At 74.5% G+C, this 56577-nt stretch carries 48 protein-coding genes; 40 read left to right on the top strand and 8 right to left on the bottom strand.

All coding sequences use genetic code 11. The features are described 5' to 3' along the window. Positions 1 to 111: 111 nt before the first annotated feature. The 11 genes from AB0H57_RS15110 (at position 112) to AB0H57_RS15060 (ending at position 13215) form a co-directional block, all read left to right on the top strand. Positions 112 to 837 (top strand): hypothetical protein, encoded by a 726-nt coding sequence (locus AB0H57_RS15110; RefSeq protein ID WP_357506607.1) that lies wholly within the window; start codon positions 112 to 114, stop codon positions 835 to 837. Beyond that, on the top strand, positions 834 to 2483 hold the full coding sequence (locus AB0H57_RS15105) for a DNA polymerase Y family protein (RefSeq protein ID WP_357506605.1): 1650 nt from the start codon (positions 834 to 836) through the stop codon (positions 2481 to 2483). The genes AB0H57_RS15110 and AB0H57_RS15105 overlap by 4 nt, the downstream gene beginning before the upstream one ends. A gap of 12 nt (positions 2484 to 2495) precedes the next feature. Further along, positions 2496 to 5882, top strand: coding sequence for an error-prone DNA polymerase (locus AB0H57_RS15100; protein ID WP_357506603.1), 3387 nt, complete (start codon positions 2496 to 2498; stop codon positions 5880 to 5882). A gap of 125 nt (positions 5883 to 6007) precedes the next feature. Then, on the top strand, positions 6008 to 7366 hold the full coding sequence (locus tag AB0H57_RS15095; RefSeq protein ID WP_357506600.1) for an extracellular solute-binding protein: 1359 nt from the start codon (positions 6008 to 6010) through the stop codon (positions 7364 to 7366). An 8-nt stretch (positions 7367 to 7374) separates the two neighbouring features. Then, on the top strand, positions 7375 to 8325 hold the full coding sequence (locus tag AB0H57_RS15090; RefSeq protein WP_357506598.1) for a sugar ABC transporter permease: 951 nt from the start codon (positions 7375 to 7377) through the stop codon (positions 8323 to 8325). Further along, positions 8322 to 8498 (top strand): hypothetical protein, encoded by a 177-nt coding sequence (locus tag AB0H57_RS15085; protein WP_357506596.1) that lies wholly within the window; start codon positions 8322 to 8324, stop codon positions 8496 to 8498. The genes AB0H57_RS15090 and AB0H57_RS15085 overlap by 4 nt, the downstream gene beginning before the upstream one ends. Next, positions 8495 to 9418, top strand: a complete 924-nt coding sequence (locus tag AB0H57_RS15080) for a carbohydrate ABC transporter permease (protein WP_357506595.1) — start codon at positions 8495 to 8497, stop codon at positions 9416 to 9418. The genes AB0H57_RS15085 and AB0H57_RS15080 overlap by 4 nt, the downstream gene beginning before the upstream one ends. Positions 9419 to 9481: 63 nt before the next feature. Beyond that, a complete protein-coding gene (locus AB0H57_RS15075) occupies positions 9482 to 10231 on the top strand; it encodes a methyltransferase domain-containing protein (protein WP_357506594.1) in 750 nt (249 codons plus the stop codon). Continuing rightward, positions 10228 to 11397 (top strand): nucleotide pyrophosphatase/phosphodiesterase family protein, encoded by a 1170-nt coding sequence (locus tag AB0H57_RS15070; protein WP_357506592.1) that lies wholly within the window; start codon positions 10228 to 10230, stop codon positions 11395 to 11397. The genes AB0H57_RS15075 and AB0H57_RS15070 overlap by 4 nt, the downstream gene beginning before the upstream one ends. A 47-nt stretch (positions 11398 to 11444) precedes the next feature. After that, complete coding sequence (locus AB0H57_RS15065) at positions 11445 to 12704, top strand: DNA polymerase IV (protein ID WP_357506590.1); 1260 nt, start codon at positions 11445 to 11447, stop codon at positions 12702 to 12704. A 115-nt stretch (positions 12705 to 12819) separates the two neighbouring features. After that, the gene (locus AB0H57_RS15060; RefSeq protein WP_357506588.1) at positions 12820 to 13215 is read left to right on the top strand and encodes a DUF3040 domain-containing protein; all 396 of its coding nucleotides are present in this window, start codon (positions 12820 to 12822) and stop codon (positions 13213 to 13215) included. Positions 13216 to 13484: 269 nt separating this feature from the next. Here the strand turns inward: AB0H57_RS15060 and AB0H57_RS15055 are convergent, their stop codons facing one another. Genes AB0H57_RS15055 through AB0H57_RS15045 form a run of 3 tightly spaced genes read right to left on the bottom strand, consistent with a single transcriptional unit; the run spans position 13485 to position 18331 of the window. Continuing rightward, positions 13485 to 15959, bottom strand: coding sequence for a DUF3488 and transglutaminase-like domain-containing protein (locus tag AB0H57_RS15055; RefSeq protein ID WP_357506586.1), 2475 nt, complete (start codon positions 15957 to 15959; stop codon positions 13485 to 13487). Positions 15960 to 15975: 16 nt separating this feature from the next. Next, positions 15976 to 17274, bottom strand: coding sequence for a DUF58 domain-containing protein (locus AB0H57_RS15050; protein ID WP_357506584.1), 1299 nt, complete (start codon positions 17272 to 17274; stop codon positions 15976 to 15978). 1 nt (position 17275) lies between these two features. Further along, entirely contained in the window at positions 17276 to 18331 is a 1056-nt protein-coding gene (locus AB0H57_RS15045) for a MoxR family ATPase (RefSeq protein WP_357506582.1), read from the bottom strand. Between the two features lie 436 nt (positions 18332 to 18767). On the opposite strand from AB0H57_RS15045, the gene leuS reads away from it, so the two are divergent. After that, positions 18768 to 21608, top strand: a complete 2841-nt coding sequence (leuS, locus tag AB0H57_RS15040) for a leucine--tRNA ligase (protein ID WP_357506580.1) — start codon at positions 18768 to 18770, stop codon at positions 21606 to 21608. 424 nt (positions 21609 to 22032) lie between these two features. Here leuS and AB0H57_RS15035 read toward each other — a convergent pair whose 3' ends face one another. Genes AB0H57_RS15035 through AB0H57_RS15020 form a run of 4 tightly spaced genes read right to left on the bottom strand, consistent with a single transcriptional unit; the run spans position 22033 to position 25442 of the window. Continuing rightward, positions 22033 to 22794: a phosphotransferase gene (locus AB0H57_RS15035; RefSeq protein ID WP_357506578.1), complete on the bottom strand. Its 762-nt coding sequence runs from the start codon at positions 22792 to 22794 to the stop codon at positions 22033 to 22035. Further along, on the bottom strand, positions 22791 to 23486 hold the full coding sequence (locus AB0H57_RS15030) for a VTT domain-containing protein (RefSeq protein WP_357506576.1): 696 nt from the start codon (positions 23484 to 23486) through the stop codon (positions 22791 to 22793). Before AB0H57_RS15030 ends, AB0H57_RS15035 begins: the two co-directional genes overlap by 4 nt. Next, positions 23483 to 24205 carry a glutamine amidotransferase gene (locus AB0H57_RS15025; RefSeq protein WP_357506574.1) on the bottom strand — a complete coding sequence of 241 codons (723 nt, stop codon included), beginning with the start codon at positions 24203 to 24205 and terminating at the stop codon, positions 23483 to 23485. The genes AB0H57_RS15030 and AB0H57_RS15025 overlap by 4 nt, the downstream gene beginning before the upstream one ends. Beyond that, the gene (locus AB0H57_RS15020; RefSeq protein WP_357506617.1) at positions 24195 to 25442 is read right to left on the bottom strand and encodes a MurT ligase domain-containing protein; all 1248 of its coding nucleotides are present in this window, start codon (positions 25440 to 25442) and stop codon (positions 24195 to 24197) included. The genes AB0H57_RS15025 and AB0H57_RS15020 overlap by 11 nt, the downstream gene beginning before the upstream one ends. A gap of 357 nt (positions 25443 to 25799) precedes the next feature. On the opposite strand from AB0H57_RS15020, the gene mraZ reads away from it, so the two are divergent. The 25 genes from mraZ to AB0H57_RS14895 all read left to right on the top strand — a co-directional run bounded on the left by mraZ (position 25800) and on the right by AB0H57_RS14895 (position 52718). Further along, positions 25800 to 26231 carry a division/cell wall cluster transcriptional repressor MraZ gene (gene mraZ, locus AB0H57_RS15015; RefSeq protein ID WP_357506572.1) on the top strand — a complete coding sequence of 144 codons (432 nt, stop codon included), beginning with the start codon at positions 25800 to 25802 and terminating at the stop codon, positions 26229 to 26231. Positions 26232 to 26436: 205 nt separating this feature from the next. Next, on the top strand, positions 26437 to 27543 hold the full coding sequence (rsmH, locus tag AB0H57_RS15010) for a 16S rRNA (cytosine(1402)-N(4))-methyltransferase RsmH (protein ID WP_357506570.1): 1107 nt from the start codon (positions 26437 to 26439) through the stop codon (positions 27541 to 27543). Continuing rightward, on the top strand, positions 27540 to 28145 hold the full coding sequence (locus AB0H57_RS15005; RefSeq protein WP_357506568.1) for a hypothetical protein: 606 nt from the start codon (positions 27540 to 27542) through the stop codon (positions 28143 to 28145). The genes rsmH and AB0H57_RS15005 overlap by 4 nt, the downstream gene beginning before the upstream one ends. Before the next feature lie 4 nt (positions 28146 to 28149). Beyond that, positions 28150 to 30387 (top strand): penicillin-binding protein 2, encoded by a 2238-nt coding sequence (locus AB0H57_RS15000; RefSeq protein ID WP_357506566.1) that lies wholly within the window; start codon positions 28150 to 28152, stop codon positions 30385 to 30387. A 52-nt stretch (positions 30388 to 30439) separates the two neighbouring features. Further along, positions 30440 to 32056 (top strand): UDP-N-acetylmuramoyl-L-alanyl-D-glutamate--2,6-diaminopimelate ligase, encoded by a 1617-nt coding sequence (locus AB0H57_RS14995; RefSeq protein ID WP_357506564.1) that lies wholly within the window; start codon positions 30440 to 30442, stop codon positions 32054 to 32056. Continuing rightward, a complete protein-coding gene (gene murF / locus AB0H57_RS14990; RefSeq protein ID WP_357506562.1) occupies positions 32053 to 33450 on the top strand; it encodes a UDP-N-acetylmuramoyl-tripeptide--D-alanyl-D-alanine ligase in 1398 nt (465 codons plus the stop codon). The genes AB0H57_RS14995 and murF overlap by 4 nt, the downstream gene beginning before the upstream one ends. Next, positions 33447 to 34571: a phospho-N-acetylmuramoyl-pentapeptide-transferase gene (gene mraY, locus AB0H57_RS14985; protein WP_357506560.1), complete on the top strand. Its 1125-nt coding sequence runs from the start codon at positions 33447 to 33449 to the stop codon at positions 34569 to 34571. Before murF ends, mraY begins: the two co-directional genes overlap by 4 nt. 229 nt (positions 34572 to 34800) lie before the next feature. After that, positions 34801 to 36219 carry a putative peptidoglycan glycosyltransferase FtsW gene (locus AB0H57_RS14980; RefSeq protein WP_357506615.1) on the top strand — a complete coding sequence of 473 codons (1419 nt, stop codon included), beginning with the start codon at positions 34801 to 34803 and terminating at the stop codon, positions 36217 to 36219. Beyond that, positions 36219 to 37325 carry an undecaprenyldiphospho-muramoylpentapeptide beta-N-acetylglucosaminyltransferase gene (murG, locus tag AB0H57_RS14975; protein WP_357506558.1) on the top strand — a complete coding sequence of 369 codons (1107 nt, stop codon included), beginning with the start codon at positions 36219 to 36221 and terminating at the stop codon, positions 37323 to 37325. Before AB0H57_RS14980 ends, murG begins: the two co-directional genes overlap by 1 nt. 151 nt (positions 37326 to 37476) lie before the next feature. Continuing rightward, a complete protein-coding gene (gene murC, locus AB0H57_RS14970; RefSeq protein WP_357506556.1) occupies positions 37477 to 38958 on the top strand; it encodes a UDP-N-acetylmuramate--L-alanine ligase in 1482 nt (493 codons plus the stop codon). Next, complete coding sequence (locus AB0H57_RS14965) at positions 38955 to 39809, top strand: FtsQ-type POTRA domain-containing protein (RefSeq protein ID WP_357506554.1); 855 nt, start codon at positions 38955 to 38957, stop codon at positions 39807 to 39809. Before murC ends, AB0H57_RS14965 begins: the two co-directional genes overlap by 4 nt. Before the next feature lie 278 nt (positions 39810 to 40087). Beyond that, positions 40088 to 41203, top strand: coding sequence for a cell division protein FtsZ (gene ftsZ, locus AB0H57_RS14960; RefSeq protein ID WP_357506552.1), 1116 nt, complete (start codon positions 40088 to 40090; stop codon positions 41201 to 41203). Positions 41204 to 41212: 9 nt separating this feature from the next. Beyond that, complete coding sequence (locus AB0H57_RS14955; protein WP_357506550.1) at positions 41213 to 41956, top strand: YggS family pyridoxal phosphate-dependent enzyme; 744 nt, start codon at positions 41213 to 41215, stop codon at positions 41954 to 41956. A gap of 195 nt (positions 41957 to 42151) precedes the next feature. After that, positions 42152 to 42856: a cell division protein SepF gene (gene sepF / locus AB0H57_RS14950; protein WP_357506548.1), complete on the top strand. Its 705-nt coding sequence runs from the start codon at positions 42152 to 42154 to the stop codon at positions 42854 to 42856. Positions 42857 to 42875: 19 nt separating this feature from the next. Beyond that, a complete protein-coding gene (locus tag AB0H57_RS14945) occupies positions 42876 to 43175 on the top strand; it encodes a YggT family protein (protein ID WP_222955039.1) in 300 nt (99 codons plus the stop codon). Positions 43176 to 43228: 53 nt separating this feature from the next. Continuing rightward, a complete protein-coding gene (locus AB0H57_RS14940) occupies positions 43229 to 44047 on the top strand; it encodes a DivIVA domain-containing protein (RefSeq protein ID WP_357506546.1) in 819 nt (272 codons plus the stop codon). 76 nt (positions 44048 to 44123) lie between these two features. Continuing rightward, complete coding sequence (locus AB0H57_RS14935; protein WP_357506544.1) at positions 44124 to 44804, top strand: hypothetical protein; 681 nt, start codon at positions 44124 to 44126, stop codon at positions 44802 to 44804. 20 nt (positions 44805 to 44824) lie between these two features. Further along, a complete protein-coding gene (locus tag AB0H57_RS14930; RefSeq protein WP_357506542.1) occupies positions 44825 to 45124 on the top strand; it encodes a DUF167 domain-containing protein in 300 nt (99 codons plus the stop codon). A gap of 22 nt (positions 45125 to 45146) precedes the next feature. Continuing rightward, the gene (locus AB0H57_RS14925) at positions 45147 to 46649 is read left to right on the top strand and encodes a potassium/proton antiporter (RefSeq protein WP_357506540.1); all 1503 of its coding nucleotides are present in this window, start codon (positions 45147 to 45149) and stop codon (positions 46647 to 46649) included. A 227-nt stretch (positions 46650 to 46876) separates the two neighbouring features. Continuing rightward, positions 46877 to 47296: a TraR/DksA C4-type zinc finger protein gene (locus tag AB0H57_RS14920; RefSeq protein WP_222955035.1), complete on the top strand. Its 420-nt coding sequence runs from the start codon at positions 46877 to 46879 to the stop codon at positions 47294 to 47296. Positions 47297 to 47366: 70 nt separating this feature from the next. After that, complete coding sequence (gene lspA / locus AB0H57_RS14915) at positions 47367 to 48023, top strand: signal peptidase II (protein ID WP_357506537.1); 657 nt, start codon at positions 47367 to 47369, stop codon at positions 48021 to 48023. After that, entirely contained in the window at positions 48020 to 48964 is a 945-nt protein-coding gene (locus tag AB0H57_RS14910) for an RluA family pseudouridine synthase (RefSeq protein ID WP_357506535.1), read from the top strand. Before lspA ends, AB0H57_RS14910 begins: the two co-directional genes overlap by 4 nt. Positions 48965 to 48975: 11 nt before the next feature. Further along, positions 48976 to 49842, top strand: a complete 867-nt coding sequence (locus tag AB0H57_RS14905; protein ID WP_357506533.1) for a hypothetical protein — start codon at positions 48976 to 48978, stop codon at positions 49840 to 49842. A 136-nt stretch (positions 49843 to 49978) separates the two neighbouring features. Beyond that, positions 49979 to 51658: an AAA family ATPase gene (locus AB0H57_RS14900; protein ID WP_357506531.1), complete on the top strand. Its 1680-nt coding sequence runs from the start codon at positions 49979 to 49981 to the stop codon at positions 51656 to 51658. 100 nt (positions 51659 to 51758) lie between these two features. Beyond that, positions 51759 to 52718 (top strand): DUF2567 domain-containing protein, encoded by a 960-nt coding sequence (locus AB0H57_RS14895; RefSeq protein WP_357506529.1) that lies wholly within the window; start codon positions 51759 to 51761, stop codon positions 52716 to 52718. On the opposite strand, the gene AB0H57_RS14890 is transcribed toward AB0H57_RS14895, so the two are convergent. After that, positions 52630 to 53331 (bottom strand): LON peptidase substrate-binding domain-containing protein, encoded by a 702-nt coding sequence (locus tag AB0H57_RS14890; RefSeq protein ID WP_357506527.1) that lies wholly within the window; start codon positions 53329 to 53331, stop codon positions 52630 to 52632. The two genes, AB0H57_RS14895 and AB0H57_RS14890, sit on opposite strands and share 89 nt — an antisense overlap. Before the next feature lie 107 nt (positions 53332 to 53438). On the opposite strand from AB0H57_RS14890, the gene hisD reads away from it, so the two are divergent. From hisD to hisB, 3 genes are read left to right on the top strand one after another with little or no spacing between them, the layout of a single operon-like run. Then, positions 53439 to 54761, top strand: coding sequence for a histidinol dehydrogenase (hisD, locus tag AB0H57_RS14885; protein WP_357506524.1), 1323 nt, complete (start codon positions 53439 to 53441; stop codon positions 54759 to 54761). Beyond that, positions 54758 to 55843, top strand: coding sequence for a histidinol-phosphate transaminase (locus AB0H57_RS14880; protein WP_357506522.1), 1086 nt, complete (start codon positions 54758 to 54760; stop codon positions 55841 to 55843). Before hisD ends, AB0H57_RS14880 begins: the two co-directional genes overlap by 4 nt. 43 nt (positions 55844 to 55886) lie before the next feature. Continuing rightward, positions 55887 to 56498, top strand: coding sequence for an imidazoleglycerol-phosphate dehydratase HisB (hisB, locus tag AB0H57_RS14875; RefSeq protein WP_357506520.1), 612 nt, complete (start codon positions 55887 to 55889; stop codon positions 56496 to 56498). Positions 56499 to 56577: the final 79 nt, after the last annotated feature.

The raw sequence follows: 56577 nt of genomic DNA, 5'->3' as shown, positions 1-56577 counted from the left end.
CCGGCCACCGGCGGGAGGACAGGTGGCCGGACGCCACGCCGCACTCGACCATCAGCACAGGCATGACCGGGGGCGTACGCCTCCATGGCAACACGACGGGGGGTTGGTCCGATGGCGGGCCGCATGGTGCTCGGCTCCGCCGCGCTGGCCGCGCTGGTGCGCCCGGCGAGCGCACCCGATCCGGCCGGCGGCCACCGGGTACTGCCGGTCGCACCCGAGCTGACCGGGCTGCTGCCCAACCGCGGCCTGCGCCGAGGCAGCACCATCGCGGTGGCCACCGGGCAGCCGCGCCGCAGCGGCGGCACCTCGCTGGTGCTGGCGCTGCTCGCCGAGGCGTCCCGGGCCGGCTCGTGGTGTGCCGTGGTGGGCGTGCCCACGTTCGGCGCCGGCGCGGCCGCCGAGGCCGGCATCGCCCTGGACCGGCTCGCCCTGGTGCCGAACCCGGGCCCCGAGTGGCCGACCGTGGTCGCCGCGCTGATCGACGGGGTGGACGTCGTGGTCACCGCCGTGCCGGCGGTCGTCTCCGCCTCGGTGGCGACCCGGCTGGCCGCCCGGGCCCGGCAACGCGGCAGCGTGCTCGTCCCGTACGGCCGGTGGGACGGCGCGGACGTCACGCTCCAGGTGGTCCGGGGCGTCTGGGAGGGGCTCGGGCCGGGCCGGGGGCGGCTGCGCCGCCGCGAGGTCACCGTGTCGGCCCGGGGGCGCGGCGCCGCCGCCCGGCCCAAGGAGATCAAGGTGTGGCTGCCCGGGAACACCCTCACCCGGGTCATCCCTCGGCCGGCCCGGCTCGCCGCTGCGTCCCGCCGGGGCGCGCTGACCCTGGTCGGCTCGGCGTGACCGGCGCGCCGGTACGCACCCTGCTGCTCTGGTGCCCGGACTGGCCGGTCGTCGCCGCCGAGATCGTCGACGGGGTGCCGGCCACCGACGCGGTCGCCGTGCTGCACGCCAACCGGGTGGTCGCCTGCTCGGAGCGGGCCCGCGCCGAGGGGGTCCGCCGGGGGCTGCGCCGACGGGAGGCCCAGGGGCGCTGCCCGCAGCTGACCGTCGTCGACCACGATCCGGCCCGGGACGCCCGGGCCTTCGAACCGGTGGTCGCCGCGGTGGAGGAGGTGGCCGCCGGGGTCGAGGTGGTCCGGCCCGGCGCCTGCGCGCTGGCCGCCCGGGGTCCGGCCCGCTATCTCGGCGGGGAGGAGTCGGCCGCCGAACGGATCATCGAGCAGGTGGCCCAGGCGTGCGCGGTGGAGAGCCAGGTCGGGATCGCCGACGGGGTCTTCGCCGCGGGGCTGGCCGCGCGTACCGGCCGGGTCGTGCCGCCGGGCGGGACACCGGAGTTCCTGGCCGGGCTGCCGGTGGAGGCGCTCGGCCGGCCGGCCCTGACCGACCTGCTGCGCCGGCTCGGGGTGCGTACCCTGGGCGACTTCGCCGCGCTGCCGGCCGGGGACGTGCTGGCCCGGTTCGGCTTCGACGGGGCGCTCGCCCACCGGCTCGCGGCGGGGCGGGACCACCGGCCGCTCGCCGTCCGGCAACCCCCGGTCGACCTGGCGGTGACCGCCGACCACGACGAGCCGCTGGACCGGGTCGACGCGGCGGCGTTCGCCGCCCGGGCGCTGGCCGAGCGGCTGCACGAGCGGCTGGCCGCGTACGGCCTGGCCTGCACCCGGCTCGGCATCGAGGCGGTCACCGCGCACGGTCAGGAGCTGCACCGGGTCTGGCGGCACGACGGGTTGCTGACCGTCACGGCCATCGCCGACCGGGTCCGCTGGCAGCTCGACGGCTGGCTCTCCGGCAGTAACGGCCGGTCCGGCGTCCGTCCGGCCCGGCCGACGGCGGGAATCGTCCGGCTGCGGTTGGTGCCGGACGGGGTGCTCACCCGGGCGGGTCTGCAGGCCGGGCTGTGGGGCGAGGCGGGCGAGGAACGCGAGCGGGCGCACCGGGCGTTGAGCCGGGTGCAGGGCATCCTCGGGCCGGAGGCGGTGGTCACCGCCGTGCTCGGCGGCGGCCGTTCCCCGGCCGACCAGGCGCACCTCGTCCCGTGGGGCGACGAGCGGCTCCCGGCCCGCCCCGGCCCGCCCCCGCTGCCTGCCACGGCGCCGTCGAACGGCCTGGCGCCGTCGGGCGGTGCGGTGCCGTCGGGCGGTGCGGCGCGGTCGGCGAGCCCCCCGTGGCCCGGCCGGATCCCGCCGCCCGCGCCCGCCGTGGTGCTGCCCGAGCCGCTGCCCGCCACCGTGCACGACGCCGCCGGCGAGCCGGTCACGGTCAGCGCCCGGCTCCAGGTCAGCGCCGCGCCGGCCCGGCTGGCCGTCGGCACCGCCCGGCCGGCCGAGATCGTCGGCTGGGCCGGCCCGTGGCCGGTGGACGAGCGCTGGTGGGCGCCCGCCGAGGCCCGCCGCCGGGCCCGGTTCCAGGTCTGCCTGGCCGACGGGGCGGCCCTGCTGCTCGCCGTCGAGGCCGGCCGGTGGCTGGTGGAGGCGATCTATGACTGAGCGGCCCGGGCGATGAGTTTCCACAACCCGAAGCTGCCCTGGTTGGAGCTGGAGCGGGTGCTCTCCGGCCGGCCCGCCGACAACCGGGCGGGCGGCGGGACCGGGCGGCCCCGCGAGGAACGGCACCTGCACGTGGTCGATCCGCTCGCGGTCGACGCCGACGGCGGCGACTCGCCGGCCTGGAGCCGCAAGCGCCAGGAATACCGACCGCCCGAGCTGGACCGCCCGGACGGCGCCGTCCCCTACGCCGAGCTGCACGCGCACACCAACTTCAGCTTCCTCGACGGGGCCAGCCACCCGGAGGAGCTGGCCGAGGAGGCCGCCCGGCTGGGGCTGACCGCGCTCGCCGTCACCGACCACGACGGCTTCTACGGCGTGGTGCGCTTCGCCGAGGCGGCCCGCGCGCTGCACCTGCCGACCGTCTTCGGTGCGGAGCTCTCCCTCGGGCTGCCCGGCCCGCAGAACGGCGAGCCCGACCCGCTGGGCCGGCACCTGCTGGTGCTCGCCCACGGCCACGAGGGGTACGCCCGGCTCGCCACCACCATCTCCCGGGCCCAGCTGCGCGGCGGGGAGAAGGGCCGGCCGGTCTACGGGGAGCTGGAGCAGGTCGCCGCCGAACTGCGCGACCACGTACTGGTGCTCACCGGCTGCCGCAAGGGGCACGTGCCGGCCGCGCTGCTCACCGAGGGGGTCGACGCGGCGACCCGGGAGCTGGACCGGCTCACCGCGCTCTTCGGCGCGGAGACGGTGGCGGTGGAGCTGACCGACCACGGCCACCCGGTCGACGGCGACCGCAACGACGCCCTCGCCGAGCTGGCCGCGGCGGCGGGACTGCCCACCGTGGCCACCAACAACGTGCACTACGCCACCCCGGGCCGGCGCCGGCTGGCCACCACGCTGGCCGCGGTGCGGGCCCGGCGCAGCCTGGACGAGATGGACGGCTGGCTGCCCGCCGCCGCCACCGCCCACCTGCGCAGCGGCGCGGAGATGGCGGCGCGGTTCGGGGCGTACCCGGGGGCGGTGGCGCGGGCCGCCGAGTTCGGCGCGGAGCTCGCCTTCGACCTGCAACTGGTCGCGCCGAAGCTGCCGGCGTACCCGGTGCCGGCCGGGCACACCGAGATGAGCTGGCTGCGCCACCTCACCCTGGCCGGCGCGCACGAGCGCTACGGCCCGCCCGAGGCGCACCCCGAGGCGTACGCGCAGCTGGAGCACGAGCTGCGGATGATCGACGAGCTGGGCTTCCCCGGCTACTTCCTGGTGGTCTACGACATCGTCTCGTTCTGCCGCGAGCAGGACATCTACTGCCAGGGCCGGGGCTCGGCGGCCAACTCGGCGGTCTGCTACGCGCTGCGGATCACCAACGTGGACGCGGTCCGGCACCGGCTGCTCTTCGAGCGCTTCCTCGCCCCGGAGCGGGACGGCCCGCCCGACATCGACGTGGACATCGAGTCCGACCGCCGGGAGGAGGTGATCCAGCACGTCTACGCCCGGTACGGCCGGGAGCACACCGCCCAGGTCGCCAACGTCATCTCGTACCGGCCGCGGTCGGCGGTGCGGGACGTGGCGAAGGCGTTCGGCTTCTCGCCCGGGCAGCAGGACGCCTGGAGCAAGCAGATCGACCGCTGGGGCTCGGTCGCCGCGATCGACGTGGCGGACATCCCCGAGGAGGTCGTCGCGTACGCGAACGAGTTGCAGACCTTCCCCCGGCACCTGGGCATCCACTCCGGTGGCATGGTGATCTGCGACCGGCCGGTGATCGAGGTCTGTCCGGCGGAGTGGGGGCGGATGCCCGGGCGCAGCGTGCTCCAGTGGGACAAGGACGACTGCGCCGCCGTCGGGCTGGTCAAGTTCGACCTGCTCGGCCTCGGCATGCTCTCGGCCCTGCACTACGGCTACGACATGATCGGGATGTCCCTCGACCTGGGCGACATGACGCTGGACGACCCCGAGGTCTACGACATGCTCTGCCGGGCCGACTCGGTCGGGGTGTTCCAGGTGGAGAGCCGGGCCCAGATGGCCACCCTGCCCCGGCTCAAGCCCCGCGAGTTCTACGACCTGGTGGTGGAGGTGGCGCTGATCCGTCCCGGCCCGATCCAGGGCGGCTCGGTGCACCCGTTCATCCGGCGCAAGAACGGCCAGGAGCCGGTGACCTTCGCGCACCCGTTGATGCGCAACGCGCTGGAGAAGACCCTCGGCGTGCCGCTGTTCCAGGAGCAGCTCATGCAGCTCGCCATCGACCTGGCCGGCTTCGACGCGGCCGGCGCCGACCAGTTGCGCCGGGCGATGGGGGCGAAGCGCTCGGTGGAGCGGATGGCGCAGATCGCCGACCGGCTGTACGCCGGGATGGCCGAGCGGGGCATCACCGGCGAGCTGGCCGACGACGTTTACCGCAAGCTCACCGCGTTCGCCAGCTACGGCTTCCCGGAAAGCCACGCGATGAGCTTCGCCTACCTGGTGTACGCCAGCTCCTGGCTCAAGCGCTACCACCCGGCCCCGTTCCTGGCCGCGCTGCTCAACGCCCAGCCGATGGGCTTCTACTCGCCGCAGACCCTGGTCGACGACGCCCGCCGGCACGGCGTCGAGGTACGCCGGCCGGACATCAACGCCAGCGGCGCTCTGGCGGTGCTGGAGTCCACCCCGGAGACCCGGTGGGGGAGCGCGCCGGGTGAGCCGCCGCACGCCTGGGGGCTGGGCGGGCCGGCGGTGCGGCTCGGGCTGGGCAGCGTCCGTACCCTCGGCGGCGAGGTGGCCGAGCGGATCGAGGCGGAGCGGACGGCGCACGGGCCGTACGCGGACCTGCCGGACCTGGCCCGGCGGGTGGGTCTGACCGCCGCGCAGCTGGAGGCGCTGGCCACCGCGGACGCCTTCGCCGGCTTCGGGCTGACCCGGCGGCAGGCCCTCTGGGCCGCCGGCGCCGCCGCCCAGGACCGGCCGGGCCGGCTGCCCGGCACGGTGACCGGCGCGGCCGCGCCCACCCTGCCCGGGATGGAGGCGGTGGACCGCCTTGTGGCCGACGTCTGGGCCACCGGGCTGTCCCCGGAGAGCCACCCGGCCCGGTTCATCCGGGAGCGCCTGGACGCCCTCGGCGCGGTGCCGATCGCCCGGCTCGGCCGGGTGGAGCCCGGCCGGCGGATCCGGGTCGGGGGGATCGTCACCCACCGGCAACGACCGGCCACCGCGGGCGGGGTCACTTTCCTCAACCTGGAGGACGAGACCGGGATGCTCAACGTCACCTGCTCGCCGGGGCTGTGGCAGCGCTACCGGCGGGTGGCCCGGGGCAGCGCCGCGCTGGTGGTGCGGGGGCGGTTGCAGCGGCACGAGGGGGTCACCAACCTGGTCGCCGACCGGCTGGACGCGATCGACCCGCCGGTCGCCCCGGCCTCCCGCGACTTCCGCTGACCCGGTCACCGGGGCCGCAACGGAATGGTCCGGGTCATTACCCCCGATCTGGTTTGAAAGCCCGGAGAACCGGAGAAGTGCAGGTCGGCGTGGGCAGAGCGGCCCGTGCCATCACGGGAGGTGCCATGTCACGGACACTGCGCGCGACCGCCCTGGCCACGGTGCTGGCGATGGCCGTTGCCGGGTGCGGGGGAGTGGGCGGCGACGCCGCCGCCGGCGTCGGCGGCGGTCAAGGCAAGGGCAAGGGCGCGCTGACCACGATGGGCTTCGGCCTCTCCGACGAGATCGCCGAGACCCGGGTGGACACCTTCAGGAAGGCCAACCCGGAGGTCGATCTGAAGATCACCGAGGGCGCCTTCGACGAGCAGCAGTTCCTGTCGGCGGTTGCCTCGGGCAACCCACCGGACCTGGTGTACCTGGACCGCAAGCTGATCGGCACGTACGCCAAGCGGGGCTCGATCCAGCCGCTGACCGACTGCGTCGAGCGGCAGGGCATCGACATGAACCAGTACCGGCCGGCGGCGAAGGACCAGGTCACCCTGGGCGGCACCGTGTACGGCATCCCCGAGTTCAGCAGCGTCCGGGTGGTGTACCTGAACGAGGCGCTGCTGAAGCAGGCCGGGCTCACCGCCGACCAGGTGGACCTGTCCGACTGGGCGGCGCTGCCCGGGCTCAACGCCCGGCTGGCCAAGGTCGCCGGCGGCCGGCTGTCCCGGATCGGCATCGACCCGAAGGTCCCCGAGTTCCTGCCGATGTGGGCCCGGGCCAACGGCGCGGACATGATCTCCGCCGACGGCACCGAGGCCAACCTGGACGACCCGAAGGTGGTCGAGGCGCTGGCCACCGGCGTGCGGCTCATCCAGGACCAGGGCGGCTTCGGCAAGTTCAAGTCGTTCCGGGACACCTTCGACTTCTTCGGCGCGCAGAACCCGCTGGTGAAGAACCAGATCGTCGCCTGGCCGATGGAGGAGTGGTTCCTCAACCAGGCCGCCAAGAACAGCCCCAAGGCCGAGCTGGTGGTCAAGCCCTTCGTCGACCGGCAGGGCAAGCCGCTGACCATGTCCTCCGGGCAGGCCTGGGTGGTCACCAAGGGCGCGAAGAACCCCGACGCCGCGTGCGCCTTCGTCAGAACGATGACCGCCACCGACACCTGGTTCGCCGCGGCGAAGGCGCGCGCCGAGGCCCGCAAGGCCGCCGGTCAGCCGTTCACCGGTGTCTGGACCGGCAACGCCGAGGCGGACAAGAAGATCTTCGACGAGCTCTACCGGCCGACCGGCAACAAGCGCTTCGACGACGCGGTGGACACCATCCGGTCCGTGCAGGACGCCGGGTTCGCCATGCCGGCGTCGCCGGCCGGTGCCGAGTTCGACAAGGCATGGTACGACGCGGTCAACCGGGTGCTGGCCGGCCAGGAGCAGCCGGAGCAGGCCTTGCGGCGGGCCCAGCAGGAGGCGACCGCCGCGCTGGACAAGGCCGCGAAGTAGCCACCACGATGGCCACCACCGTCAGCACTCCCGCACCGGGCCGGCGCCGTCGCACGCCGCTGGCCCGGCGGGAGGCGCGCTGGTCGTATCTGTTCCTGGCGCCGTGGATCGTCGGGTTCCTGGTCTTCCAGGCCGGCCCGATGATCGCCAGCGGCTGGCTCAGCCTCACCGAGTACGACGTGATCAACCCGCCGGAGTTCACCGGGTTGGACAACTACCGGGAGCTGGTGGCCGACCCGCAGGTGGCCCGCAGTCTCACCAACACCGGGTACTACACCGCGTTGCACGTGCCGCTGGTGATGGTCGTCTCGCTGGGGCTGGCGCTGCTGCTCAAGCGGGTCGGCCGGTTGCAGGGTTTCTTCCGGACGGTCTTCTACCTGCCGGTGATGACCCCCGCGGTGGCCGTCGGCATCCTGTTCCTGCTGCTGCTCAACACCCAGGACGGTCTGATCAACCGGGCCCTCGCGCTGGTCGGGGTCGAGGGGCCGAGCTGGACCACCGACCCGGGCTGGGTGATGCCCGGCATCGTGCTGATGAGCCTGTGGAGCCTCGGCTCCACCGTGGTCATCTACCTGGCCGCGTTGCAGAACGTGCCGCGCGACCTGTACGAGGCCGCCGACCTCGACGGGGCCGGCCCCTGGGCCCGGTTCCGCCACGTCACCCTGCCGATGATCTCGGGCGCGCTCTTCTTCACGCTGATCGTCAACACCATCGCGTCGCTGCAGATGTTCACCGAGGTCTACACCATGTACTTCGGCAACCGGGAGACGCAGAACCGGTTCAACAGCGACGCGGCGTCGTTCTACGTCATCCACCTGTTCCAGGAGGCGTTCCAGTTCCTGCACATGGGCTTCGCCTCCGCGATGGCCTGGGTGTTGTTCGTGATCATATTGTTGATCACGCTGGTGCAGGTGAAGCTCAGCAACAGGTTCGTGTACTACGAGGGGGAGGACAAGTGACGGGGACCCATGGTCACAACGGCGTGGCCAACTCGCGACGCACCCGGTTGGGTGCCGGCTGGATGCCGATGCACCACACCGAGTCGCGGGAGTACGAGGTGACCGACGATCCGGTCGCCAACGCCCGGCGCTCCCGGGCGGAGGACGAGACCCCGGGCGGGGCCGAGTCGTGACCGCGGCGGTCGAGCGCGGCGTGGCCTCGCCGGTCTCCGCGCTGGAGTCGGCGTCCGCCCCGCCGCGCCGGCCGCCGACCGGGGACGGACGGCGACCGCGCTGGCAGCGGGTGCTGTTCGTGGTGGCGCTGATCGGCGCCGCGGTGGTCTTCATGCTGCCGTTCGTCTGGCTGGTCTCCGCGTCGCTGCGCCCCCGCGAGTACGTCTTCGACACCGGCTTCCTCCCGGTGCCGTTCGCCCCCGAGAACTACGCCCGGGCCTGGGACGCCATGCCGCTGGTCAACTGGCTGCTCAACAGCGTGCTGGTGGCGGTGGCCGCGGCGGTGGCCAGCACGCTGTCCAGCGCCTGGATCGCGTTCGGCTTCGCGTACTTCCGCTTCCCGGGGCGCAACCTGCTCTTCGGGCTGGTGCTGGCCACCATGATGCTGCCGTTCGCGGTCACCATGATCCCGACCTACCTGATCTGGTCGGAGCTCGGCTTCGTCGACACCCAGGTCCCGCTCTGGGCGGGCAACCTCTTCGGCTCGGCCTTCTACATCTTCCTGCTCCGGCAGTTCCTGCTCTCGCTGCCGCGCGAGTACTTCGAGGCGGCCCGGATGGACGGGGCCAGCTATCCCCAGCTCTTCTGGAAGCTGGCCTTCCCGCTGATCCGCCCGGCCCTGCTGGTCGCCTTCGTCTTCGAGTTCAAGGCCAGCTGGACGGACCTGCTCAAGCCGCTGATCTACCTGCGCGACGAGCAACTCTTCACGCTGCCGCGCGGGCTGAAGGTGGTGCTCGACCGGTTCGGCTACGGCGGTGAGCAGCAGTGGGAGATCGTGCTGGCCGCCAGCGTGATCGCCACGGTGCCGATGATCATTCTGTTCTTCCTGGCCCAACGCCACTTCACCGACGGCATCGCCACCACCGGCCGCAAGGCCTGAGGTGCAAGGAGGGGCCCCGGTTAAGCATTCGTAGCGGAGGGGCCCCTGTTAACAAGCCCCGTCGTGACTAGGCTCGGCGGCGTGGAGCAGACCCGAACCCTGACCCCGCGCACCGCCGTGATCTGGTCGGTGCTCCGGAGCGAGCTCGACCGCCGCGCCGGCGAGCGGCTCACCGTGCTGGACGTGGGCGGCGGCACCGGCGGCTTCGCCGTACCGCTGGCCGAGGCCGGTCATCTGGTCACCGTCGTCGACGCCAGCCCCGACGCGCTCGCCGCGCTGACCCGCCGGGCCGCCGAGGCCGGGGTCGCCGACCGGGTGCGCGCCGTGCAGGGCGACGCTGACGCGCTCGCCGGGCTGGTCGAGCCGGCCAGCGTCGACCTGGTGCTCTGCCACTCCGTACTCGAGGTCGTGGACGACCCGGCGCCGGTGGTGGCGGCCCTCGCCGCCGCGCTGCGCCCGGCCGGCGCGGCCAGTGTCCTGGTCGCCGGCCGGGCCGCCGCGGTGCTCGGCCGGGCGGTGAGCGGCCACCTGGACGTCGCCGCCGCCCTCGCCGCCGACCCGCACGGCAGCGCCGGGCCCCGGGACACCCTGCGCCGGCGCTACGACGCCGAGGGCGCCGCCGCGCTGCTGGGCGCCGCCGGGCTCGCCGTCGAGGAGATCCACGGGGTACGCGTCCTGGCCGACCTACTGCCGGCCCCCGTGTCCGACGGCCAGCCGGCCGCCCTGGTGGAGCTGGAGCTGGCCCTGGCCGGGCGGTCGCCGTACCGAGACCTCGCCGCCCAGCTGCACCTGTTCGCCCGTCGGCCGGGATGACCGGTCCCGTGCCGCCGGCCGACCCGCTGGCCCGGGTCGCCCCCGCATACGGCGGAGGCAGCCTGGCCGACGTGCTGCCCAGCGCGCTGGCCGTGCTCGGGGTGCCCGGTGTCGCCGACCCGCTCGGCCTGGCGCCCGGGCTGGCCGGCGTACGCCGGGTCGCGGTGCTGCTGGTCGACGGCCTGGGCTGGTACCAGCTCCCGACCGCCGCCCCGTACGCGCCGACCCTGGCCGGCCTGGCCGCCACCGCCGGGCGGCCGCTCACCTCCGGCTTCCCGTCGACCACCCCGACCAGCCTGGTCACCCTCGGCACCGGACGGGCCCCGGGCGCGCACGGGGTGCTCGGGTTCACCGTGCGGGTGCCGGGCACCGACCGGGTGCTCAGCCACATCGAGTGGGCCGACGACCCGGAGCCGCTGCGCTGGCAGCCGGTGGCCACCCGGTTCGAGCAGGCCCGCGCGGCCGGGGTGGCGGTGACCGTGGTGAGCCGTCCGGAGTACGGCGGCAGCGGCCTGACCCTGGCCGCCAACCGGGGCGGCGACTACCGGGGCGCCGCCGACGTGGACGCGCTGGCCGAGCGGATGCTCGCCGCGCTCGCCGCCGGGCCCGGGCCCACGCTGGTCTCCGGCTACCACCCCGACCTCGACCGGCACGGCCACCTCAGCGGCGTCGACTCGGCGCCGTGGCGGCTGGCCGCGGCCGAGGTGGACGGGCTGCTGGCCCGCCTGGTCGACGGGCTGCCGCCGGACGCGGCGCTGCTGGTCACCGCCGACCACGGGCAACTGAACGTGCCGCCAGGCGACCGCTTCGACCTGGACACCGATCCCCGGCTGCGGGCCGGGGTACGGGTGGTCGCGGGCGAGCCGAGGGTGCGCTACCTGCACGTGGCGCCCGGCGCGGCGCCGGACGTGCGAGCGGCCTGGTCGGCCGTGCTGGGCGACGCCGCGCGGGTGCTCACCCGGGAGGAGGCGGTGGCCACCGGCTGGTTCGGCCCGGTCTCGGCGGACCACCTGGCCCGCATCGGCGACCTGGTGGTGGTCTGCCAGGGCCGGTACGCGGTGCTGGCCACCCGGTCGGAGCCGCCAATGGCGTCCCGGCTGGTGGCGTACCACGGGTCGGACACGGCGGCCGAGATGACCGTCCCGCTGATCGTGGTGCGCGGCTGATCCCGGCCCTCGCCGGCGGTGTCGGGGGTGGCGGCTAGCCTGCGGGCATGGGTCGCAGCCAGTCGTTGCCCCGAGGCGGTGATCCCCGCTTCGGGCCGGACGCCGACGACTCCGGCTGCCCCATCCTGCACGTCGACATGGACGCCTTCTTCGCCTCGGTGGAGGTGCGCCGCCGGCCCGAGCTGCGCGGCCGGCCGGTGGTGGTCGGCGGGATCGGACCGCGCGGGGTGGTCAGCTCCGCCAGCTACGAGGCCCGCCGGTACGGCGTCCGCAGCGCCATGCCCACCGCGCGGGCCCGGGCGCTCTGCCCGCACGCGGTCTACCTCCCGCCGGATTTCCCGCAGTACTCGGCGGCCTCGCGGGCGGTGATGCGGATCTTCCGGGACGTCACTCCGCTGGTCGAGCCGCTCTCGCTGGACGAGGCGTTCCTCGACGTGGCCGGCGCCCGCCGGCTCTTCGGCTCCCCGGCCGAGATCGCCCGGCTGATCCGCGGGCGGGTCGCCGAGGAGCAGCGGCTGAGCTGCTCGGTCGGGGTGGCGCCGAGCAAGTTCGTGGCCAAGCTCGGCTCCACCCGGGCCAAGCCGGACGGCCTGCTGGTGGTCCCCGCCGACCGGGTGCTCGACTTCCTGCACCCGCTGCCGGTGGACGCGCTGTGGGGGGTGGGGGAGCGGTCGGCGGAGGCCCTGCGCCGGCTCGGCCTGGCCACCATCGGCGACCTGGCCGAGGCCTCGCACGGCATGCTGCGCCGCGCGGTCGGCGAGGCGTCCGCCCACCATCTTCGCGAGCTGGCCGCCGGACGGGACCCGCGCGCTGTCAGCCCCGAGCAGGTGGAGAAGTCGATCGGCGCCGAGGTCACCTTCGACGTCGACGTGGTCGATCCGGTGGAGATCCGCCGCAGCCTGCTGGCGCTCAGCGAGAAGGTGGGTGCCCGGCTGCGCGGGGCCGGTCAAGCGGGCCGGACGGTGTCGCTGAAGGTGCGCCTGTCCGATTTCCGGACGGTCAGCCGGTCCCGCACGGTCGGCACCCCGACCGATGTGGCCCGGGAGATCTTCGACACGGCGTGGGCGCTTTTCACCGCCCTCGACCCTGGGGAGCCGATCCGGCTGGTCGGCGTCCGGGTGGAGGGGCTGGCCGGGGTGACCGGGACGCCCCGGCAGCTCACCCTGGGCGAGCCCGAGCGGGGTTGGCGGGAGGCGGAGGCGGCGGCGGACGCCGCCGCTGCCCGTTTCGGGCGGTCCGTCATAGGTCCGGCCAGCCTGCTGGGCCGCCGTGATCATCGACGAAATGAAAATCCGCCCCGGCCATAGGTCGTCCCGCTTTCCGACGCGCGACCCCCCTCGTAGACTTGCGGGTAAGCAGCCGGTTGGCTGCCACGGTCTGTCGGCCCGACCGGGCCGACCAACGTGACCGGGGAGGAGTGCCGTGCCGCTCTCGGAGCACGAGCAGCGGCTGTTCGAGCAGATCGAGCGGTCGCTTGCCGAGGACCCCAAATTCGCCTCGGCCGTGCGCGCCAGCGATCCGCGCTTCCACGCGCGGCGTCGCCTGCTCGTCGCTGCCGGTGTGGTCATCGTCGGACTGGCCCTGCTGGTCTACGGCGCGGTGATCAAGACCCCACCGCTGGCGGTGGCGGGCTTCGTCGTGATGTTGGCCGCGCTGGGTTACGCGGTGCAGTCGCAACGTCGTGCGCAGTCGCCCGACCTGCACGTCGTGGGCGGCACCACCAGCCGCCGGCGCCCGCGCGGGCGCACCGGTCGACGCCCGTCGTTCCTCGACCGGATGGAGGAGAGGTGGCGGCAGCGCCCGGAGGGGCACCGCTGACCCGCCCCGGCCCGGCCGCCTGACCCGCGCGGCCCGGCCGCTCGACCCGGGCCGGCCGCCTGAGCCGACCGGCCCGGCCCGGCCGCACGACTCATCGGTCGGCCGACCTGTCCTGTCCGCTGACCGGTCCCGTCCGCCGTCGACCGGCGGACGTTCGCTGTCGTGGTCCGTCGACCGGTGACCCGGTCGCGCGCCACCGTGACCCGCCCGCCCGCCGGTCGGGATAAGACCGGCGGACGGGATCGGACCGGCGGACGGGCAGCGGCAGGTCAGCGGGCCGCTCGGCCGGCCAGCAGCCGCCGCGGGCTCCAGCGGCGGGGCAACCGGTAGCGGCTCTGGCTCATCGTCGACACCACGGCCGACGATCGATCCGCCAGGCCGGTGCGCCAGCGCAGCAGCACCGACGGCGGCAGCACCGCCGCCAGCAGCCGGGTGCGCCGGTCGACCCGCGCCGCCAGCTCGCTGCGTACCGCCCGCAGGGCCGGGTGCAGTTGCTCGCCGGTGAGCGGCTGCGGGGCGTACCGGGCCCGCTCCTCGGCGCGGCCGAGCAGCCGGACCGCGTCGCCGGCCGTGAGGTTCTCGGCCAGCTCGGCCCGGACCAGCCGGTCGGCGGTGGCTCGGGGCGTCTCCGTTTCGAGCACCCGTACCCGGTAGTCGACCAGCGTGTCGAGCAGTTCGTCCCAGGCGGCGTGCGCGTCGGCCCGGGCCCGGTCGTCGTCGGCGCCCAGCACCACCATCCGGGCACCGTCCGGCGCGGCCCCGTCGACCGTGGTGCGCACCGCCGGTCGGGCCGGCCGCCGGCTGGCCTGCCGCCGGCGGCGCAGCGCCATCCGACGTAGCGCCGGGAACGCCAGCAGCAGGAGCAGGGCCAGGCCGCCCGCGGCCCACCAGGGCCACACCGGCGCCTGCGACGCCTGCTCCCCGGCGCCCAGGCTCAGGCCGGAGTCGGGGTCCCGGTCGGCGTTGTCCCGCTGCTGCGCGCCGGTCGACGGGTCTACCCCGCTGGCAGCGCCGGTGGCGCCCGGCGCCGGCGCAGCGGGCTCCGGCGCGTCGACGTCCGGCGCCCACGCGGAGCGGGTGGAGCCCTGCACCCCGTACGCCGGGGTGGCGTCGAAGGGCACCCAGCCCATCCCGTCGAAGTAGACCTCCGTCCAGGCGTGCAGGTTCCGGTTCGTCAGGGTGTACGTGTCGCCCTCGGCGTTGCTGCCCCGGGTGAACCCGACGGCGACCCGGGCCGGGATGCCGGCCGCCCGGACCAGCCACGCCATCGCCGCGGCGTACTGCTGGCAGTAGCCGACCTTGTTGGTCAGGAAGTCGACGATCTCCTTGCCGCTGCTGCCCTCCTCGGTGGTCACCCGGTAGCTGAAGCCGTTCGCCGCGGAGAAGTGGTCGTAGATCGCCAGGACCTTGTCGTACTCGGTCTGCTTGCCCTGTACCAGCCGCTTGACCAGGGCGTCGACCTCCTGCACCGCGGGGGTGACGGTCAGCCGCTTGATCGGGTGGTCGGACGGCAGCGGCTGGGCCCGGCGCAGCAGTTCCGGAGAGTACGTCGAGCGGACGAAGTCGAACGCGTAGCGCTTGCCGCGGGAGTTTTCCCGGTTGGAGAAGAGGATCTGCATGTTCGGGTCGTACAGCCAGGCGCCGCCGAGGTCCTCCGTACGCACCGGCTCGGTGTAGACCGGCAGCATCGGCATGTTGAGGTTCTTGCTGACCTCCACCGTGGCCCGGTACGTCCGCTGCACCACCCCGCGGGCGGTGCGCTCCGACGGGTCGGGCAGGTTCCGGTTGGCGGGCTGGCCGGTCGGCGGGCGGCCCCGGAAGCCGTTGGGCCGCAGGTCGTCGACGACCCCGAGGCGCAGGTAGAACGGATCGGGGTCGGTGGTGGTGACCTTGACCAGGTCCATCACCTGCGTCTGGTTGAGCTGGCCGCTCAGCGCGGCGAACAGGTCGATCCGGCTCGGTGAGCCCTGACCGGGACGGCCGGTGCCGGTGCCGTCGCCGTTGCCCGAGTTGAACGAGTTCAGCAGGCCGCCGGTCATCCCCGGCACGGCCAGCGGCAGGGCCACGGCCAGCGCCACGCCCAGCACCGCCAGCCGCCGGCCGGCCGCGGCCAGCGGCGACGCCTCCCACACGTCGATGTCCCGGCCCTCGCCGCTGAACCGGCGGCCGAACCGGCGTACCCGGTCGACGTTGTCACTGATCAGCAGCCACAGGAAGCCGGCCGCGCCGATGGCGAACGGCAGCGGGGGGACGCTGTCCACGTAGACCGCCACCGGCACCGAGTAGATGGCCAGCATCGGCAGGCCGGCCAGCGCCGGCCGGCGCAACCCGACGGCCAGCACGTCGACCAGGACCGCCACCCCGCCGACGCCGAGCACGGTGATGAACAGCAGCGGCTCGGTGTCCGGCACCTTCACCCCGTACGAGCGCATGTCCTGCCCGGACGCCGACAGCAGCTGGCCGAAGTGGTCGAAGGTGGCCGGGGTCGGCAGGAACAGCAGCGCCTCGGTGCCGCCGGGGAAGGTCCAGGTCAGCGCGAGCACCAGGCCGGCCAGCATGCCCACGATCTGCCCCCAGAGCGGGGCCCGGACCAGCCGGGTCAGCGCGGCCACGCCGGCCACCACGGCCACCACGAGGGTGGCCTCGATCAGCCAGGTCCAGCGCTGGAAGATCGTGGCCAGCGGGGCCGCCGCGAGCAGGGTGGCCGCGGCGGCCACGAAGCCGAGGCTCCGGTGCCCGATCATGACGTCGTCCTCCTGGTCATCGTCTGCCTCCGGCCACCGTCTCGGCCATCGCCGCCCGCAGCGCGAAGCCCTGCGAGCCGCGCCCCACCTGCGGCCAGAGCCCGGCCAGCCGGGCCCCGTGCTCCACGCCGATCACCCGCCACCCGCTCTGCAGCAGCGCCAGCGCCGCCGCGTCGTGCGCCCGGTCCGCCTCGGCCCGGGCCTTCGGTGGCAGGTTCAGCCAGGTGGAGCTCTCCAGCAGGAACGCCACGCAGGTGGCGTTGTTGGCGCGGAGCCCGGCCAGCAGCTCGGCCTCGGCGGTGCTCAGCGAACCGAGCAGGGCGATGATCAGGCCGCCGTCGGCGCGTTGCCGGACCTGCTGGACCAGCGTGCTGAGCTCGGCGCGCTTGTCCAGCCGGACCTCGGCGAGATGGTCCAGGATCAGCCCGTCACCGTCGCCCGCGTCGGCGTTGACGTCCACTCCGGCCCCGGTGACCAGGCGCAGCTTGTAGCCGGCCTGGCGCAGGTGCACGGCGAGACTCGCGGCGGCCGAGACCGTCCACTCGAAGCTGGCCGTCGGCCCCTCGCCCCGGTGGCCGTACGCGCGGGTGTCCAGCACGATGGTGGCCCGGCTCTCCCAGGGCTGCTCCTCCCGGCGCACCATCAGCTCGCCGGTGCGCGCGGTGGACTTCCAGTGCACCCGGCGCAGGTCGTCGCCCATCCGGTACTCCCGGGTGGCGGCGTCGTCCTCGCCGTGCACCGCCACCGACCGGGCCCGGCTGTCGCCGCTGCCCGCGTACTCCCCGGGGAGCCGGGCCGACGGCAGCGGGGTGACCTGCGGGATCACCGTCAACCGGTCGGTGCTGGGGAAGGCGCGGGACAGCTCGCAGAGGCCGAACGGGTCGGTCATCCGCACCACCAGCGGGCCCACCTCGTACCGGCCGCGCACGTCGGCCCGGACGGTGTACGCCACCGAGCTGGCCTGGTGCGCGCCGAGCCGCTCCAGCACCACCCGGGGCCGGCTGCCCAGGGCGTACGGCAGGCGGTCCTCCAGCAGCAGCGTGCCGGTGGGCAGCCGGGAGAGGTTCTGCAGCCGCAGCACCACCCGGGAACTCGCCCCGACCGGGGTGCGGTGCGGCTCCAGCGACCGGTTGCAGGCCAGCTTGTAGCGGCTGCGCCCGACGTACGCCGCGGCCAGCAGCGGCAGCACGGCGAGCAGGACGGCCACCCGCAGCAGGTCCTTCTCGCCGAGGATGGCCGCGGAGACCGCGGCGGCGATCGCGGCGGCCAGGAACGACCGGCCGCGGGTGGTCAGGCCGCGCATCCCCTCCCGCACGTCACGGCCTCCGCGGCTCGTACGGGCCGTGCCCGTTGTTCGGGGCGGGCCGGGTGTCGTACGGCGAGCGGTGGCTGCGGTCGTGCGGCAGGGGCAGCCGGTGCACCAGCTCGGCGACGACGGCGTCGGTGGTGCGCCGGGCCAGCTGGGCGTCGGCGGTGGGAATGATCCGGTGCGCCAGCACCGGCACCGCCAGCACCTGCAGATCGTCGGGTAGCACGTAGTCGCGCCCCTCCAGGGCGGCCACCGCGCGGGCGGTGCGCAGCAGCTGCAACGTCGCCCGGGGGGAGGCGCCCAGCCGCAGGTCCGGCGACTCGCGGGTGGCGGTGACCAGGTCGATCGCGTACTGCTTGACGGCGTCCGCGACGTGCACCTGCCGCACGTGGCCGATCAGCCGGCGGACGGTCGCCGCGTCGGAGACCGGGCGCAGGTCCTGCAACGGATCGACGGCGCCGTGCCCGTCCAGCATCGCCAGCTCCGCGCCCACGTCCGGGTAACCCATCGCGATCCGGGCGGTGAACCGGTCGCGCTGCGCCTCCGGGAGGGGGTACGTCCCCTCCATCTCGATCGGGTTCTGGGTGGCGATCACCATGAACGGGGTCTGCAGCTGGTAGGTGACCCCGTCGACGGTGACCTGCCGCTCCTCCATGCACTCCAGCAGGGCGGACTGGGTCTTCGGCGAGGCCCGGTTGATCTCGTCACCGACCACCAGGTTGGCGAAGACCGCGCCGGGGCGGAACTCGAAGTCGTGCGTCTCCTGGTTGTAGACGCTGACCCCGGTGACGTCGCTGGGCAGCAGGTCGGGGGTGAACTGGATCCGCCGCACCGAGCAGTCGATGGAACGGGCGAGCGCCTTGGCCAGCTTGGTCTTGCCGACGCCGGGCACGTCCTCGATGAGCAGGTGGCCCTCGGCGAGCAGGACGGCCAGGGCGAGCCGCACGGTGGCGGTCTTGCCCTCGATGACCCGCTCGATGTTGTCGACGATGGCTTCGCTGGCGGCGCGGAACTCGTCGTGCGGCAGCAGACCGCCCACCTCGTCCCAGGTCTGTTGTGTCACGGGCCTCCTCCTCGTCGCTGGACGGCAGCTCTGTATAGAGCACCTGGACCCGCCGTTGGGTTCGCGACGTGCGAGCCTCATCTGCCGCAGAAATCTCACTGGCTTTCAGGCTAACCATGTTTCTCGTTCTCGCCGACCCGCGCAGGCGCCCGGTCGGTTACGCCCGGAATATTCGCCCGTCCGGGGACGCGCGGCGCGACCGGACGGCCACGGCGCGTCTTCGTCGCGGTCGCGGCGCGTGGACGCCCCGGCGTGCGGGCCCCCGTCGCGGGGTACACTGCCGGCATGGCCGGAGTCTTCCTGCTCCTTACCGAGCCGTGCTGATGCGCTGAACGCGCGACAGCACGGCCGCCCCTCCTGCGCGAGGGGCTTTTTTGTGTCCGGAGCAGACCGCCGGAGATCCGACCCGACCGCCATACCGCGCCGAGGAGACGCCATGAGTGAGGCAGCCGCACCGGCGAACGACATTCCCCCGTTCCGGTACACCGCGGCCCTGGCCGACGAGATCGAGCACCGTTGGCAGGACACCTGGCAGCGGGAGGGCACCTTCCACGCGCCGAACCCGACCGGCTCGCTGGCCGACCCGTCCCACCCCCGGGCCGGCGCGGAGAAGCTGTACGTGCTGGACATGTTCCCGTACCCGTCCGGGGCGGGCCTGCACGTCGGTCACCCGCTGGGCTACATCGGCACCGACTGCTTCGCCCGCTACCAGCGGATGGCCGGGCGCAACGTGCTGCACGCGATGGGCTTCGACGCGTTCGGCCTGCCCGCCGAGCAGTACGCGGTGCAGACCGGCACCCACCCCCGGACCACCACCGAGCAGAACATCGAGCGGTACAAGGCGCAGCTGCGCCGGCTGGGGCTGGCCCACGACGAGCGGCGTTCGGTGGCCACCATCGACACCGACTTCTACCGCTGGACTCAGTGGATCTTCCTGCAGATCTTCAACTCCTGGTACGACACCGACGTCCGCCGGGCCCGGCCGATCGCCGACCTGATCGCCGAGTTCGAGGGGGGCACCCGCCCCACCCCGGACGGCCGCCCCTGGTCCGAGCTGACCGTCACCGAGCGGCGGGCGGTCGTCGACGACCACCGGCTGGCGTACGTCTCGCAGGCCCCGGTGAACTGGTGCCCGGGGCTGGGCACCGTGCTGGCCAACGAGGAGGTCACCGCCGACGGCCGGTCCGAGCGGGGCAACTTCCCGGTCTTCAAGCGCAACCTGAAGCAGTGGATGATGCGGATCACCGCGTACGGTGACCGGCTGCTGGACGACCTGGACGCCCTGGACTGGCCCGAGCCGATCAAGCTGATGCAGCGCAACTGGATCGGCCGGTCGACCGGCGCACACATCGACTTCCCGACCGACGCCGCCCCGGTGCGGGTGTTCACCACCCGGCCGGACACCATCTTCGGCGCCACCTACCTGGTGCTGGCCCCCGAGCACGAGCTGGTCGACGTGCTGGCGCCGACGGCCTGGCCGGTCGGGACGAAGGACGGCTGGACGGGCGGGCACGCCGCGCCGCGGGAGGCGGTCGAGGCGTACCGGAAGGCCGCCGCAGCCAAGACCGACGTGGAGCGGCAGGCCGAGACCAGGGAGAAGACCGGCGTCTTCACCGGCGCGTACGCGACCAACCCGGTGACCGGGGCGCGCATCCCGATCTTCATCGCCGACTACGTGCTGGCCGGCTACGGCACCGGCGCGATCATGGCGGTGCCCGGCCAGGACGAGCGGGACTGGGACTTCGCCGAGGTCTTCGACCTGCCGATCGTGCGGACCGTGCAGCCGGCGGAGGGCTTCGACGGCAAGGCGTACACCGGGGAGGGACCGGCGATCAACAGCGCCGCGCCCGACCGCGGCCTGGACCTGGACGGCCTGGGGGTGGCCGAGGCCAAGGCCCGGATCATCGAGTGGCTGGAGGCCAACGGGCATGGCACCGGCGCGGTCACCTGGCGGCTGCGGGACTGGCTGTTCTCCCGGCAGCGCTACTGGGGCGAGCCGTTCCCGATCGTGTACGACGAGACCGGTGCCGCCATCGCGCTGCCCGAGTCGATGCTGCCGGTCGAGCTGCCCGAGGTGGACGACTTCGCGCCGCGCACCTTCGACCCGACCGACGCCGACAGCGACCCGGAGACCCCGCTGTCGCGCCGCCGCGACTGGGTGGAGGTGGAGCTGGACCTGGGTGACGGGCCGAAGCGCTACACCCGGGAGACCAACGTGATGCCGCAGTGGGCCGGCTCCTGCTGGTACGAGCTGCGCTACCTGGACCCCACCGACTCCGGGCGCTTCGTCGACCCGGAGAACGAGGCGTACTGGATGGGGCCGCGCGGCGCGGGCGACTGCGGGGGCACCGATCTGTACGTGGGCGGCGCCGAGCACGCCGTGCTGCACCTGCTGTACGCCCGGTTCTGGCACAAGGTGCTGTACGACCTGGGCCACGTCTCGTCGTTCGAGCCGTTCCGCAAGCTGTTCAACCAGGGCTACATCCAGGCGTACGCGTACCGCGACTCGCGGGGCACCCCGGTGCCGGCGGAGGAGGTCGTCGAGGTCGACGGCCGGTTCTTCCACGGCGACCAGGAGGTCAGGCGCGAGTACGGCAAGATGGGCAAGTCGCTGCGCAACGTCGTCACCCCGGACGAGATGTGCGCGGCGTACGGCGCGGACACCTTCCGGGTGTACGAGATGTCGATGGGCCCGCTGGAGGTCTCCCGCCCCTGGGACACCCGGGCGGTCGTCGGCTCGTACCGGTTCCTGCAGCGGGTCTGGCGGGCGGTGGTCGACGAGCAGACCGGGCAGACCCGGGTGGTGGACGCGCCCGCCGACGAAGCGACCCGGCGGCTGCTGCACAAGGTGGTCGACGGGGTCCGCGGCGACATGGAGGGGATCCGGTTCAACACCGCGATCGCCAAGCTGATCGAGCTGACCAACGCGGTGACCCGGCTGCCGGAGACCCCGCGCGAGGTGGCCGAGCCGCTGGTGCTGATGCTGGCCCCGTTCGCCCCGCACGCCGCCGAGGAGCTGTGGGCCCGGCTGGGGCACTCCGGTTCCCTGGCGTACGCGGACTTCCCGACCGCCGACCCCACCCTGCTGGTGGCCGAGACCGTCACCTACCCGGTGCAGGTCAACGGCAAGGTGCGCGGCCGGATCGAGGTGGCCGCCGACGCGGCCGAGGACGCCGTCCGCGCCGCCGCACTGGAGGCGGTCGCCGGCGCGCTGGGTGGCAAGGAGCCCCGCAAGGTCATCGTGGTGAAGGGCCGGATGATCTCGGTCGTCGCCTGACCGGGCCCGCCCGCCGGCCGGCTGCCGTATCTGGGAGGCCGCGACTTACGGAAAGTCGCGGCCTCCGCCGTGCCGATAAGCCCCGGATTGCCGGTGCCCGTGGGAGGCGTCGGCTCACGCGAGGGCCGGCGGGAGTGGCTTCGTGGTTCAGCGTGATGACTCAGAGGTATAAATATGCCTCAGAGTCATCAGGCTCGATCGGCCCACCGGTGCTGGCCGGGTCACGCCCGGTCCTGGCCACTCCCGCTTACCGCCCGCATCGCCCCCTGTATGGCCCTCGGGAGGGCGCACCGTCCGCGCATGGCCCGGGCAGGCCCGCGTCGCTCGCGCGGGCCCGCGTCGCTCGCGCGGGCCCGCGTCGCTCGCGCGGGCCCGCGTCGCTCGCGCGGGCCCGCGTCGCTCGTGCGGGGCCGGCCGCGCCGGGTCATCCGTGCAGGGGTGCCTGCACCGCCTCGCGGTGGGCGAGCAGCCAGCGCTGCCAGCCGCGTACCCCGTCGACCGCGCCCGCGGCGCGCAGCCGGCGCATGCCGGGCTCGTCCCGGTCGGCGCCGGCGTCGATGCCCCGCCAGGTGTACTCGATCTGGTGCAGCATGACGTCGACCAGTTCGGCGCGGGGGAGCGCGGCCCCGGGAGCCGCCGCCGCGTAGGCGTCGCAGAGCAGCCGGCCGCGCCGGCCCAGCTCCGTCGGGTCGGCGTCGCCGCCCAGCCGGGCGAAGTGCCAGGCGGCGAACGCGACGTCCTCGATCCGCCGGCCCGGCGCGGCCAGGTCCCAGTCGAGCAGGGCCACCGGCAGCGGCCCGGCGGGGGAATCGCGATAGACGGTGTTCTTCGGCGACAGGTCGAGATGGCAGACGGTCTCCGCGCCGCCGGCCAGCGCCGTGCCGGCGCACGCGTCGTGCAGCGTACGGATCAGCTCGGCGAGCCGGGTCAGCGCGGCGTCGGAGAGGAACTCGGCAGCGACCGGCTCCCGCCAGGGAACCCGCCCGTCGACGTGGCCGAGCACCTGCCGGCCGCGCTCGTCGAAGCCGAGGTGGCGGGGCGCCAGGCCCGGTGCGGCCCGCTCCAGGTGCCGCAGCAGCGCCGCGACGAAGTCCGCGTTCGCCGGGCGGGAGCGCCGGACCGTGTCCCCGACCCGGACCACCTCGGTGACGAACCCGCCGGGCAGCCGTTCCTCGCCGGCGGTCATCGGGCGGGCTTCCGCCGCTCGACGCGATTTCGTCGCCCGGCGCGCCACCACCGGTGGATCAGCACCGCGCTGGCGAGCAGGCCGAGACCGGCCGGGGCGGCGGCGTACCAGTTGACGTGCCCGGGTGAGGCGGCCGCCGCACCCAGCGCGGCGTATCCGATCGCGGTCGGCGCGGAGGCGATCACGCTGCCGGCCAGGTACGGCGCCACCCGCGCCCCGGTGGTGCCGTAGCCGTAGCTGACCAGCCCGAACCCGGCGATCGGCAGCAGCCGGACGGTGGCCACGCCGAAGACGCTCTGCCGGGCGAACCAGCCGTCCAGGCGGGCCAGCCGGCCGCGGACGTGCTCCGCGACGAACTCCCGGCCCAGCGCCCGCCCGACCGCGAAGCCGATCGCCGCGGCGAGCAGCGCGGCGCCGAGCGCGTACGCGGCGCCCTCGACCGGGCCGAAGATCGCCCCGGAGGCCAGCGTGACGAAGGTACGCGGCACCAGCGCGACCAGCAGCAGCGCGCCCCCGACGACCGCCACCACCGGGGCGAGCCCGCCGAGGGAGTCGGCCAGCTCCGGCAGCCGCGCCGGGTCGGGACGGGGCAGCGCCGGCAGCAGTGCCGCGAACCCGGCCAGCAGGAGCAGCAGCAGCGCGAACCGCCGCGCCGACGGCTGGCCGAGCAGCCGCCGGGCGGCGCGGATCATGCCCGGGCGGCGGCGGCCACCGCGGCGCGACGCTCGTTGCGCAGCCGGTCCGACCAGGTGTCGTCCAGCGGCGGGAGCTGGTGGACGCCGGTGGCCCAGCGCAGCAGCAGGTCGGCCAGGGCCGGGTTGCGGGCCAGGGCCGGGCCGTGCGAGTACGTGCCGAGCAGTTTGCCGCGCCACGCGCCCTCGGTGACGCCGTCGTTGCCGATGCCGGCGGTGACCCGGGCCAGCGGGGCGACCTCGGGACCCAGCCGGGTCCGACCACCGTGGTTCTCGAAGCCGGAGAGCGCCGGCAGCCCGAGCCGCGGGTCGACCTCGCCGGCCAGCTCGCCGACGGCTCGGGTGGGGCCACGGTCGGAGGAGAGGTCGAGCAGTTCCAGCCCGGTGTACCTGGTGCCCTTGGCGAAGAACGAGGTGCCGAGCAACTGGTAGCCGGCGCAGACGCCGAACACGACCGAGCCCTGGGCGACCGCCCGGTGCAGGCCGCCGTCGGCGAGCAGCCGCTGGGCGCCCAGCGCCTGCGGGCCGTCCTCGCCGCCGCCGATCAGGTAGATGTCGGCGGCCGCGGGCAGCCGCTGGTCGGAGCGGATCTCCAGCACCTCGACCGGCATCCCGCGCCGCTGCGCCCGCCGGGCCAGGATCAGCGCGTTGCCCCGGTCGCCGTACGTGGACAGCAGGTCGGGGTAGACCCAGACGATACGCAGGCTCTCAGTTGACACGGTCCAGCTCCGCTCGGATGTCCTGGAAGGCGGTGTAGTTGGCGATGACCTCGAGGCGGCCCGGAGGCACCGCCCGGACCGCGTCGTCGAAGCTGCGGACGTGCTGGAACGGCACGTCGTTGACGTCCAGCCGGACGGCCAGGTCGTACGCCCGGTCGCCGGTGATCAGCACCTGCCGGCCGCGCAGCGGGGCGAAGTCGACGTCGAACAGCCAGGAGGTGTCCAGGCCGTCGGGGTCCCGGGCGTTGATGGAGAGCAGCGTCGGCGCCTCGTCGGCCATGTCGAACGCCTCCAGCCAGCTGGCCGGGTTCTTGGCCAGCAGCAGCCGGATGTTGCGCCCGTCCCGCTGCACCTGGGCGTAGCGGCCGGCCACCGAGGTGACCGCGCCGAGCCGGGACACCGCGTCGACCGGGCGTACGCCGAACTCGGCGGCCACGGCGAGCGCGGTGGCCGCGTTGCCGACGTTGACCTTCCCGGGGATCTGGAGCATGACCTTGTGCCAGGCGCCGGTCGGATCGGTCACCCCGTCGTCCTCGACGGTCCACTGCGGCTCGGGCCGGCGCAGCGGGCAGCCGCTGCACCACCACTGGTCCGCCGAGCGCTGGATGGTGGAGCCGCACTCCGGGCAGACCCACGAGTCGTCGAGCCAGCGCTGGCCGGCGCTGAACCAGGTGACGTGCGGCGGGTTGATCCCCCGGGCCGGGTCGGCCGGCGGGGTGGCGGCCCAGACCACCATCGGGTCGTCGGCGTTGGCGACCACCCGCACGTCGGGGTGCCGGACCAGGGCCGCGCGCCAGAGCTGCGCCATCATGGCGACCTCCTTGGCCCGGTCGAGCTGGTCCCGGCTGAGGTTGAGCAGTGCCACCACGTGCGGCTCGGTGGCCTCCAGCACCTGCGCGAGGTAGTGCTCGTCCACCTCCAGCACCGCGTACGGGGTGCTGCCGGCCCGGGCCAGCGCGGAGGTGTGCCCGGTGGGCATGTTGGCGCCGAAGGAGTTGGTGGCGACCCGGCCCAGCACGCCGACCGCGGCGGTGGCCAACCGGGTGGTGGTGGTCTTGCCGTTGGTGCCGGAGACCAGCGCGATGGCGCGCCCGGCCGAGAGGTGGGCGAGCAGGTCGGGGTCGATCTTCAGCCCGATCCAGCCCCCGATCACCGAGCCGTCGCCCCGGCCGGCGGCCCGGGACAACGCTCCGGCCGTCCGGGACACGGAGCTGGCCACCTTCGCCCGCAGGGGCATCTTCGCGTCCGTCACCCGAGCGAGGTTACCGGACCGGCGGACCCACCAGATCGCCGCCGACCGCGAACCGTTCGGCCGGGACTCCCCGCGCGTCCGGTCAGCGGGACCTCGGCCGGACGGAGTCGATCAATGTCGGGAAGCGGACGCGGAGCGGGGCCGCTCCGCCCCTCCACTCCGCCCCACCGCGTCTGACGTGCGGTTTTGTCGGCGCGAGCGGCGCGCCACGCGGGCGATTCCGGTTGCAGGTGGAGGGAAGTGGAGTAGAGTGGGGCGCGATGGTGAGGCCGGGAGGGCCCACCGGCCCAGGGGGTGAGCGGCGCCGCGAACGCCGCTTGGAAGGGCGAGGGGGTTGGGCCGATGTTCCTCGGCACCCACACCCCACGCCTGGACGACAAGGGCCGGTTGATCCTGCCGGCGAAGTTCCGGGATGAGCTGGCGGGGGGTGTCGTGATCACCAAAGGGCAGGAGCGCTGCCTCTACGTCTTCCCGATGCCCGAGTTCCAGCGGATCGCGGAGCAGTTGCGCGCGCAACCCATGACGAGCAAGGCGGCCCGGGCCTACAACCGGGTCTTCTTCGCCGGCGCGCACGACGAGGTCCCCGACAAGCAGGGCCGGGTCACCATCCCGGCTCACCTCCGGGAGTACGCCGCGCTCGACCGCGATCTCGTGGTCATCGGGGCGAGCACCCGGGTGGAGATCTGGGACAGGACGGCCTGGGAGAGCTACCTCGCCGACAGCGAAGACGACTTCGCCGACATCGAGGAGGGGGTGCTGCCCGGCGGTCTGTAGGGCGTGGCGACGCCCGACGTACTGCGAGATCTCCAGCCGCTTTCGAGTTCCTGGCGCCCCTTCCCCGGTGCCAGGCGCACGATCCGTAGGGAGGGCCGCGGCCTCCGGCGGGCGGGAGCGGATGGGGATCTGGCGGTACGACGGATGGCGTCGCCCGACGAGCAGGACGCGGAAGGAACGGACGGTTCAACCAGTGGGGGTCGACATGGGGGAGCTTCGCGGCACGCACGTGCCCGTGCTGCTCGAGCGGTGTCTCGAGTTGCTGGCCCCCGCGCTGGGGCGGAACGGACGGACGGTCCACGTCGACGCGACGCTGGGGTTGGCCGGGCACGCGGAAGCGGTCCTGGCCGCACATCCGAACACCGTGCTGATCGGCCTGGACCGGGACACCGAGGCCCTCGCCCACGCGCGGGTCCGACTGGCCCGATTCGCCGACCGCGTCCACCTGGAGCACGCCGTCTACGACGAGCTGCCCGAGGTGCTCGACCGTCTGGGGTACCCCGCGATCGACGGCGCGTTGTTCGACCTCGGGGTGTCCTCGTTGCAGCTGGACGCCGCCGACCGGGGGTTCGCGTATGCGCAGGACGCGCCGCTGGACATGCGGATGGACCAGACCCGGGGGGTGACCGCCGAGGAGGTGGTCAACACCTACTCCCACCCCGAGCTGGCCCGGGTGCTGCGGGTGTACGGCGAGGAGAAGTTCGCCGGCCGGATCGCCTCGGCGATCATCCGCGAGCGGGAGCGGGCCCGGATCACCTCGTCGGCCCGGCTCGCCGAGCTGGTCAGGGAGAGCATTCCAGCACCAGCCCGACGAACCGGTGGACACCCGGCTAAGAGAACGTTTCAGGCTTTAAGGATCGAGGTAAACAGAGAGCTGGCAGTGCTGGAGACGGCGCTGCCGGCCGCGCTCGACAAGCTCAACGTGGGCGGCCGCCTGGTGGTCCTGTCCTACCACTCGCTGGAGGACCGGCTCACCAAGCACGCGCTCGCCGATCGGGTCCGGAGCACCGGCCCGATCGACCTCCCGGTCGAGCTGCCCGGGTCGGGTCCGACGTTCCGGCTGCTCAGCCGGGGCGCCGAACTCCCCGGGGAGGCGGAGGTCGCCGCCAACCCGCGCGCCGCTTCGGTGCGGCTGCGGGCGGCGGAACGCATCGACCCGAACGCGGCACAGCAGGGGCGGACCGACCGCGAACGGTACCGCCGGCGGGTCAAGGCGATGCACCAACCGGGAACGGCGACCGCGGGATCCGGGGCGGATCCCGCGTCGCCGGGGGACGGCAGTGGGACGGACGAAGAGGGGGAGGGGACATGAACGTAGACGAGCGCGACCGCCGGGACCGGACCGGCGGCGGGCAGCGCACACCGCGGTCGGGGGGCCGGACCGCGGCGCAGCGGGCCACGCGCGCCGAGGTGAGCACGCCGGACCGGACCGGCCGGCCGGGGGAGACCCGCGCCCGGGGGGCGCGCGAGTTCCCGACCCAGGGCAGTGCCGCGCTGCGGCCGGCCGAGCGGCCGGACCGGCGGGAGGCCGAGTCCGCCGCGCCGCGGCTGCGGGTGGCGCCGCCGCCGCCGATCTCGGTGCCCCGGGCGCCGTTCGCCGCGCTGATCGTGGCGCTGGTGGTCGGCGGGGTGCTCGGCATCCTGCTGGTCAACACCAAGATCAACGAGAACGCTTTCCGGCTGGAGAAGCTGCACGAGCAGCAGGCCAAGCTGGACCTGGACCAGCAGCAGTTGGAGAAGGAGATCGCCGAGGCGGAGGCGCCGGGCAACCTGGCCGCCAACGCCCGCAAGCTCGGCCTGGTCGAGTCGGACGAGCCGGCGTACATCCGGCTGCCCGACGGCCGGGTGATCGGGGTGCCGCAGCCGGCCGCGGGCCGGCCCGCCGGCAACAGCCAGCAGGGCACGGGGGGATAACCAGGTGTCCCCCAGATCGGAGGACCCGCGCCGGGACGCCACAGGCTCCCGGCGCGGTTCGTCGGACCGTACCGGCCGGGGCGGGGAGCCGCGTGCCGGTGAGCCGGGCGTCGGCGGGATCTCCGGCGCCCGGGCGTACACCCCGCGCGGGCGCACCGTGCGGGAGAGCAGTGAGCAGCGCGACCAGGTCGACCGGTCGGAGCGGGCCGCCCGGCCCGCCGCCGGCGGGGGCGGCCAGCGGCGTACGCCGCGCAGCAGCCGGGCCGCGGACCCGTTCCGGCCGGCGTTGCAGGTGCTCGACGGCGGCCGGACCGGGCAGGGGCGGGCCGGCCGCCGGGACGTCCCCGCCGCCGGCCGGACCGGCGTGGTCCGCACCGTGCGCGCCCGGCCGGTCGGCGCGGAGCCCTTCGACGACGAGCCGCCGGCGCCCCGCCGCCGGCCCGGCCCGCGCGCGCCGCGCCGCCCGGACCGGCCCGCGGCCCGGCGACCGTCCCGCAAGCCGCGCCGCCCGCCGAAGCTGGCCGACCCGGCCCGCCGGCTGCGGCTGGGCACCGTGCTCACCCTGGCGCTGTTCGCCACCATCGGGATCCGGCTGGTGTTCCTCCAGGCCGCCGACACCCCGGCGTTCGCCGGCGGCGGGGTCAGCGACCGGCTGAACCGGGTGGAGCTGCCCGCCCCGCGCGGCGCCATCTACGACCGCTCCGGCGCCCTGCTGGCGCACAGCGTCGAGGCCCGCTACGTCTACGCCGACCCGGTCCTGGTGGAGAACGTCGGCGCCACCGCGAAGGCGCTCTCCCCGCTGCTCGGCGTGCCGGTCTCCGAACTGGCCGAGAAGATGCGGCCGCGGACGGTCAACCGCACCCTGTTGCGGTTCCAGTACCTGGCCCGCGGCGTGTCGATCGACAAGGCGAAGCAGGTCGCCGCCCTGAAGCTGAAGGGCATCTTCCTGCACCGGGACGAGCGCCGCGAGGTGCCGGGCGGCGATCTCGCCGCCAATCTGATCGGCTTCACCGGCCAGGACATGGTCGGTCTGGAGGGCATCGAGGCCAAGTACGACGACCTGCTGCGCGGCGTCGACGGCAAGCGGGTCTTCGAGGCCGGCCAGGGCAACCTGGCCGCCCCGATCCCCGGCGGGTACAGCCAGACCACCCCGGCCCAGCCGGGCAGCTCGCTGGAGCTGACCATCGAGGGGGACCTGCAGTACCAGGCCCAGCGGATGCTCAAGGCGCAGGTGGACAAGGTGCGGGGCAGCGTCGGCGCCGCGGTGGTGATGGAGGTGCCCTCCGGCGAGGTGCTGGCGCAGGCCAGCCACCCGACGTACGACGCGGCCGACCCGACCCGCAGCCGGCCGACCGACCGGGAGGACGCCGCCACCAGTTTCGTGGTGGACCCCGGCTCGGTGCACAAGGCGATCACCTTCGGCGCGGCGCTGCAGGAGGGGTTGATCACCCCCGAGACCACGATCCCGCTGAAGAACACCATCGAGAAGGGCGACCAGGTCTTCCGGGACAGCCACCGGGCGAACGGCCGGGCGATGAGCATCCCCGGGATGCTGGCGTACTCGTCCAACGTCGGCACCATCACCGTCGGCGAAATGCTGGGCCCGGACCGGCTGATCGACTACCAGAAGCGGTTCGGCCTGGGCCGGGCGACCGGCGAGGGCATGCCGGGCGAGGCGACCGGCAGGCTGCTGCCCGCCGACCAGTGGAGCGGCTCGTCGCACGGGTCGGTGCCGATCGGGCACAGCGTGGACGCCACGCCCCTGCAGATGACCGCCGCGTACGCGGCCATCGCCAACAAGGGCACCTACGTCCAGCCGCACCTGATCCGGGCCACCGTCACCGACGGCAAGCGCACCCCGGCCCCGCCGCCGGTCACCCGACCGGTGCTCAGCGAGCGCAACGCCGTCGCGCTGCGCACCATGCTGGAGGCCGTCACCACGGTGGACAACGCCACCGGCCTGGCCGCCGCCGTGCCCGGCTACCGGATCGCCGGCAAGACCGGCACCGGATGGCGCTACGACAACGGGGTCAAGCAGCCCGGGGAGGTCGGCTCGTTCATCGGCATGGCGCCGGCGGAGAACCCGCGGTACGTGGTGGCGGTCTTCGTGTGGAGCCCGAACGGCGGGGGCGGCACCGTGGCGGCGCCGGCCTTCCGCGACATCATGGGCTTCACGCTGCGCCAGCAGCGGGTGCCGCCGAGCACCACGCCGGCCCCGAAGTTCGTGGTCTATCCCCGCTGACCGGCTGGAACGGGACATCATCGGTGGGTGGGGACGAAGCACCGGGGCGGCTGTGCGGTCGGAACCGCACGACCGGGTAGGGTCTGACGCCGTGCCCGGCAATCCACGTCCCCAGACCGTGCATCCCGTCCGGCTCGGCGACCTCGCCGCCCGGTTGCGGGCGAGCGCGACGAGTGAGCCCGCGAGCCCCTCGGCGGCGGGCTCGGAGCAGGCCCCGCCGCTGACGCCGGACGCCGCCGCCGTGGCGGTGACCGGGGCGACCCACGCCAGCCAGGAGGTCCGCCCCGGCGACCTGTACGCCGCGCTGCCCGGCGCCCGGCGGCACGGCGCGGAGTTCGTCGCCCAGGCCGCGGCGGCCGGCGCGGTGGCCGTACTCACCGACCCGGCCGGCGCTCCGGCGGCGGCCGAGGCCGGCCTGCCGGCGCTGGTCGTGCCCGATCCGCGGGCGGCGCTCGGTGTCCTCGCCGCCGCCGTCTACGGCGATCCCAGCGCCGGGCTGACCATGATCGCGGTGACCGGCACCGCCGGCAAGACCTCCACCGCCTACCTGATCGAGTCGGGGCTGCGCGCGGCCGGCCACGTCACCGGGTTGATCGGCACCGTGGAGACCCGCCTCGGCGACCTGGTGGTGGACAGCGTCCGCACCACGCCGGAGGCGACCGACCTGAACGCCATGCTGGCCGCGGCCCGCGAGCGCGGGGTCACCGCCGTGGTCATGGAGGTGTCCAGCCACGCGCTGGCGATGGGCCGGGTCGGCGGGGTCCGCTTCGCCGTCGGCGGCTACACCAACTTCGGCTCCGACCACCTGGACTTCCACGCCGACGTCGACGACTACTTCGCGGCCAAGGCGCAGTTGTTCGACGGGCGCTGCGCGGTCGAGGTGCTCAACCACGACGACCCGGCGCTGCGCCCGCTGTTCAAGCCGGCCACGGTCAGCTACTCGGCGGCCGGCGACCCGACCGCCACCTGGTACGCCACCGACGTCAGCGGCGAGGGGTACGCGCAGCGGTTCACCGTGCACGGCCCGGACGCGGTGACCCTGCCCACCGGAGTGGCCCTGCCGGGCCGGCACAACGTGGCCAACGCGCTGCTGGCGGTGGCCATGCTGGTCGCGGTCGGCGTCGATCCGGAGACCGCCGCCGCCGGGGTGGCCGGCTGCGGGGGCGTACCGGGGCGGCTGGAGCTGGTCAGCGGCGACGCGCCGGTGCGCGGGGTGGTCGACTACGCGCACAAGGCGAACGCGATCGAGGCGGTGCTGGCCGCCCTGCGCGACCTCACCGGCGGCCGGCTGATCTGCGTGGTGGGCGCGGGCGGCGACCGGGACCGGGGCAAGCGGCCGGTGATGGGCGCCGCCGCGGCCGAGGGCGCCGACGTGGTGCTGGTGACCGACGACAACCCGCGCACGGAGGACCCGGCGGTGATCCGGGCCGAGGTGCTGGCCGGGGCGTACGCGGCGGGCACCTTGGCGCGGATCATCGAGGCGCCCGGTCGCCGGGCCGCGATCGCCGAGGCGGTCCGGTTGGCCGAGCCGGGCGACGTGGTGGCGTTGCTGGGCAAGGGGCAGGAACGGGGCCAGGAGGTGGGCGGCGAGGTGCTGCCGTTCGACGACCGGGTGGAGCTGGCGGCGGCGCTGCGCGCCCGCTACGGCGACCGGGCGGGGCAGCGATGATCCCGCTGACCCTGGCCGAGGTCGCCGCGGCCGTCGACGGGCGGCTGGTGGCCGTCGACCCGGACGCCCGGGTCACCGGCGGCGTCGAGTTCGACTCGCGCAAGATCGGCCCGGGCGGGCTCTTCGTGGCCTTCCCCGGCGAGCAGGTGGACGGGCACGACTACGCCGAGCGCGCGGTGTCCGCCGGGGCGGCGGCCGTGCTCGGCACCCGCGAGGTGCCCGGGGTGCCGATGGTGCTGGTGGCCGACGCGCTCGACGCGATGGGCCGGCTGGCCCGCGCCGTGGTCGACCGGCTGCCCGGGCTGACCGTGATCGGGCTCACCGGCTCCTCCGGCAAGACCACCACCAAGGACCTGATCGCCCAGCTCGCCGTGCGGCTCGGCCCGACCGTGGCGCCGCCCGGCTCGTTCAACAACGAGCTGGGCCACCCGTACACCGCGTTGCAGGCCACGCCGGAGACCCGCTACCTGGTGATGGAGAAGGGCGCCCGCGGGGTGGGGCACGTGCGCTACCTGTGCGAGGTGGTGCCGCCGCGGATCTCGGTGGTGCTCAACGTCGGGGTGGCGCATCTCGGCGAGTTCGGCTCGGTGGAGACCATCGCGCTGGCCAAGGGCGAGCTGGTCGAGGCGCTGCCCGCGGACGGGCTGGCGGTGCTCAACGCCGACGACCCGCTGGTCGACGCGATGGCGGCGCGGACCGCCGCCCGGGTGGTCCGCTACGGCGAGTCGGAGCGGGCCGACGTGCGGGCCGTGGACGTCACGCTGGACGAGCGCGGGCGTCCGGCGTACACCCTGGTGACGCCGGAGGGCGGCGCGCCGGTACGGCTCGGGCTGACCGGCCGCCACCAGGTCTGGAACTCGCTCGCCGCCGCCGCGGTCGCCCGCGAGCTCGGCCTGCCGCTGGCCGACCTGGCGGCGGCCCTGGGCGAGCTGGGCCTGGTCTCGACCCGGCGGATGGACGTGTTCGAGCGATCCGACGGGGTCACCGTGATCGACGACTCGTACAACGCCAACCCGGCGTCGACGGGCGTGGCGCTGCGGGCGCTGGCCAGCATGCGGGGGACGGGGCGTACGGTCGCGGTGCTCGGCTACATGGCCGAGCTGGGCGACTTCGAACGCGAGGGGCACCGGCAGGTGGGCCGCCTCGCGGCCGAGTTGGGTGTCGACCGGCTGCTCGTGGTGGGCGAGCCGGCTGCGCCGATTCACGAGGGCGCGACAGCGGTAGGCGAGTGGGGAGGAGAGTCGGTGCTGCTCACCGATCAGGCGGCGGCTGTCGAGGTGCTGCGGGGCGAGCTACGGCCGGGTGACGTCGTCCTGGTCAAGGGCTCCCGGTACCGGACCTGGGAGGTGGCCGACGCGCTGCGCGCGGACGCCCGGGAGGGTGGCGCCGCATGAGGGCGGTGATCGTCGCCATCGGGGTCGCCTTCATCATTTCGCTCTTCGGCACCCCGATCGCGATCAAGGTGTTCACCCGGCTGAAGGCCGGCCAGCCGATCCGGGCCGAGGGCCCGGCCATGCACCAGGGCAAGAAGGGCACGCCGACGATGGGCGGCGTGGTGTTCATCCTGGCCACGGTCATCGCGTACGTCGCCGGCCACCTGGCCCTGACCTCCCTGCCGGACCAGCAGATCGCCCAGGTCGAGCCGACCATCACGGCCCTGGTGCTGCTGGGGCTGATGGTCTTCTCCGGCGCGGTCGGCTTCATCGACGACTTCCTCAAGGTCCGCAAGCGGCACAGCGGTGGCCTGAACAAGCGGGGCAAGCTCGCCGGCCAGATCCTGGTCGGCGCGGTCTTCGGGATCGTCGCGCTGTACTTCCCGAGCACCATGACCGACGCCAGCGGCAAGACCACCAACACCGAGACCGTCGCCAGCACCACGCTGAGCTTCATCCGGGACATCCCGGCGCTGGAGATCGGCAAGATCGGCGCGGTGATCGTCATCATCCTGGTGGTGATGGCGGCGACGAACGGGGTGAACCTCACCGACGGCCTGGACGGGCTGGCCACCGGCGCCTCGGTGATGGTGCTGGCCGCGTACGCGCTGATCGCGTTCTGGCAGTACCGGCACTGGTGCGCCGACCCGAACTACACCGAGAGCTACTGCTACACGGTGCGGGACCCGCTGGAGATCGCGCTGATCGCCGGGGCGGCGGCCGGGGCCTGCGTGGGCTTCCTCTGGTGGAACACCTCACCGGCACGGATCTTCATGGGCGACACCGGCGCGCTCGGCCTGGGTGGCCTGATCGCCGGCATGGCGATGTCCACCCGGACCATTCTGCTGCTGCTGATCCTGGGCGGCCTCTTCGTGATCATCACGATGTCCGTGGTGATCCAGATCATCTCCTTCCGGACCACCGGCAAGCGGGTGTTCCGGATGTCGCCGTTGCAGCACCACTTCGAGCTGGCCGGCTGGAGCGAGGTCAACATCGTGGTCCGTTTCTGGATCATCGCCGGGATCGGCGTGGCCATCGCGCTCGGGCTCTTCTACAGCGAGTTCCTGGCCGCCGTCAGCTGAGGCTGAGGTGTCAGGAGGGGCCCCTTGTCAACAGACGTCTGTTAACAAGGGGCCCCTCCTTTCGCGGGTGCGACACGCCGAGCGGGCGGTTCACCGGCACCGGTCCGCGGGAAACCGCAATGATGAACGGGTGGGGGAGGACCGAGGGACCGGCACGACGACGGAAGCGGCGAACCGGCGGGCGGCCGGCGCCGGGCGTACCAGCGACCCGTCCGCGCCGACGCCGGGGCTGACCGCCACGGCCGGGCTGTCCGCGCTACGCGGCCTGCTGGCCCGGCCGCTCGCGTCGTACTACCTGCTGCTGTCCAGCGCCGGCCTGCTGCTGATGATCGGCCTGACGATGGTCTTCTCGGCCACCAGCGTGATGGACTTCGCGGCGGACGGCAACGCGTCGGCCTCGCTGGCCAAGCAGGCGGTCTTCGCGGTCGTCGGCATCGTCGCGTTCTGGGCCTGCCAGCGGCTGCCGGCCAGCACCTACCGCTCCGTGGGCCGGACCGTGCTGGCCGTCGCGATCGGCCTGCTGCTGGTGCTCAACCTGGTGCTGGCGTACGGCCGGCTGACCGGGCAGGAGGACCCGCGGCTCGGGCCGCTCCAGGCCCACCTGAACTGGCTGTACCTCGGGCCGGTCCAGTTGCAGCCCTCCGAGCTGGCGAAGTTCGCGCTGGTGCTCTGGGGAGCCCGGTTGATCGTCCGCAAGGGCGCCGCGCTGGGCTGGTGGAAGGAACTGGCCACCCCGCTGTTCCCGGTGGTCGGCCTGCTCGCCGTGCTGGTCGGATACAACGACCTGGGCACCATGCTCTGCCTGCTGGCCATCGTGGTGGGCCTGCTCTGGGCGGCCGGGGTGCGCAGCCGGGTGTTCGCCGTGCTCTCCGCGATCGGGCTGGCCGGCGTCGGGCTGCTGATCGCCGCCGCCTCGCTCGGCGCCGGTTCCGGCGAGCGGGACGCCACCAACTACCGCTTCGCCCGGCTCACCTCCTTCCTGGAGGACCCGGAGAAGTGCAAGCTCGACGGCTGCTGGCAGATCTACCAGGGCCGGCTGGCCATCGAGCACGGCGGCTGGTTCGGCGTCGGGCTGGGCAAGAGCAGCCTGAAGTGGGCCTGGCTGCCCGAGGCGCACAACGACTTCATCTTCGCGATCATCGCGGAGGAACTCGGGGTGGTCGGCTGCACCGTGGTGCTGGTGCTCTTCGCGGTGCTGGCGTACAGCGGGCTGCGCATCGCCCGCCGGGTCGAGGACCCGTTCCGCCGGCTCGCCGCCGCGGCGGTGACCACCTGGCTGGTCAGCCAGGCCGCGATCAACATCGGCGGGGTGGTGGGCCTGCTGCCGATCACCGGCCTGCCGCTGCCGTTCATCTCCGACGGCGGCAGCGCCCTGGTGGTGACCCTGGCGGCGGTCGGCATGCTCGCCTCGTTCGCCCGCGCGGAACCGGACGCGGCCCGAGCCCTGCATGCCCGTCCGCCGGCCCGGTGGGTCCGGCTAGTGTGGGCCCCGTTGCCGCCGCTTCCCGGCCGGCGTCGCCGATCGGCGGCACCGCCGGCTCCCCGAGGGTCCGTGCCCCGGTCGCGAGCGCGGCGCGAGGACGACCAGGCCGCGCCCCGCGGCGCCCGGACGGGCCGCGCGGGGACGGCGAGCGAGAGGAGACGCTGATGGGTCCGCTGCGTTCGGTGGTGCTCTGCGGAGGGGGCACGGGTGGGCACATCTACCCGCTGCTGGCCTTCGCCGACTGCCTGCGCCGACACGACCCCGGCGTCCGGATCACCTGCCTCGGCACACCCCGGGGGCTGGAGAACGAGCTGATCCCGCCGCACGGTTACGACCTGCGCCAGATCCCCGCGTACCAGCTGCCCCGCTCGGTCAACATGAACCTGGTCCGTACCCCGGACCGGATGTGGAGGGCGGCGCGCGCGGCGGGCAAGGTGATCGACGAGGTGCAGGCCGACGTGGTGGTCGGCTTCGGCGGGTACGTCTCCGTCCCCGGCTACCTCGCCGCCTGGCGCCGCGAGCTGCCGATCGTCATCCACGAGGTGAACGTGCCGCCGGGGGTGGCCAACCGGATGGGCATGAAGTTCACCAAGCACGTCGCGGTGGGCTTCCCGCACCAGCCGGCCCAGGCCGAGTCGCTGCGCGAGGCCCGGGTGGTCGGGGTGCCGTTGCGCCGGGGCATCGCGACGCTGGACCGGGCCGCGCTGCGCGACGCCGCCCGCGCCCACTTCGGCCTCCGCCCGGATCTGCCGGTGCTCTTCGTCGCCGGCGGCTCGCAGGGCGCCCGCTCGATCAACCTGGCCGTCTCCGGGGCGGCCAAGGAGCTGGCCCGCAACGGCGTGCAGGTGCTGCACGTGATCGGGGCCCGCAACGAGCCGGTGCCGGTTCCCACCGACCTGCCGGTGCCGTACGTGACCCTGCCCTACCTGTCCGAGATGGAGCTGGGCTACGCGGCGGCCGACCTAATGCTCGGCCGCGGCGGGGCGATGACCTGCGCCGAGGTGGCCGCGATCGGGCTGCCCGCGATCTACGTCCCGTACCCGCACAGCAACCAGGAGCAGAAGCGCAACGCGCTGCCCGTGGTGCAGGCCGGCGGCGGGCTGCTCGTCGACGACGCCGAGCTGACCCCGGACTGGCTGGAGCGTACGGTGATCCCGCTGGTACGGGACCCGCAGCGGCTCGCGGCCATGGGCGCCGCCGCCGCCGGCTACGGCCGCCGGGACGGCGACGAGGCGCTGCTGAGGTACGTCTACGAGGCGGTGGCTCGGTGAGCGCGAGGAGCGAGCCGGGGTTGCGAGCCCCGCAGTCGCGAACTCAGGCCAGCGGAGTGAGCGCGAGGAGCGAGCCGGGGTTGCGAGCCCCGCAGTCGCGAACGACGGCGGTCCCGACGACGGGGCGCGCCGCGACGGAAGGGCACACCGCATGAACACCGCGCAGTTCACTCCGGCCGGCACCCGCACCGCGGAGGACCTGGGCCGGATCCACCTGATCGGCGTCGGCGGGGTCGGCATGGCCGGCCTGGCCCGGCTGCTGCTCACCCGGGGTCTGCCGGTCTCCGGCAGCGAGCTGCGGGAGTGGCCCTCGCTGGCCGGCCTGCGCGCGCTGGGCGGGACCATCCACATGACCCACGAGGTGTCCAACCTCGACGGCGTGGACACGGTGGTCTATTCGACGGCCATCCCGCAGGACCACCTGGAGATGGTGGAGGCGCGCCGGCGCGGGCTGCGGGTGCTGCACCGCTCCGAGGCACTCGCCGCGGCGATGACCGGCCGGCGCACGGTGGCGGTCGCCGGCACGCACGGCAAGACCTCCACCACCTCGATGGTGACCATGGTGCTCCAGCAGGCCGGGGTGGACCCGTCCTTCGTGATCGGCGGCGAGATCTCCGAGGCCGCCTCCAGCGCCCACCACGGCACCGGCGAGTACTTCGTGGTGGAGGCCGACGAGAGCGACCGGTCGTTCCTGATCTACCGCCCGTACGTGTCGATCATCACGAACGTCGAGGCGGACCACCTCAACACCTACGGCGACCTGGCCACCCTGGAGGCCACCTTCGCCGAGTTCGCCCGGCTCACCGACCCGGAGGGCTTCATCATCACCTGCGCCGACGACCCGGGCGGGCGGCGGCTGGCCGACACGCTGCGGGCCGAGGGACGGCGGGTCTGGACGTACGGCGAGGCGCCCGACGCCGACCTGCGGATGAGCGAGATGGCCTCCTCGGCCCGGGGGGTGCGCTACCTGGCCGAGGTCGACGGCATGCCGCTGGGCGAGATCCGGCTGCCGATCCCCGGCCGGCACATGGGGCTCAACAGCGCCTCGGCGGTGCTCACCGCGCACCTGCTCGGGCTGCCGCTGACCGCGGCGGAGGCCGCGCTGGGGGCGTTTCCCGGGGTGCGGCGCCGGTTCGAGCGCAAGGGCGTCGCGGACGGCGTGCTGGTCTACGACGAGTACGCCTACCACCCGACCTCGATGCGGCTGGCGCTGGAGACGCTGCGCGAGGTGGCCGGGGAGGGCCGGCTGATCGTGGTGTTCCAGCCCTACCGGCTCTACCGGACCCGGGACAACCAGGCCGAGATCGCCGCCGCCCTGGGCATCGCCGACGAGGTGGTGCTGCTGGAGGTCTTCGGCCCCGGCGAGCTGCGCGCGCCGGGCGAGGGTTCGGTGGCCCTGGTCGCGGAGGTGCCGCTGCCCGCCGACCGCAAGGTCTTCGTCGACTCGTGGGACGACGTGCCGGTCGAGGTGGCGCGCCGGGCGCGGGCCGGCGACGTGGTGGTCACCATGGGCGCGCCGCCCACCTCGCTGCTCGGCGACCAGCTGCTGGACGCGCTGGCCGCCCGGACCGAGGGCGCCGGGACGGCCGCGCTCGGAGCGGTCGCGGCGGACCCGGCCACCCCGGCCGGATGAGCCCGGGGCCGGCGCGTGGCCGGAGCACCGGCGGGGGCTCCGGCGGTCCCCGTCGCGGCCGGCCGGCCCGTCCGGGTACGCCCGGCTCCGGCGGACCGGTCCGGCGCTGGCAGCTGGTCCGGGCCGGCACGGACGCGGTGCCGCCGTCCACCCGGCGCTTCATGGCCCGGGCCCGGCAGCGCCGGATGCGGGCCGCGTTGCCCTGGGCGGTCGCCGCCGGGGTGCTGGCCCTGGCCGGGCTGGTCGCCTGGACCCTGCTCGGCACCGGGCTGTTCGGGGTGCGGCAGGTCCGGGTGGAGGGGGCGAAGCTGGTCACCCCGGTCGAGGTGCGGGAGGCGGCCGGGGTGCCGGACGACCAGCCGCTGGCCCGGGTGGACCTGGCCGCCGCGGCCCGGCGGATCGGCGCCCTGCCGCCGGTGGAGCGGGCAACGGTGCGCCGGGACTGGCCGGACGGGCTGGTGATCCGGGTGGTGGAGCGCAAGCCGGTGGCGGCGGTGCCGCAGGGGGAGCGGTACGCGGTGGTCGACCGCGGCGGAGTGGTCTTCCGGACCGCGGATGAGCAGCCGCCCGGGCTGCCGCTGCTGCGGGTGGCCCGGCCCGGCCCGGACGACCCGGACACCCGCGCCGGGCTGGCGGTGCTCGCCGCGCTGACCCCGCCGCTGCGCGCCGTGCTGCGCGAGGTCGACGTGGACGGGCTGGCCCGGATCAACCTGCGCCTGGCCGATGACCGGACGGTGTTCTGGGGGGACGCCAGCCGGGGGACGGACAAGGCGCGGGTGGCCGCCGCGCTGCTGGGTCGGGAAGCCGACAGCATCGACGTCAGCGCGCCGGACGTGGTGACCTTCAAGTGATCCGGCGGTCATCGCGACCGGTCGGGTGTGCGGGGCGGTGGGCGGCGGTACGTGAACCGTCCCGCTCCAGGCCGCGACACGCCGGGCGGGTCCTTGGCTCCCGGCGTGGCTGCGCTTACGTTGCCCCGAAGAGGATCAGTGGTTGACATAACTGTAAGCCTCTAGTAGAGGGTTAGAGTTCACTCCCGATCCTCCACTGGGGACTGTCGGGTCGGTCGCCGGTCTGGCCAAGCCGTACCTGGTCGGCCCATGCCAATCTCGAAGGGAAAGGACCGGAGATGACACCTCCGCACAACTATCTGGCGGTCATCAAGGTCGTCGGCATCGGTGGCGGCGGCGTCAACGCCGTCAACCGCATGATCGAGGTTGGGCTCAAGGGCGTCGAGTTCATCGCGATCAACACCGACGCCCAGGCGCTGTTGATGAGCGACGCCGACGTCAAGCTCGACGTCGGCCGCGAGTTGACCCGCGGACTGGGCGCGGGCGCCAACCCGGACGTCGGCAAGAACGCCGCCGAGGACCACCGCGACGAGATCGAGGAGGTCCTCAAGGGCGCCGACATGGTCTTCGTGACCTGCGGCGAGGGTGGCGGCACCGGCACCGGCGGCGCGCCGGTGGTGGCGAACATCGCCCGCAAGCTGGGCGCGCTGACCATCGGCGTGGTGACCCGGCCGTTCTCCTTCGAGGGCAAGCGGCGTCAGGTGCAGGCCGAGTCCGGCATCGACGAGCTGCGCAACCAGTGCGACACGCTGATCGTCATCCCGAACGACCGGCTGCTCGCGCTCGGCGACCGCAACATCAGCATGATGGACGCCTTCCGCACCGCGGACCAGGTGCTCCTCTCGGGTGTCCAGGGCATCACCGACCTGATCACCACCCCGGGCCTGATCAATCTCGACTTCGCCGACGTCAAGAGCGTGATGAGCGGCGCCGGCAGCGCGCTGATGGGCATCGGCAGCGCCCGGGGCGAGAACCGGGCCGTGGAGGCGGCCGAGGCGGCCATCTCCAGCCCGCTGCTGGAGCAGAGCATGGACGGCGCGCGGGGCGTGCTGCTCTCCATCGCCGGCGGCTCCGACCTGGGCCTGTTCGAGATCAACGACGCGGCCCAACTGGTCACCGACGCGGCCCACCCGGACGCGAACATCATCTTCGGCGCGGTGATCGACGACGCGCTCGGCGACGAGGTGCGGGTGACCGTGATCGCGGCGGGCTTCGACGGGGGCACGCCCTCGTACAAGGCGGCGGAGCCGGCGCGCAAGACCAACCAGAACCAGCCGGCCCAGCCGAGCACTCCGGTCGCGCCGCCGACGCCGATGCCGGCGCCGGCCCAGTCGCCGCGTCGGGTGCTCTTCGACGACGTCGACGTGCCGGACTTCCTCAAGAACGGGTCCTGAGTCGTACCGATGACGCAGCACGACGCCATGGTGCGGCCGGACCGGCGGGCCGAGCTCGCGACCGCCCTGGGCCAGGTCAGGGCCCGGATCGCGGACGCCTGCGTGGCGGCGGGCCGGGACCGGTCGGCGGTCACCATGATCGCGGTGACCAAGACGTACCCGGCCGGTGACGTGGTGGCGCTGGCCGGGCTCGGGGCCACCGACGTGGGGGAGAACCGCGACCAGGAGGCGGCGCCGAAGGCCGCCGAGGTCGCCGCGGCCGGGGTCGCGCCGCGCTGGCACTTCATCGGCCAGCTGCAGCGCAACAAGTGCCGTTCGGTGGTCCGGTACGCCGACGTCGTCCACTCGGTGGACAGCGTCCGGCTGGCCGGCGCGCTGGCCCGAGCCGCCGAGGCCCGGGACCGGCCGCTGGAGGTGCTGGCCCAGGTCAGCATCGACGGCGACCCGGCCCGCGGCGGGGCGTTGCCCGACTCGGTCGACCCGGATCGCGGGCTCGGCGCGGTGACCGGGGCGCTGGCCGAGGCGGCGGGGATGCGTTTCACCGGCCTGATGGCGGTGGCGCCGCTGGGTTGGGAGCCGGAGCGGGCCTTCGCCCGGCTGGCCGAGGTGGCCGCGGCGGTCCGCCAGGACCATCCGGGTGCCACCGCGCTATCGGCCGGAATGAGCGCGGATCTGGAAATCGCCATCCGGTTCGGCGCGACACATGTCCGCGTCGGCAGCGCGTTGCTCGGAATGCGCCCCACGCTGCGGTAGCCTGACCGCGAAAGAAGCAAATTACATCGGTGTTGTTTTGGAACGGCGTCCCGTTGTCGGGGGCCATGGCGGACGGACCGCGAATCGGCCGCCAGGGGATTGCCGATCCGATCCGGTGGGCATCATCGTTGTCCACTCGTGATCAAGCGACACGGCACGGGGGTGCGTGCCGCACGGCGGACGGAAGGGCGCGGGATGGGTGCACTGCGCAAGGCGGGGGTCTGGCTCGGGCTCGTCGAGGAGGACGACGAGCGGGGCTACGACGACGGGGGCTACGACAAGGGTGGCTACCGCGAGTCGCGGTACCGGTCGAACAGCCGGTACGCCGAGGAGTTCGCCGACGACGAGGACGAGGAGTCCGAGGAGCCGCCGGCGCCGCGACCCCGGCTGGCCGAACGCGGCCGGCTCGGCGAGCGGTCCACCGGCCGTGGCCTGGACGGCGACCGCGACGACGACCGCCCGGAGCGGGTGGAGCGCGTCGAGCGGTCCAGCGTCCGGTCGATCACCCGGTCCGGGGGTGGGGACACCTCGGGGGCGCTGACCTACCACACCCGGGACAACCTCGCCCTCGCCCCGCAGGCCCAGCCCAGGGAGCGTGCCATGCCGGTGGAGGAGGAGCAGCGGTACCAGATCACCACGCTGCACCCGACGACCTACCGCGAGGCGCGGACCATCGGCGAGCACTTCCGGGACGGCGTCCCGGTGATCATCAACCTCACCGAGATGGACGAGGCGGACGCCCGTCGTCTGGTGGACTTCGCCGCCGGGCTGGCGTTCGGGCTGCGGGGTACGATCGAGCGCGTGACCAACCGGGTGTTCCTGCTCTCACCGGCCAATGTCCAGGTCACTGCGGAGGACAAGGCCAAGATTGCTGAGGGCGGCTTTTTCAGCCTGAGCTAGCCGAGGGACGTCGCCTGCCGTGTTGTCGATCCTGCTCCAGGTCCTCTACCTGATCCTGTACGTGTTCCTGCTCCTGCTTTTGTCCCGATTTGTCCTCAGCGCCGTGCTGCAGTACGGTCGCCGCTGGCAGCCGGGCCGGGGAGCGGCGGCCGGACTTGAATCCGTGTGGAGCGTCACTGATCCGCCTCTCAAGGCGTTGAGGCGAGTGATCCCCCCACTGCGAATTGGTACCGTGAGCATCGACCTGGCCTCCCTTGTGCTCCTGGTTATCCTGTTCGTGCTGATGGAGTTCGTGTTGAAGGGGCTGATCCTCCGGTGAACGACCCGGTGGGACAGCCCACTGCGCGGCCGCAACTGACCCGAGGAGTTTCGATGCCGCTGACCCCGGCCGACGTCCATAACGTCGCCTTCAAGAAACCGCCGATCGGTAAGCGGGGGTATGACGAGGAGGAGGTCGACGCCTTCCTGGACGAGGTCGAGCGCGAGCTCGCCCGTCTGATCGAGGAGAACAACGAGCTGCGTGCCCAGGTGGAGCGCGGTGGCCGTGGCGGCGCGCCCGCCGGCCCCGGTGGCGACGCCCGGCTCGCGGCCGAGCTCAACGACGTGAAGGCCCAGCTCGACCGGGTCCAACGTGACAAGGCGGCGGCCGAGCAGGCGGCCCGCGCGATGCAGGCCGAGCTGGAGCAGGTCCGCTCCACCGGCGGCCCGGGGGTGGGCGCGCCCACCGGTGACGGCGAGCAGCAGGCGCTGCGGGTGCTGATGATGGCCCAGCGGACCGCCGACGACCACGTCTCCGACGCCCGCCGCGAGGCCGACCAGCTGCTCTCCGAGGCCCGCACCAAGGCCGAGGAGGTCACCCGCGAGGCGCGGGCCAAGGCCGACGCCCTGGAGCGGGACGCCCGCCAGCGGCACCAGGAGGCCATGGGCGGCCTGGACGCCAAGCGCACCGCACTGCAGAAGCACATCGAGGAGCTCAAGCAGTTCGAGCGCGAGTACCGCACCCGCCTGAAGGCGTACCTGGAGAGCCAGCTGCGCGACCTCGACGGCCGGGGCCAGGGCCTGGAGGCCGAGATGACCCGCGGCGTGGAGGGCGGCAACCGCTCCGGCGGCACCAACGGACTCGCCGCGGCCGGCCTCGCCGGCTCGTACGGCGGCGGCCGCTCCGGCGGCGCCCTCGAATCGGGCCGCTGATTCACCCGTCGGCGGTCGTCGCCCACCGCGACGGCCGCCGACCGTGCCACACCACACGACGCGGCGGGGGTGAGCCGTGATAGTCGCAAGCCTGCTGCTCATCCTCGTCGCCGTCGGATCCCTCGTCCTCGGTCTGGCCGGCGGGTCCAGCACACTGCTGGTCGTCTCGATCGCGGCCAGCCTGCTGGCCGCCGTCGCGTTGGTGGTGGGCGCCCGCCAGGCGGTCGCCGCCCGCTCGGCGCCGGACCGGTCCGGGCTGTTCCGCCGCGCCGCGCCGACCGCGGCCGCCGGGCCACGGGTGGACATTCCGATGCAGCACGTTCCACCGACGGCCGGCGTCGACGAGCCCGGGTGGCGGCAACCACCCGGACCGTCGGCGGCCGTCGGCGATCCCCAGGATCCCTTCGGGGCCGCTCCGGCCGGCCCGAATCCCTGGGCCGACCAGCCGGGGGCGGACCCGGCAGGCGGCACCGCGTCCGAGGCCGCCGGCCGCGAAGAGCCGGCACCACCGGCCGACCCGGCCGACGAGCCGCCCCCCGAGCCCGTCACCGCGGAGCGGGCCGCCCTGGTGGCCGGGCTCGTCCTTGAGGTGCGGGTGGTCGACGGCCGCCCCCGCTACCACCTCGCCGGCTGCCGGCACCTGCTCGGCCGCGACGACGAGCCGTTGCCGGTCGCCGAGGCGGTCGAACTGGGCTTCACCCCCTGCGGCCAATGCACTCCGGACACCTTCCTGCTCGCCGGCGCCCGCCCGAGCTGAGCCGCCCCGACGTGACCGGCATGGACGACACGCTCACCGTCGCCGTACGGGTGAAGCCGGGCGCTTCCCGGACCCGGGTAGGTGGCCGGTTCGACGGCCCGCACGGTCCCGCCCTGGTGATCGCGGTCAACGCCCCACCGGTGGACGGCCGGGCCACCGAGGCGGCCCGGCGGGCCCTGGCCGAGGCGCTCGGCGTACGGCCGGCGGCGGTGTCGCTGCGCGCCGGCGCGGCCAGCCGGGACAAGCTCTTCCTGGTCGAGCGCCCGGCGCCGGGCCTGGCCGGCGCGCTGTCCCGGCTGCGCGACGGATCGGCCGGGTGACGGCGCTGCGGGAGGATGCTCGGTGACGCCCGGGTTGGATCTCGCCCTGCTGCTCGGCGCCGCCGTCCTGCTGGTGGCGGTCGGCGCGGTCCGCTTCTCCACCCGGCTCGGCGTCCCGAGCCTCCTGGTCTACCTGGCGCTCGGGGTGACGCTCGGCGAGGGCGGGCTGGGCATCCGCTTCCACGACGTCGAGCTGACCCGGGTGCTGGGCTTCTGCGCGCTGATCGTGATCATCGCCGAGGGCGGGCTGAGCGCGCGGTGGAGCACCCTGCGCCCGGTGCTCGGCCTGGCTTCGACCCTGGCCACGGCCGGTGTGCTGGTCAGCATCCTGGTGGTCGGTCTGATCGTGCACCTCGCGCTCGGGCTGGACTGGCGGCTGGCGCTGCTCTACGGCGCGGTGCTGTCGTCCACCGACGCGGCGGCGGTCTTCGCCACCCTGCGCCGCCTGCGCCTGCCGCCCCGCCTGGTGGCCGCGCTGGAGGCCGAGTCGGGGATGAACGACGCCCCGGCGGTGCTCGTCGTGGTGCTGCTGTCCCGCAACGCTCCAGCCGGCCACCCCTGGTGGTACGACGTGCTGCTGGTCGGGTACGAGTTGGGCGCCGGCGCCGCGGTCGGGGTGCTGGCCGGGCTCACCGGCCGGTTCGCGCTGCGCCGGGCGGCCCTGCCCGCGTCCGGCCTGTACCCGATCGCGGTGGTCGGTTTCACCGTGCTGGCCTACGCCGCCGGGGCGGTGCTGCACGCCTCGGGCTTCCTTGCCGTGTACGTCGCCGGCGTGCTGCTGGGCAACGCCCGGCTGCCGCACCGGCAGGCCATCCTCGGCTTCGCCGACGGGTTGGCCTGGCTTGCCCAGATCGGCCTGTTCGTGCTGCTGGGCCTGCTCGCCACGCCGGCCCGGCTGGGCGCTGCGGTGCTACCGGCGGTGGTCACCGGGTTGGCGCTGCTGCTGGCCGCCCGACCGCTGTCGGTGGCGGTGGCCGCGCTGCCGTTCCGCGTCGGCCTGCGGGAGCAGGCGTTTCTGTCCTGGGCGGGGCTGCGCGGCGCGGTGCCGATCGTGCTGGCCACCATCCCGCTGTCGGAACGGGTGCCCGGGGCGGACCGGCTCTTCGACGCGGTGTTCGTGCTGGTGGTGATCTTCACCCTGCTCCAGGCCGGGACGCTCGCCCCGGCGGCTCGCCGGTTGGGGGTGACGGCGCCGGCCGAGGCGGAGGAGATCCGGGTGGAGACCGCGCCGCTGGAGCGGATGCGGGCGGACCTGCTCCAGCTGGAGGTGCCGCCGGGGTCGCGGCTGAGCGGGGTGCACGTGGACGAGTTGCGGCTGCCGGTCGGCGCCTCGGTGACCCTGGTGCTGCGCGACGGCACCGGGTTCGTGCCCGATCCCTACACCCGGCTCAAGGTGGGCGACAGCCTGCTGATCGTGGCCACCGCCGGGGTCCGCGACGAGACCGAGCGCCGGCTGCGCGCGATCAGCCGGCGGGGTCGGCTGGCCAGGTGGTTTGGCGAGTACGGCGAGGACCGGGGCGAATGATCTGCTAGCGTTCCTTTTGCCCTGATTAAGGGCAGATCGCGGTGGAATTGCGGTGCGCCGGTGCGGCACGTTGTCGGACGCCTGTACGTTCCGTATTCTTGCCACCCTCCGGAGTACGCGGCCATCGATGTCGTGTGCCCGTTTTGTATGTACGTGGGGGACGCCAGGGGCGGCGGACCTCTTCGCACCGCTGACCGCCGCGGAACCCGTGGCCGAGGGAGCTGACCATGGCGAAGCCAGCCGACACCAGGACCGCCGGCCGTAAGCCGGTGGTGAAGGCCACCCGCAGCGCGGCGGAGACCGAGAAGATCCGGGCGGCCCTGGCGGCCCGGCGGGACGAGTTGCGCGCCGAGTACGATCAGACGCTGAGCGAGATCACCGAGCTGCAGCGCGATCGGCTGACCGACTCGGCCGGGGACGACCAGGCCGACACCGGCACCAAGACGTTCGAGCGGGAGCAGGAGATCTCTCTCGCCAACAGCATCCGGGAACGGATCACGCAGGTCGAGCGGGCGCTGGAGCGGCTCGACGAGGGTGGCTACGGCTGGTGCGAGCGGTGCGGCGACCCGATCCCGGTGGAGCGGCTCGCCGCCTTCCCGTCGGCGACCCTCTGCGTGAAGTGCAAGCAGCTGGAGGAGCGGCGCTGAGGTCCGCTCCCCGGCGGCCGATCAGTCGGCGGTGAGGCCTCACCGCCGGGAGAACGTCGATGGGGAGCCGATGACCGCAGCGCCACAGGCCGGATCCGGGACCGCCGAGCGGGGCGGCGGCACACCGCGCCGCCGGGCGGTCGGGATCCTCGTCGGCATCGCCCTGGTGGCCTTCCTGGCCGACCTGTTCACCAAGCACCTGGCGTTGCAGAACCTCCGCGGCCGGGGCCCGGTGAGCCTGCTCGACGGGACGGTCTATCTGACGCTGACCCGTAACAGCGGCGCGGCGTGGAGCATCGGCTCCGACCACACCTGGGTGTTCCCGCTGATCACCCTCGGGGTGATCGGCTGGATCGCCTGGATGGCGGTCCGGCTGCGCTCGGTGCCGTGGGCCGTCTCGCTCGGGCTGGTGCTCGGCGGGGCGCTGGGCAATCTCGCCGACCGGATCTTCCGCGCTCCCGGTCACTTCGTCGGGCACGTGGTCGACATGATCAGCCTCTTCGACCCGTACGGCCAGGTCTGGCCGGTGTTCAACCTGGCCGACAGCTCCCTGGTCTGCGGGGTGGTACTCGCGGTCCTGCTGGAGCTGACCGGCCGGCAGCGCGACGGCAGCCGGGCCGGCGCCGCGGACCCGGCGGACGCCGGGACCGACCGGCCGGCCGGCGCCGAGCCGGTCGCCGCGGAGCCGGCCGACTCGACCGCCGACGAGCCTCGGAGGCGCGCGTGACCTCGGCCTTCTCCACCGGCGGCGACCACCGTTCCCTGCCGGTCCCGGACGGCCTGGACGGCATGCGCCTGGACCAGGCCGTGTCCCGGCTGTTCGGGCTCTCCCGCACCGCGGCGGCGGCGCTGGTCGACGCCGGCGACGCGCTGGTCGACGGCGCCGCCCGGGCCAACTCGCACAAGGTGAAGGCCGGTTCGTGGCTGGAGGTGACGCTGCCCGCCCCGGCCGCCCCGCCGACCGTGGTGCCGCAGGCGGTCCCCGGCCTGCACGTGGTCTACGCCGACGACGACATCGTGGTGGTGGACAAGCCGGTCGGCGTGGCCGCGCACCCCAGCCCCGGCTGGACCGGGCCGACCGTGATCGGCGGGCTGGCCGGCGTCGGGCACCGGATCTCCACCAGCGGCGCCGCCGAGCGGCAGGGGGTGGTGCACCGGCTGGACGTCGGCACCACCGGGATCATGGTGGTGGCCAAGAGCGAGCAGGCGTACACCGCGTTGAAGCGGGCCTTCAAGTACCGCGAGGTCGAGAAGCGCTACCACGCCGTGGTGCAGGGCCACCCGGACCCGCTGCGCGGCACCATCGACGCCCCGATCGACCGGCACCCGCACCACGACTACCGCTGGGCGGTGGTTTCCGGCGGCAAGCCGAGCATCACCCACTACGACACGCTGGAGGCGTTCCCGGCGGCCAGCCTGCTCGACGTCCGGTTGGAGACCGGGCGTACGCACCAGATCCGGGTGCACTTCTCCTCGCTGCGGCACCCGTGCGTGGGCGACCTCACCTACGGCGCCGACCCGACGCTCTCCGCCCGGCTCGGGCTGGCCCGGCAGTGGCTGCACGCCCGGTCGCTGAGCTTCCTGCACCCGGGCACGGGTGACCAGGTCACCTTCGTCAGCGAGTACCCGGACGACCTGGCCCGGGCGCTGGAGATCCTGCGCGACTGACCGGCGTGCCGATGACCCGACCAGGCGACCCACCCGGGCCCACCGCCGCGCCTCCGGCGCCGCGCCGGCGCCGGCCGCGCACCCTCACCGTCGCCGCGCTGGCCGGTGCGGTCGCGGTGGGGGCGGTGGCCGCCCGGACGGCCGACCGGGAGCCGGTCGGTGACCCGACCGTGGGTGAGGTGACCCGGGTCGGCGTGGTGGCCGGCGGGTCGGTGCCGGACTACCTGCGCGCCTCCGCCGCCGAGCTGGCGGCGCTCGGCGCCATCGGGGAGCCGTACGCCCTGGTCTCCTTCACCGGGTACCGGCCCCCCGGGTCGTTGGCGCAGTTGCTGGCCGGGGTGGCCGTCGCCGAGGTGGTCGCCCGGGTCCCGCTGCCCGACCGGCAGACCGAGATCGTCCGGATTCCGGCGCAGCTGGTGCCCGAGCACGTGCGCGCCGGCATGGCCGAGGTGGCCGGGCGAAAGGACCGGGAAGCGGCCGACCAGCGCTCCCGGGCGTCGGCGCTGACCGACGCCACGGACCGCGACGGCGAACTGCGCCGGCGCTACGACAGCGGGGCGCGGGTGGCCGCGGCCGAGGCCGCCGGGTACCGGTCCGGCTGCGCCTGCGTGTACGCCGCGCTGGTGCGCGCCGATCCGCCGGCGCTGCGGGCGCTGGCCGCCCGGCCGGGGGTGCGGGCGGTCGATCCGGCGCCCGAGCTGCGCCGCCTCGACCGGTCGGTGCTCACCCCTCCACTGCCCGAGCAGCGGGACACGGCCCGGCCGCCGGCCGACCGGGAACCGGCCCGCCCGACGGCCGGTGCCTTGCCGGATGTGATCGGTTCGTCACGATCTCCAGAAGGTGCGACCTCCGGCGGGTTCTCGCGCCCGCCGCGTTGACCTCGGCCGATGTGCCCGATTCCGCGCCCCCGGGGTGGCGCGGGGGCAGGGGATGTGCACGGACCGGTGTGGTCCGCATAGGGTTTCGTTCGTAGCCTGTCAGGCGGGAAGCGACGGCGCTGGGGGAGGGCGAGCCTTGGACGGCACGGAGACCGGCTGGGGACGGCCGGCCGAACCAGCACCGCGCTGGCGGGCGCTGTTCGACCGGGCGCGCCTCGGCGGTCGCACCGCCGAGCAGGCCGAGGCCGACCGCCGCGTCGAGGAGCAGCCGCCGTCGCGGCGCGCGCCCGACGACGGCTACGCCGGGCGGGCGTCCGCGTTCGGCCGGGCCGAGCCGGCGTACGACCCGCCGGGCGGTTACCGGGCGGAGGGTGGCTACCGGGCCGAGGGCAGTTACCGGGTCGACCCGGCCTACCGGGCCGAGCCGTCGTGGCGGGCGGAGCCCGGTCACGCCGCCGAGCCGGCGTACCCGGAACCGTCCTATCCGGAGCCGTCGTACCCCGGACCCGCCGAGTCCGGGTACGGGGACGGGGCGTACCGCAGCGAGTCCGCCTACCCGGGGTACCGGGCCGAGGCGCGCTCGCCGGTCGAGCCGCCCTACCGGGCCGAGAGCGGATACCGGGCCGAGAGCGGGTACCGGGGCGAGGCGGCCTATCCGCCGGAGCCGCCGTACCGGGACCCGGCGGCCGAGTCGCGGTACTCGCTGCTGGACAACGGCTACCGGCCCGAGCCGCCGGCGGAGTCGCGGTACGCGCTGCTGGAGGGGAAGGGCTACCGGCCCGAGGCGCACCAGCCGCAGGCCCTGCCGCGGCCGGCCGCCCCCGAGCCGGCGTACCCGGCCCGGCCCGGCCGTCGCGAGCAGGACTGGCAGCCCGAGCCGAGCTACCCGGCCGAGCCGGTGTACCGGCCGGCGGTCGAGCCGGCGTACCGGGCCAGCGCGGCCGTCGAGGCGTCCCCGCCGGTGGTCGCCACCGCCGCCGTGGTCGGCGAGCGGGCCGGTCCGGACCGCCAGCAGGAGCGCGCGGCCGGCGTGCTCCGCCGGGACCTGGGCACCCCGCGGGTGCTCGCCTTCGCCAACCCCAAGGGCGGCGTGCACAAGACCACCGCGACGGTGCTCGCCGCCGCCACGGTGGGCAGCGTCCGGGGGGAGGGCGTGCTCGCCTGGGACGACAACGAGCTGCGCGGCACCCTGGGGCTGCGCGCCGGCAGCGCCCGGCACGCCCGCACCATCCGCCACCTGATCCACGACCTCGCCCAGATCGAGATCATGGAGGGCGAGACGCTCCTGGCGCACCTGGACGACTACCTCCGGCACGCCTCCGACGGCTCGTACGACGTGCTGGCCGGGGAGGAGAGCCCCCGGTTCGCCCAGCGGCTCGACCAGTTCACCGTCAAGCGGGTGCTGGAGCTGCTGCGGCGCACCCACGACGTGGTGTGCGTGGACACCGGCAACAACGTCGAGAGCGCCAACTGGCGCACCGTGATGCAGGCCGCCGACCAACTGGTGGTCACCACGGTGCCGCGGGAGGACGCCGCGTTCAGCGCCGACTGGATGCTCGACCTGCTGCACGAGGTCGGCATGGGTGAGTTGGCCGACAACGCGGTGACCCTCATCTCCTGTCCCACGCCGGGCCGGTCCAGCCTCCAGGCCGACCTGGAGCGGCATTTCGCCACCCGCACCCGGGCGGTCGCCGTGGTGCCGTACGACCCGGCGCTGGAGACCGGCTCCTCGATCGAGTACCACCAGCTCCAGGCGGAGACCCGGGCCGCCTGGCTGGAGGCCGCCGCGGTGATGCTGGAGCCGTTCGCCCGCTGACGCGCCCACCCGCGCCGGGGGAGACCGGGCGGCAGGATTTTGCCGAAGCTCGGCGTGGACCGGCGGACGCGGGGGCGGCCCGGCCTGAGAGGATCATCGGGTGAGTCCGGAGACCTCCGATTCCGAGCGGCCGCAGCCGCGCCCCGCCCCGACCGGTCACCCGGCCCCGGACGCCCCGACGACCGGGCCGGCCGGCGCGCCGCCACACCCGGCCGAGCCGGCCCCGAACGCCGCCCCGGCCCCGAACGCCGCGCCACCTGCCGCGCCGGCCCCAGATGCCGCGCCGGCTTCAATCGCCACGCCGACCCCGGGCGTCGCGCCGGCCGGCGCCGCCGATCCGTTCGCCGCGCCGGATCCGTACCCGGCCGGCGCGGTGCCCTGGTGGTGGGAGCAGCGGGCCGCCCCGCCGGAGCCGCCGGGCGGGCGGCGCCGGGCCGCGCGCGCCGGCCTGGTCGCGTTCGGCGCGCTGACCGTGCTGGGCGCCCCGCTGGGCCTGCTCTGGGCGACGGTGGCACCGGCCACGCCGGTGGTCAAGACGGCGCAGGGCGCGGTGTACGCCCAGCCGCAGCCGGAGCAGCCGGTCGCCGCGGACGGCTGGTTCAGCCTGCTCGGCCTGGGCTTCGGGATCCTCGCCGCGGTGGCCCTGTGGCTGCTGCTGCGCCGCACCCGGGGCCCCGGTCCGCTGGTCGGCGGGACGGCCGGCGGGCTCGGCGCGGCGCTGGTGGCCTGGCAGCTGGGCCGCCGGCTCGGCCTGTCCACGTACGATCGGCTGCTGGCGAGCGCGCCGCCCGGCACCGCCTTCACCAAGCCGGCCGACCTGCGCGCGGGCGGGATCGACTGGTTCCACGGCGTGCTGCCCTACCCGCACGGCAACCTGCTGCTGCCCGCGTTCGGCCTCGCCGTCACGTACACCCTGCTGGCCGGCTGGTCGCGTTGGCCGTCGCTGCGGCCCGAGCCGGAGCCCGGCGGGCTCAGTTCGGTGCCGGTGGCGGGCCCGCCAGCTCCGACAGCGGCACCGGAACCGCCCGGACCTGGCGCAGCAGGGCCGTCTCCCGGTTGAGCAGCCGCAGCTCGGCGCGGAGCCGGGCGGCGGTGTCGCCGATCGCGAGCAGCCGCTGCCGGTCGTCCACGGTCAGCGCGGCGGTGGCGGCGACCAGGTGGGACAGCACGGTCGGGTCCTCCGGCAGCTGCTCGGAGATCTCCTCCGGGTCGGGCCGGATCAGGCTCAGGTACTGCCGGAAGACCGAGATCACCCGGGCGGCCAGCAGGTCGGCGCCCTCGTCGGCGCCGGCCGACTCGGGCAGCCACTCCACCTCCGCCGTCAGGTACGGCGCCGAGCGCGGGTCCACGTCCGCGATGCGGAACCGGCGCCGGCCCACCGTCACGATGTCGTAGCCGCCGTCGGCCAGCTCGGTGACCTGGCGCAGCTCGGCGGTGCAGCCCACCTCGTGCAGGGTCACCTCGCCGCCGCCCGGTACGGCCCGCCCGGCGCCCGGCGCCACCTCCCAGCCGGCCCGGATGGCCACCACGCCGAACTCGCGGGGGCTGCCGTCGGGCAGCCCCATCAGGTGGCGCACCAGGGCGCGGTAGCGCTCCTCGAAGATGTGCAGCGGCAGCACCAGCCCGGGAAAGAGCACCGTTGTGAGGGGGAACACCGGCAGCCGTGCGGTCACGGCTCCGAGCGTAGCCGCCGCCGTCCGCGGCGGCGTGGCCCGGCTCACCGTCCCGGCGTACGGGCGGCGCGGGCCGGCCCGACGCGGGGCCGCCTAGACTCGCAAGGGTGCTGAACCGGATCGACCTGCGCGGCGGGGTCCGTGACCCGCGCCGCCTGCTGCCCCGTGCCCAGCTCGACGTGTCCGTGGCCGTCGAGCGGATTCGCCCCCTGGTGGAGGCGGTCCGCGAGCATGGATATCCGGCGATCCGGGAGGCGAGCGTCCGGTTCGACGGCGTCTGCCCGGAGCACCTGCGGGTGCCGGTGGAGGTCATCCGCGCGGCGGAGGGGACGCTCGACCCGCAGGTCCGGGCGGCGCTGCTGGAATCGATCACCCGGGCCCGCAGGGTGCACGCCGACCAGCGGCGCACCGAACACACCACGCAGGTGGTGCCGGGCGGCACGGTGACCGAGCGCTGGGTGCCGGTCGACCGGGTCGGCCTGTACGTCCCCGGCGGCCTGGCCATGTACCCGTCGACCGTGGTGATGAACGTGGTCCCCGCCCAGGCGGCCGGGGTGCGCTCGCTGGTGGTGGCGAGCCCGCCGCAGCGGGACAACGACGGCCTGCCCGACCAGCGGGTCCTCGCCGCCTGCGCGCTGCTCGGTGTGGACGAGGTCTACGCGGTGGGTGGCGCCCAGGCGGTCGCCATGCTGGCGTACGGCTCGACCGTCGACCCGGCGGGCGCCGAGCGCTGCGACCCGGTCGACATGATCACCGGCCCGGGCAACATCTGGGTCACCGCCGCCAAGCGGCTGCTGCGCGGCGTGGTCGGCATCGACGCCGAGGCGGGCCCCACCGAGATCGCCGTCCTCGCCGACGACACCGCCGACCCGGCGCATGTCGCCGCCGACCTGATCAGTCAGGCCGAGCACGACCCGCTCGCCGCCAGCGTGCTGGTCACCCCCTCGGTGGCGCTCGCCGACGCGGTGGACGCGGAGCTGGCCCGGCAGGTGCCGGCGGCCAAGCACGCCGAGCGGATCGGCACCGCGCTGGGCGGCGAGCAGAGCGGCGTCGTCCTGGTCGACGACCTCGAGGCGGGGTTGCGGGTGGTCGACGCGTACGCCGCTGAGCACCTGGAGATCCAGACGGCGAACGCCCGCGAGTGGGCGCTGCGGGTGCGCAACGCCGGGGCGATCTTCGTGGGCGCCTGGTCGCCGGTGTCACTCGGCGACTACTGCGCCGGTTCCAACCACGTGCTGCCCACCGGCGGCTGCGCGCGGCACTCCTCAGGGCTCTCTGTGCAGTCCTTCCTGCGCGGCGTCCACCTGGTCGAATACACCCGCGACGCGCTGCGCGAGGTGGCCCCGCACGTGGTCACCCTGGCCGGGGTGGAGGACCTGCCGGCGCACGGCCAGGCGGTCAGCGTCCGCTTCCCGGGGGCCCGCCCGTGACCACCCTCGACGACCTGCCGATCCGGGACGACCTGCGGGGGCGCACGCCGTACGGGGCACCGCAGCTGGACGTGCCGGTGCGGTTGAACACCAACGAGAACTCCTACCCGGTGCCCGAGCCGGTGGTGGAGGCGATCGGCAAGGCCGTCGCGGCCGAGCTGCGCGACCTCAACCGCTATCCGGACCGGGACGCGGTGGCGCTCCGCGCCGACCTGGCGGCGTACCTCGGCCACGGGCTCACCGTCGACCAGGTCTGGGCGGCCAACGGCTCCAACGAGATCCAGCAGCAGCTGCTGCAGGCGTTCGCCGGCCCGGGCCGTACCGCGCTCGGCTTCGTGCCGGCGTACTCGATGCACCCGCTGCTGGCGCTTGGCACCGGCACCCGGTGGGTTCCCGGCAGCCGCGGCGTCGACTTCGGGTTGACCGCCGACGAGGCGGTCGCCCAGGTCCGCGAGCACCGGCCCGACGTGGTCTTCCTCTGCTCGCCGAACAACCCGACGGGCACCGCGCTGGACCCGGCCGTGGTCGCCGCCGTGCTCGACGAGGCGCCCGGCATGGTGATCGTGGACGAGGCGTACGCCGAGTTCGCCCGGCCGGGCACGGTCAGCGCCCTGGCGGTGCTCCCCGGCCACCCGCGGGTGGTGGTGACCCGGACGATGAGCAAGGCGTTCGGGTTCGCCGGCGGGCGGCTCGGCTACCTCGCGGCCGACCCGGCCGTGGTGGCGGCGGTGCAACTGGTGCGGCTGCCGTACCATCTCTCGGCGCTCACCCAGGCCGCCGCCCGGGCGGCCCTGGCCCACCGGGAGGCCCTGCTCGGCACCGTCAACGCGATCATGGCGCAGCGGGACCGGATCGTCGCCGAGCTGCGCGCCCGGGGGCACCGGGTGGCCGACAGCGACGCCAACTTCGTGCTCTTCTCCGTCGGCGGCGACCAGGTCGCCGCCTGGCGCACCCTGCTCGACGCCGGGGTGCTGGTCCGCGACGTCGGCCTGCCCGGCTGGCTGCGGGTCACCGCCGGCACCCCCGCCGAGACCGACGCCTTTCTCGCAGCTATGGAGACAGTCCGTGAGCGCGAGGAGTGAGCCGCTCGGGCGAGCCCCACAGTCGGGAACGAAAGGTTGCAGCATGAGTCGCATCGCCCGGATCGAGCGGGTCACCAACGAGACCAAGGTGCTCGTCGAGATCGACCTCGACGGCACCGGCAAGGCCGACATCGAGACCGGTGTCGGCTTCTACGACCACATGCTCAATCAGATCGCCCGGCACGGCGGCTTCGACCTGACCGTGCACACCGTCGGCGACCTGGAGATCGACGCGCACCACACGATGGAGGACACCGCGCTCGCCCTGGGTGCCGCGTTCGACCAGGCGCTGGGCGACAAGGCCGGCATCCGGCGGTACGGCTCGGCCACCGTCCCGATGGACGAGGTGCTGGTCCGGGCGGCGGTCGACGTCTCCGGCCGGCCGTACGTGGTGCACGACGAGCCGGTGCTCGCGCCGTACATCGGGCCGGTCTATCCGACCAGCATGACCCGGCACATCTGGGAGTCGTTCGGCCAGTCGGCCCGGCTCACGCTGCACGTGGACGTGCTGCGGGCGGCCCGCCCGGGTGGTCACCCGGACGCGCACCACGTGGTGGAGGCGCAGTTCAAGGCGGTCTCCCGGGCGCTTCGGGAAGCCGTCGCGCTCGACCCGCGCAGCGCGGGCGCGATCCCGAGCACGAAGGGGGCGCTGTGATGAGCGCGAGGAACGCAGCGCAGCGGAGTCCCGCAGTCGCGAATGAAGGGCGGCTGTGATGAGCGCGAGGAACGCAGCG

Source organism: Micromonospora sp. NPDC050686, from assembly GCF_040654475.1.
GTDB lineage: Bacteria > Actinomycetota > Actinomycetes > Mycobacteriales > Micromonosporaceae > Micromonospora.
This window is presented reverse-complemented; position numbering and strand designations above follow the sequence as displayed.

Bases quoted from the DNA above. Each gene is read 5' to 3' on its own strand.
- AB0H57_RS15110 (WP_357506607.1), top strand. From the start codon at position 112: ATGGCGGGCCGCATGGTGCTCGGCTCCGCCGCGCTGGCCGCGCTGGTG.
- murG (WP_357506558.1), top strand. From the start codon at position 36,219: ATGGGTCCGCTGCGTTCGGTGGTGCTCTGCGGAGGGGGCACGGGTGGG.
- murF (WP_357506562.1), top strand. From the start codon at position 32,053: ATGATCCCGCTGACCCTGGCCGAGGTCGCCGCGGCCGTCGACGGGCGG.
- AB0H57_RS14940 (WP_357506546.1), top strand. From the start codon at position 43,229: ATGCCGCTGACCCCGGCCGACGTCCATAACGTCGCCTTCAAGAAACCG.
- murC (WP_357506556.1), top strand. From the start codon at position 37,477: ATGAACACCGCGCAGTTCACTCCGGCCGGCACCCGCACCGCGGAGGAC.
- AB0H57_RS14905 (WP_357506533.1), top strand. From the start codon at position 48,976: ATGACCCGACCAGGCGACCCACCCGGGCCCACCGCCGCGCCTCCGGCG.
- AB0H57_RS14965 (WP_357506554.1), top strand. From the start codon at position 38,955: ATGAGCCCGGGGCCGGCGCGTGGCCGGAGCACCGGCGGGGGCTCCGGC.
- AB0H57_RS15095 (WP_357506600.1), top strand. From the start codon at position 6,008: ATGTCACGGACACTGCGCGCGACCGCCCTGGCCACGGTGCTGGCGATG.
- ftsZ (WP_357506552.1), top strand. From the start codon at position 40,088: ATGACACCTCCGCACAACTATCTGGCGGTCATCAAGGTCGTCGGCATC.
- hisB (WP_357506520.1), top strand. From the start codon at position 55,887: ATGAGTCGCATCGCCCGGATCGAGCGGGTCACCAACGAGACCAAGGTG.
- AB0H57_RS15020 (WP_357506617.1), bottom strand. From the start codon at position 25,442: ATGCCCCTGCGGGCGAAGGTGGCCAGCTCCGTGTCCCGGACGGCCGGA.
- AB0H57_RS15035 (WP_357506578.1), bottom strand. From the start codon at position 22,794: ATGACCGCCGGCGAGGAACGGCTGCCCGGCGGGTTCGTCACCGAGGTG.
- mraY (WP_357506560.1), top strand. From the start codon at position 33,447: ATGAGGGCGGTGATCGTCGCCATCGGGGTCGCCTTCATCATTTCGCTC.
- AB0H57_RS15090 (WP_357506598.1), top strand. From the start codon at position 7,375: ATGGCCACCACCGTCAGCACTCCCGCACCGGGCCGGCGCCGTCGCACG.
- rsmH (WP_357506570.1), top strand. From the start codon at position 26,437: ATGGGGGAGCTTCGCGGCACGCACGTGCCCGTGCTGCTCGAGCGGTGT.
- AB0H57_RS15065 (WP_357506590.1), top strand. From the start codon at position 11,445: ATGGGTCGCAGCCAGTCGTTGCCCCGAGGCGGTGATCCCCGCTTCGGG.
- AB0H57_RS15005 (WP_357506568.1), top strand. From the start codon at position 27,540: ATGAACGTAGACGAGCGCGACCGCCGGGACCGGACCGGCGGCGGGCAG.
- AB0H57_RS15100 (WP_357506603.1), top strand. From the start codon at position 2,496: ATGAGTTTCCACAACCCGAAGCTGCCCTGGTTGGAGCTGGAGCGGGTG.
- AB0H57_RS15070 (WP_357506592.1), top strand. From the start codon at position 10,228: ATGACCGGTCCCGTGCCGCCGGCCGACCCGCTGGCCCGGGTCGCCCCC.
- AB0H57_RS15030 (WP_357506576.1), bottom strand. From the start codon at position 23,486: ATGATCCGCGCCGCCCGGCGGCTGCTCGGCCAGCCGTCGGCGCGGCGG.
- AB0H57_RS14920 (WP_222955035.1), top strand. From the start codon at position 46,877: ATGGCGAAGCCAGCCGACACCAGGACCGCCGGCCGTAAGCCGGTGGTG.
- AB0H57_RS15055 (WP_357506586.1), bottom strand. From the start codon at position 15,959: ATGATCGGGCACCGGAGCCTCGGCTTCGTGGCCGCCGCGGCCACCCTG.
- sepF (WP_357506548.1), top strand. From the start codon at position 42,152: ATGGGTGCACTGCGCAAGGCGGGGGTCTGGCTCGGGCTCGTCGAGGAG.
- AB0H57_RS14930 (WP_357506542.1), top strand. From the start codon at position 44,825: ATGGACGACACGCTCACCGTCGCCGTACGGGTGAAGCCGGGCGCTTCC.
- leuS (WP_357506580.1), top strand. From the start codon at position 18,768: ATGAGTGAGGCAGCCGCACCGGCGAACGACATTCCCCCGTTCCGGTAC.
- lspA (WP_357506537.1), top strand. From the start codon at position 47,367: ATGACCGCAGCGCCACAGGCCGGATCCGGGACCGCCGAGCGGGGCGGC.
- AB0H57_RS14955 (WP_357506550.1), top strand. From the start codon at position 41,213: ATGACGCAGCACGACGCCATGGTGCGGCCGGACCGGCGGGCCGAGCTC.
- mraZ (WP_357506572.1), top strand. From the start codon at position 25,800: ATGTTCCTCGGCACCCACACCCCACGCCTGGACGACAAGGGCCGGTTG.